Source organism: Geodermatophilus sp. SYSU D01180 (assembly GCF_054050415.1).
In genome coordinates this window covers 1-55,647 of the sequence record NZ_JBJGZH010000001.1, presented here as the reverse complement: position 1 = coordinate 55,647, position 55,647 = coordinate 1, and the positions used below count along the sequence as shown (strand labels likewise).

At 76.1% G+C, this 55,647-nt stretch carries 55 protein-coding genes (1 of these 55 only partly in view); 27 read left to right on the top strand and 28 right to left on the bottom strand.

Translation table 11 applies throughout. The features are described 5' to 3' along the window. The 3 genes from ACI8AA_RS00275 to ACI8AA_RS00265 form a co-directional block, all read left to right on the top strand. Positions 1–2,274: the 3' portion of a bifunctional FO biosynthesis protein CofGH gene (locus ACI8AA_RS00275; RefSeq protein WP_457042521.1), read on the top strand. 330 nt of this gene lie to the left of the window's left edge; the window shows 2,274 of its 2,604 coding nt (coding positions 331–2,604); its start codon lies beyond the left edge, outside the window; it ends in the stop codon at positions 2,272–2,274. A gap of 86 nt (positions 2,275–2,360) precedes the next feature. Next, a complete protein-coding gene (locus tag ACI8AA_RS00270; protein ID WP_457042520.1) occupies positions 2,361–2,654 on the top strand; it encodes a lipopolysaccharide assembly protein LapA domain-containing protein in 294 nt (97 codons plus the stop codon). A gap of 176 nt (positions 2,655–2,830) precedes the next feature. Next, complete coding sequence (locus ACI8AA_RS00265; protein ID WP_457042519.1) at positions 2,831–3,253, top strand: response regulator; 423 nt, start codon at positions 2,831–2,833, stop codon at positions 3,251–3,253. Between the two features lie 85 nt (positions 3,254–3,338). Here the strand turns inward: ACI8AA_RS00265 and ACI8AA_RS00260 are convergent, their stop codons facing one another. Next, complete coding sequence (locus ACI8AA_RS00260; RefSeq protein ID WP_457042518.1) at positions 3,339–5,087, bottom strand: glycosyl hydrolase family 28-related protein; 1,749 nt, start codon at positions 5,085–5,087, stop codon at positions 3,339–3,341. 74 nt (positions 5,088–5,161) lie between these two features. Here ACI8AA_RS00260 and ACI8AA_RS00255 point away from each other — a divergent pair, with 74 nt between their 5' ends. The 5 genes from ACI8AA_RS00255 (at position 5,162) to ACI8AA_RS00235 (ending at position 12,718) form a co-directional block, all read left to right on the top strand. Then, positions 5,162–7,384 carry a putative bifunctional diguanylate cyclase/phosphodiesterase gene (locus ACI8AA_RS00255; protein WP_457042517.1) on the top strand — a complete coding sequence of 741 codons (2,223 nt, stop codon included), beginning with the start codon at positions 5,162–5,164 and terminating at the stop codon, positions 7,382–7,384. 4 nt (positions 7,385–7,388) lie between these two features. Further along, on the top strand, positions 7,389–9,527 hold the full coding sequence (locus ACI8AA_RS00250; protein WP_457042516.1) for a diguanylate cyclase domain-containing protein: 2,139 nt from the start codon (positions 7,389–7,391) through the stop codon (positions 9,525–9,527). A gap of 88 nt (positions 9,528–9,615) precedes the next feature. Continuing rightward, positions 9,616–10,773 carry a hypothetical protein gene (locus ACI8AA_RS00245; RefSeq protein WP_457042515.1) on the top strand — a complete coding sequence of 386 codons (1,158 nt, stop codon included), beginning with the start codon at positions 9,616–9,618 and terminating at the stop codon, positions 10,771–10,773. An 82-nt stretch (positions 10,774–10,855) separates the two neighbouring features. Beyond that, positions 10,856–11,830 carry a lipoyl synthase gene (gene lipA, locus ACI8AA_RS00240; RefSeq protein WP_456936545.1) on the top strand — a complete coding sequence of 325 codons (975 nt, stop codon included), beginning with the start codon at positions 10,856–10,858 and terminating at the stop codon, positions 11,828–11,830. Between the two features lie 51 nt (positions 11,831–11,881). Continuing rightward, entirely contained in the window at positions 11,882–12,718 is an 837-nt protein-coding gene (locus ACI8AA_RS00235; RefSeq protein ID WP_457042514.1) for a DUF4191 domain-containing protein, read from the top strand. Positions 12,719–12,766: 48 nt separating this feature from the next. Here the strand turns inward: ACI8AA_RS00235 and ACI8AA_RS00230 are convergent, their stop codons facing one another. Together ACI8AA_RS00230 and ACI8AA_RS00225 are read right to left on the bottom strand one after the other, a co-directional pair. Next, the gene (locus tag ACI8AA_RS00230; protein WP_457042513.1) at positions 12,767–13,264 is read right to left on the bottom strand and encodes a GNAT family N-acetyltransferase; all 498 of its coding nucleotides are present in this window, start codon (positions 13,262–13,264) and stop codon (positions 12,767–12,769) included. Next, positions 13,261–13,683, bottom strand: a complete 423-nt coding sequence (locus tag ACI8AA_RS00225; RefSeq protein WP_457042512.1) for an RDD family protein — start codon at positions 13,681–13,683, stop codon at positions 13,261–13,263. Before ACI8AA_RS00225 ends, ACI8AA_RS00230 begins: the two co-directional genes overlap by 4 nt. Before the next feature lie 168 nt (positions 13,684–13,851). Between ACI8AA_RS00225 and glnA (ACI8AA_RS00220) the strand changes: the two genes are divergently transcribed. Next, a complete protein-coding gene (glnA, locus tag ACI8AA_RS00220; RefSeq protein WP_457042511.1) occupies positions 13,852–15,288 on the top strand; it encodes a type I glutamate--ammonia ligase in 1,437 nt (478 codons plus the stop codon). A 134-nt stretch (positions 15,289–15,422) separates the two neighbouring features. Here the strand turns inward: glnA (ACI8AA_RS00220) and ACI8AA_RS00215 are convergent, their stop codons facing one another. Then, a complete protein-coding gene (locus ACI8AA_RS00215) occupies positions 15,423–15,869 on the bottom strand; it encodes a hypothetical protein (protein ID WP_457042510.1) in 447 nt (148 codons plus the stop codon). A gap of 271 nt (positions 15,870–16,140) precedes the next feature. Between ACI8AA_RS00215 and ACI8AA_RS00210 the strand changes: the two genes are divergently transcribed. The 4 genes from ACI8AA_RS00210 to ACI8AA_RS00195 all read left to right on the top strand — a co-directional run bounded on the left by ACI8AA_RS00210 (position 16,141) and on the right by ACI8AA_RS00195 (position 21,417). After that, a complete protein-coding gene (locus tag ACI8AA_RS00210) occupies positions 16,141–16,836 on the top strand; it encodes a hemerythrin domain-containing protein (protein ID WP_457042509.1) in 696 nt (231 codons plus the stop codon). 1 nt (position 16,837) lies between these two features. Then, on the top strand, positions 16,838–17,257 hold the full coding sequence (locus ACI8AA_RS00205) for a hypothetical protein (RefSeq protein ID WP_457042508.1): 420 nt from the start codon (positions 16,838–16,840) through the stop codon (positions 17,255–17,257). A 38-nt stretch (positions 17,258–17,295) separates the two neighbouring features. Further along, positions 17,296–17,832: a DoxX family protein gene (locus ACI8AA_RS00200; RefSeq protein WP_457042507.1), complete on the top strand. Its 537-nt coding sequence runs from the start codon at positions 17,296–17,298 to the stop codon at positions 17,830–17,832. A gap of 231 nt (positions 17,833–18,063) precedes the next feature. Continuing rightward, a complete protein-coding gene (locus tag ACI8AA_RS00195) occupies positions 18,064–21,417 on the top strand; it encodes a SpoIIE family protein phosphatase (RefSeq protein ID WP_457042506.1) in 3,354 nt (1,117 codons plus the stop codon). 93 nt (positions 21,418–21,510) lie between these two features. On the opposite strand, the gene ACI8AA_RS00190 is transcribed toward ACI8AA_RS00195, so the two are convergent. After that, on the bottom strand, positions 21,511–22,863 hold the full coding sequence (locus ACI8AA_RS00190; protein ID WP_457042505.1) for a dicarboxylate/amino acid:cation symporter: 1,353 nt from the start codon (positions 22,861–22,863) through the stop codon (positions 21,511–21,513). Positions 22,864–23,110: 247 nt separating this feature from the next. On the opposite strand from ACI8AA_RS00190, the gene ACI8AA_RS00185 reads away from it, so the two are divergent. Together ACI8AA_RS00185 and ACI8AA_RS00180 are read left to right on the top strand one after the other, a co-directional pair. Then, positions 23,111–23,437, top strand: a complete 327-nt coding sequence (locus tag ACI8AA_RS00185) for a DMT family transporter (RefSeq protein ID WP_457042504.1) — start codon at positions 23,111–23,113, stop codon at positions 23,435–23,437. Next, positions 23,437–24,006 (top strand): TetR/AcrR family transcriptional regulator, encoded by a 570-nt coding sequence (locus tag ACI8AA_RS00180; protein ID WP_457042503.1) that lies wholly within the window; start codon positions 23,437–23,439, stop codon positions 24,004–24,006. Before ACI8AA_RS00185 ends, ACI8AA_RS00180 begins: the two co-directional genes overlap by 1 nt. Before the next feature lie 21 nt (positions 24,007–24,027). Here ACI8AA_RS00180 and ACI8AA_RS00175 read toward each other — a convergent pair whose 3' ends face one another. Next, a complete protein-coding gene (locus tag ACI8AA_RS00175; RefSeq protein ID WP_457042502.1) occupies positions 24,028–24,381 on the bottom strand; it encodes a hypothetical protein in 354 nt (117 codons plus the stop codon). A 186-nt stretch (positions 24,382–24,567) separates the two neighbouring features. On the opposite strand from ACI8AA_RS00175, the gene yidD reads away from it, so the two are divergent. Beyond that, the gene (gene yidD, locus ACI8AA_RS00170; protein WP_457042501.1) at positions 24,568–24,963 is read left to right on the top strand and encodes a membrane protein insertion efficiency factor YidD; all 396 of its coding nucleotides are present in this window, start codon (positions 24,568–24,570) and stop codon (positions 24,961–24,963) included. Here yidD and ACI8AA_RS00165 read toward each other — a convergent pair. From ACI8AA_RS00165 to ACI8AA_RS00150, 4 genes are all read right to left on the bottom strand, one after another. Further along, on the bottom strand, positions 24,954–26,084 hold the full coding sequence (locus ACI8AA_RS00165; protein ID WP_457042500.1) for a 5-methyltetrahydropteroyltriglutamate--homocysteine S-methyltransferase: 1,131 nt from the start codon (positions 26,082–26,084) through the stop codon (positions 24,954–24,956). The two genes, yidD and ACI8AA_RS00165, sit on opposite strands and share 10 nt — an antisense overlap. Before the next feature lie 87 nt (positions 26,085–26,171). After that, a complete protein-coding gene (locus ACI8AA_RS00160) occupies positions 26,172–27,923 on the bottom strand; it encodes a bifunctional metallophosphatase/5'-nucleotidase (RefSeq protein WP_457042499.1) in 1,752 nt (583 codons plus the stop codon). A 105-nt stretch (positions 27,924–28,028) separates the two neighbouring features. Then, a complete protein-coding gene (locus ACI8AA_RS00155; RefSeq protein ID WP_457042498.1) occupies positions 28,029–28,562 on the bottom strand; it encodes a DUF1353 domain-containing protein in 534 nt (177 codons plus the stop codon). 58 nt (positions 28,563–28,620) lie between these two features. Next, positions 28,621–29,478 carry an MFS transporter gene (locus tag ACI8AA_RS00150; protein ID WP_457042497.1) on the bottom strand — a complete coding sequence of 286 codons (858 nt, stop codon included), beginning with the start codon at positions 29,476–29,478 and terminating at the stop codon, positions 28,621–28,623. A 64-nt stretch (positions 29,479–29,542) separates the two neighbouring features. Between ACI8AA_RS00150 and ACI8AA_RS00145 the strand changes: the two genes are divergently transcribed. Beyond that, a complete protein-coding gene (locus ACI8AA_RS00145) occupies positions 29,543–30,553 on the top strand; it encodes an iron-containing redox enzyme family protein (protein ID WP_457042496.1) in 1,011 nt (336 codons plus the stop codon). 121 nt (positions 30,554–30,674) lie between these two features. Next, entirely contained in the window at positions 30,675–32,234 is a 1,560-nt protein-coding gene (locus tag ACI8AA_RS00140; RefSeq protein WP_457042495.1) for a methyl-accepting chemotaxis protein, read from the top strand. A gap of 40 nt (positions 32,235–32,274) precedes the next feature. On the opposite strand, the gene ACI8AA_RS00135 is transcribed toward ACI8AA_RS00140, so the two are convergent. Continuing rightward, positions 32,275–32,637 (bottom strand): CDGSH iron-sulfur domain-containing protein, encoded by a 363-nt coding sequence (locus ACI8AA_RS00135; protein ID WP_457042494.1) that lies wholly within the window; start codon positions 32,635–32,637, stop codon positions 32,275–32,277. A gap of 84 nt (positions 32,638–32,721) precedes the next feature. On the opposite strand from ACI8AA_RS00135, the gene ACI8AA_RS00130 reads away from it, so the two are divergent. Both ACI8AA_RS00130 and ACI8AA_RS00125 read left to right on the top strand, forming a co-directional pair. Next, positions 32,722–33,372: a chemotaxis protein CheB gene (locus ACI8AA_RS00130; RefSeq protein WP_457042493.1), complete on the top strand. Its 651-nt coding sequence runs from the start codon at positions 32,722–32,724 to the stop codon at positions 33,370–33,372. 47 nt (positions 33,373–33,419) lie between these two features. Next, positions 33,420–34,214, top strand: coding sequence for a Crp/Fnr family transcriptional regulator (locus ACI8AA_RS00125; RefSeq protein WP_457042492.1), 795 nt, complete (start codon positions 33,420–33,422; stop codon positions 34,212–34,214). On the opposite strand, the gene ACI8AA_RS00120 is transcribed toward ACI8AA_RS00125, so the two are convergent. The 6 genes from ACI8AA_RS00120 to ACI8AA_RS00095 form a co-directional block, all read right to left on the bottom strand. Then, positions 34,196–37,291: a bifunctional [glutamine synthetase] adenylyltransferase/[glutamine synthetase]-adenylyl-L-tyrosine phosphorylase gene (locus ACI8AA_RS00120; RefSeq protein ID WP_457042491.1), complete on the bottom strand. Its 3,096-nt coding sequence runs from the start codon at positions 37,289–37,291 to the stop codon at positions 34,196–34,198. The genes ACI8AA_RS00125 and ACI8AA_RS00120 overlap by 19 nt on opposite strands. 4 nt (positions 37,292–37,295) lie before the next feature. Beyond that, complete coding sequence (locus ACI8AA_RS00115) at positions 37,296–38,036, bottom strand: type 1 glutamine amidotransferase (protein ID WP_457042490.1); 741 nt, start codon at positions 38,034–38,036, stop codon at positions 37,296–37,298. An 87-nt stretch (positions 38,037–38,123) separates the two neighbouring features. Continuing rightward, positions 38,124–39,464: a type I glutamate--ammonia ligase gene (gene glnA, locus ACI8AA_RS00110; protein ID WP_457042489.1), complete on the bottom strand. Its 1,341-nt coding sequence runs from the start codon at positions 39,462–39,464 to the stop codon at positions 38,124–38,126. A 116-nt stretch (positions 39,465–39,580) separates the two neighbouring features. Beyond that, positions 39,581–40,804, bottom strand: coding sequence for an NAD(P)/FAD-dependent oxidoreductase (locus ACI8AA_RS00105; protein ID WP_457042488.1), 1,224 nt, complete (start codon positions 40,802–40,804; stop codon positions 39,581–39,583). A gap of 13 nt (positions 40,805–40,817) precedes the next feature. Continuing rightward, the gene (folE, locus tag ACI8AA_RS00100; protein WP_457042487.1) at positions 40,818–41,483 is read right to left on the bottom strand and encodes a GTP cyclohydrolase I FolE; all 666 of its coding nucleotides are present in this window, start codon (positions 41,481–41,483) and stop codon (positions 40,818–40,820) included. A 56-nt stretch (positions 41,484–41,539) separates the two neighbouring features. After that, the gene (locus ACI8AA_RS00095; protein WP_457042486.1) at positions 41,540–42,223 is read right to left on the bottom strand and encodes a helix-turn-helix transcriptional regulator; all 684 of its coding nucleotides are present in this window, start codon (positions 42,221–42,223) and stop codon (positions 41,540–41,542) included. Positions 42,224–42,345: 122 nt separating this feature from the next. Here ACI8AA_RS00095 and ACI8AA_RS00090 point away from each other — a divergent pair, with 122 nt between their 5' ends. Further along, complete coding sequence (locus ACI8AA_RS00090; protein ID WP_457042485.1) at positions 42,346–43,170, top strand: slipin family protein; 825 nt, start codon at positions 42,346–42,348, stop codon at positions 43,168–43,170. A gap of 3 nt (positions 43,171–43,173) precedes the next feature. Here the strand turns inward: ACI8AA_RS00090 and ACI8AA_RS00085 are convergent, their stop codons facing one another. Beyond that, positions 43,174–43,602 (bottom strand): hypothetical protein, encoded by a 429-nt coding sequence (locus ACI8AA_RS00085; RefSeq protein WP_457042484.1) that lies wholly within the window; start codon positions 43,600–43,602, stop codon positions 43,174–43,176. An 88-nt stretch (positions 43,603–43,690) separates the two neighbouring features. Here ACI8AA_RS00085 and ACI8AA_RS00080 point away from each other — a divergent pair, with 88 nt between their 5' ends. Continuing rightward, positions 43,691–45,523: an NAD+ synthase gene (locus ACI8AA_RS00080; protein WP_457042483.1), complete on the top strand. Its 1,833-nt coding sequence runs from the start codon at positions 43,691–43,693 to the stop codon at positions 45,521–45,523. Further along, a complete protein-coding gene (gene panB, locus ACI8AA_RS00075; RefSeq protein ID WP_457042482.1) occupies positions 45,520–46,350 on the top strand; it encodes a 3-methyl-2-oxobutanoate hydroxymethyltransferase in 831 nt (276 codons plus the stop codon). Before ACI8AA_RS00080 ends, panB begins: the two co-directional genes overlap by 4 nt. Here the strand turns inward: panB and ACI8AA_RS00070 are convergent, their stop codons facing one another. Next, positions 46,351–46,725 carry a DUF2784 domain-containing protein gene (locus tag ACI8AA_RS00070; RefSeq protein WP_457042481.1) on the bottom strand — a complete coding sequence of 125 codons (375 nt, stop codon included), beginning with the start codon at positions 46,723–46,725 and terminating at the stop codon, positions 46,351–46,353. Between the two features lie 74 nt (positions 46,726–46,799). On the opposite strand from ACI8AA_RS00070, the gene ACI8AA_RS00065 reads away from it, so the two are divergent. Then, a complete protein-coding gene (locus tag ACI8AA_RS00065) occupies positions 46,800–47,909 on the top strand; it encodes a glycosyltransferase (protein WP_457042480.1) in 1,110 nt (369 codons plus the stop codon). Between the two features lie 6 nt (positions 47,910–47,915). Here the strand turns inward: ACI8AA_RS00065 and npdG are convergent, their stop codons facing one another. The 3 genes from npdG to ACI8AA_RS00050 form a co-directional block, all read right to left on the bottom strand. After that, a complete protein-coding gene (gene npdG, locus ACI8AA_RS00060) occupies positions 47,916–48,617 on the bottom strand; it encodes an NADPH-dependent F420 reductase (RefSeq protein ID WP_457042479.1) in 702 nt (233 codons plus the stop codon). An 87-nt stretch (positions 48,618–48,704) separates the two neighbouring features. Continuing rightward, entirely contained in the window at positions 48,705–48,887 is a 183-nt protein-coding gene (locus ACI8AA_RS00055; protein ID WP_387989058.1) for a hypothetical protein, read from the bottom strand. A gap of 88 nt (positions 48,888–48,975) precedes the next feature. After that, positions 48,976–49,446, bottom strand: a complete 471-nt coding sequence (locus ACI8AA_RS00050; protein WP_457042478.1) for a cupin domain-containing protein — start codon at positions 49,444–49,446, stop codon at positions 48,976–48,978. Between the two features lie 73 nt (positions 49,447–49,519). Here ACI8AA_RS00050 and ACI8AA_RS00045 point away from each other — a divergent pair, with 73 nt between their 5' ends. Both ACI8AA_RS00045 and ACI8AA_RS00040 read left to right on the top strand, forming a co-directional pair. After that, on the top strand, positions 49,520–50,689 hold the full coding sequence (locus ACI8AA_RS00045; protein ID WP_457042477.1) for a GGDEF domain-containing protein: 1,170 nt from the start codon (positions 49,520–49,522) through the stop codon (positions 50,687–50,689). Positions 50,690–50,738: 49 nt separating this feature from the next. Further along, the gene (locus ACI8AA_RS00040; protein ID WP_457042476.1) at positions 50,739–52,070 is read left to right on the top strand and encodes a M24 family metallopeptidase; all 1,332 of its coding nucleotides are present in this window, start codon (positions 50,739–50,741) and stop codon (positions 52,068–52,070) included. On the opposite strand, the gene ACI8AA_RS00035 is transcribed toward ACI8AA_RS00040, so the two are convergent. Genes ACI8AA_RS00035 through ACI8AA_RS00010 form a run of 6 tightly spaced genes read right to left on the bottom strand, consistent with a single transcriptional unit; the run spans position 52,067 to position 55,071 of the window. Beyond that, a complete protein-coding gene (locus ACI8AA_RS00035; RefSeq protein ID WP_457042475.1) occupies positions 52,067–52,492 on the bottom strand; it encodes a ChaB family protein in 426 nt (141 codons plus the stop codon). The two genes, ACI8AA_RS00040 and ACI8AA_RS00035, sit on opposite strands and share 4 nt — an antisense overlap. A 29-nt stretch (positions 52,493–52,521) precedes the next feature. Beyond that, positions 52,522–52,983 (bottom strand): cupin domain-containing protein, encoded by a 462-nt coding sequence (locus tag ACI8AA_RS00030; protein ID WP_457042474.1) that lies wholly within the window; start codon positions 52,981–52,983, stop codon positions 52,522–52,524. A 31-nt stretch (positions 52,984–53,014) separates the two neighbouring features. Continuing rightward, the gene (locus ACI8AA_RS00025) at positions 53,015–53,398 is read right to left on the bottom strand and encodes an acyl-CoA thioesterase (RefSeq protein ID WP_457042982.1); all 384 of its coding nucleotides are present in this window, start codon (positions 53,396–53,398) and stop codon (positions 53,015–53,017) included. Between the two features lie 26 nt (positions 53,399–53,424). Next, on the bottom strand, positions 53,425–53,655 hold the full coding sequence (locus ACI8AA_RS00020) for a hypothetical protein (protein ID WP_456941988.1): 231 nt from the start codon (positions 53,653–53,655) through the stop codon (positions 53,425–53,427). Positions 53,656–53,665: 10 nt separating this feature from the next. Then, complete coding sequence (locus ACI8AA_RS00015; RefSeq protein ID WP_457042473.1) at positions 53,666–53,923, bottom strand: DUF2795 domain-containing protein; 258 nt, start codon at positions 53,921–53,923, stop codon at positions 53,666–53,668. Between the two features lie 14 nt (positions 53,924–53,937). Then, a complete protein-coding gene (locus ACI8AA_RS00010) occupies positions 53,938–55,071 on the bottom strand; it encodes a baeRF2 domain-containing protein (RefSeq protein ID WP_457042472.1) in 1,134 nt (377 codons plus the stop codon). Positions 55,072–55,209: 138 nt separating this feature from the next. Here ACI8AA_RS00010 and ACI8AA_RS00005 point away from each other — a divergent pair, with 138 nt between their 5' ends. Further along, positions 55,210–55,554 (top strand): hypothetical protein, encoded by a 345-nt coding sequence (locus tag ACI8AA_RS00005; protein WP_457042471.1) that lies wholly within the window; start codon positions 55,210–55,212, stop codon positions 55,552–55,554. Positions 55,555–55,647: the final 93 nt, after the last annotated feature.

Below are 55,647 nucleotides of genomic sequence, written 5' to 3'. Positions count from 1 at the left end.
GACGAGGTGCTCGACATCGCCCGGCAGGGCGCGGCGCTGGGCTGCAAGGAGGCGCTGTTCACCCTCGGCGACCGCCCCGAGGACCGCTGGCCGGTCGCCGCCGATTGGCTGGAGGCGCACGGCTTCGACTCCACGCTGGCCTACCTGCGCGCGATGGCGATCCGGGTGCTGGAGGAGACCGGGCTGCTGCCGCACCTGAACCCCGGGGTGATGACCTGGGAGGAGGTCCAGCGGCTCAAGCCGGTCGCGGCGTCGATGGGGATGATGCTGGAGACGACGGCGACCCGGCTGTGGTCCGAGCGCGGCGGCCCGCACCACGGCTCCCCCGACAAGGAGCCGGCGGTGCGGCTGCGGGTGCTCGAGGACGCCGGCCGCTCCGCGGTCCCGTTCACCACCGGCGTGCTGCTGGGCATCGGCGAGGACGCTGCCGAGCGGGTGGACGCGATCCTGGCGATCCGCGCCGCGCACCAGCGGCACGGGCACGTGCAGGAGGTCATCGTCCAGAACTTCCGCGCCAAGCCGCGCACCGCGATGGCCGCGCACGACGACCTCGCGCTGCAGGAGTACGTGGCCGCCGTCGCGGTCACCCGGCTGCTGCTCGGCCCGCGGGCGCGGGTGCAGGCACCGCCGAACCTGTCCGACTCCACCGAGCTCGGGCTGCTGCTGCGCGCCGGCGTCGACGACTGGGGCGGGGTCTCCCCGCTCACCCCCGACCACGTCAACCCCGAGCGGCCCTGGCCCAACACCGACAAGCTCGCCGCGCTCACCGCCGAGGGCGGGTTCACGCTGCGCGAGCGGCTGGCCGCCCAGCCCCGCTACGTGCTCGAGCCCGAGCCGTGGCTCGACCCGCGGGTGCGCCCGCACGTGGCCGCGCTGGCCGGGCCCGACGGCCTCGCCGTCGAGGGCCGGATCCCGGCCGGGCTGCCGTGGCAGGAGCCGGACGAGGCGTGGGTGTCGTCCGGGCGCACCGACCTGCACGTCGAGGTGGACACCGTCGGCCGCACCGGCGACCGGCGCGGCGACTTCGACGCCGTCTACGGCGACTGGGCCGACCTGCGGGACCGGACGACGGCCGCCCGCGACGGCTCCTCCACCGCGCTCGCCGTCGGCGACCCCGAGGTGGCCGCCGCGCTGCGCGCCGCCGAGCGCGACCCCGCCGGCCTCACCGACGCGCAGTACCTCGCGCTGCTCGGCGCCGACGGCCCCGACCTCGAGGCGCTGTGCGCCCTGGCCGACGCCGTCCGCCGCGACGTCACCGGCGACGACGTCACCTACGTCGTCAACCGGAACGTCAACTTCACCAACGTCTGCTACACCGGCTGCCGGTTCTGCGCGTTCGCGCAGCGGCGCACCGACGCCGACGCCTACACGCTGTCGCTGTCCGAGGTCGGCGACCGGGTCGACCGCGCGTGGGCCGCCGGCGCCACCGAGATCTGCATGCAGGGCGGCATCCACCCCGACCTGCCCGGCAGCGCCTACCTCGACCTGATCGGCGAGGTGAAGCGCCGGCAGCCGGGGATCCACCTGCACGCGTTCAGCCCGATGGAGATCGTCAACGCCTCGGCGCGCACCGGACTGTCGTTCGAGGACTTCCTGACGGCGGCCAGGGAGGCCGGGCTGGACTCGGTCCCCGGCACGGCGGCGGAGATCCTCGACGACGACGTCCGCTGGGTGCTGACCAAGGGCAAGCTGCCCGCGGCGACCTGGTTGGAGATCATCGGCACCGCGCACCGGGTGGGCATCCCGACGACGTCGACGATGATGTACGGCCACGTCGACACCCCCGCGCACTGGGTCGCGCACCTGCGCACGATCGCCCGCCAGCAGGACGAGACCGGCGGCTTCTCCGAGTTCGTGCTGCTGCCGTTCGTGCACCACAACGCGCCGATCTACCTCGCCGGCGTCGCGCGGCCGGGCCCGACCGTGCGGGAGAACCGGGCGGTGCACGCCGTCGCCCGGCTGCTGCTGCACGGCCGCATCGGCAACGTCCAGACCTCGTGGGTGAAGCTCGGCGACGCCGGCACCCGGGCGGTGCTGCAGGGTGGCGCCAACGACCTCGGCGGCACGCTGATGGAGGAGACGATCAGCCGGATGGCCGGCAGCGAGAACGGCTCGCTGAAGACGATCGCCGAGCTCGAGGCGATGGCCGCGGCGATCGGCCGGCCCGCCCGGCAGCGCACCACCGAGTACGGCACCCCCTCGGAGGAGCGGCTGCGCACCGCCCGCTCCGAGGCCGGCCGCCGGGCGCTCACCCTCTCGATCACCCCCGTCTGAGCCGCCTGCCGGCGACTCGTCCCCGCGGGGTGATCCCCGTCCGCGGCGACGGCCCCTACCGTCCGGGTGCGGCGGAGGAGGCGGTCATGGTCCAGCAGAGCCCCGGCCCCGCGAGCACCGGCGACACCGGGAGCGCGCCCGGCAGCGCCCGCCTCAGCGGCGGGGTCGTCGCGGCCCTCGCCGGCGGGGGGCTGCTGCTCGTGTTCATGCTGCAGAACCGGCAGGACGTCACGCTGGAGTTCCTGTTCTGGAGCTTCACCTGGCCGCTGTGGCTGTTCGCCCTGGTGGACGCGTTCCTCGGAGCGATCCTGTGGCTCGGGCTCGGCGTGCTGCGCCGGCACCGTCGCCGGGTGGCGCGGCGGGCCGCCCGGGACGACTGACCGGGTCCCGGGCGGCGGACGGGCCCGTCGGGGACACCCCGGCCGCCGCCCGGCGAGGAGAGCCCGTCGGGCTTGCCGGAATCGCCCACGTCTCCCAGGATCGTCGCCGCACCGTTCGAGGGTCACGGCGGACGGGCCAGCGCAGGGGGCCCGCCGCACGGTCGGGAGGCGCACGGATGACCGGAGCGGACCACGCCGGGAACGTCTCCACCGAGATCCGCGTGCTCCTCGTCGAGGACCACCCGCTCCTGCGCAGGACCCTGGTGGAAGCACTGTCCGAGGAGGACGGCCTCGTCGTCGTCGGCGAGTGCGAGGACGGGTCGCAGGTGGTGGAGGCCGCCGCACGCCTGCGTCCCGACGTCGTGTGCATGGACCTGTCCATGCCGGTGATGGACGGGTTGACGGCCACGGAGGCGCTGCGTGCCGCTCGACCCGAGGCCCGGGTCGTCGTGCTGACCGCGGAGGCCGGCGAGGCACGACCCGAGGCCCTGGCCGCCGGTGCCCACGCGCTGGTGCCGAAGGGCACCCGTCTCCCTGCGCTGCTCCGCTGCGTGCGCACGGTCGCCGCCGGCGGCACGGGTTGTCCCTACTGCCTGTGATGCCGGGGCTGTTCCCGTCCACGCCCGCCGGAACGCGCCGGTGGGCCGCCGCGGGAGTCCGCGACGGCCCACCGGTCCTCCTGCGTCAGGCTGCCGGGTAGTCGACGAGGTACCGCGGGCTGCCCTGGTTGCTGCCGTCGGCCTGGGCGCCGACGTCGTTCACCACGTGCCGGATGATCCCGAGGCCGTCGAGGTGGACGGTCATCACGTGGTGCAACCGGACGCCCGGCGTCGTCGGCACCTCGAAGCCGCTCTCGGTGGTGATCCCCGGACCGGCGTTGCGCTGGTAGCCGTACACCCCGCCGCCGTAGAGGCGGTGCTGCTGCACGTCGTCGGCCACCTTGTAGCCGGCCCAGCCGAGCGTGCCGTCGGGCTGCTGCCAGTCGGCCTGCGACGGCGGGTCGTAGGGCAGCTCGTTCTGGTAGAGCACCGTCGTCCCCTGCTCGCCGTTCCAGATCGTGTTGTAGGTCTGGAAGTGCTCGACGAACAGCCCGGTCGCGGTCACCCGGTCGCCGTTGATCTCGGCGCCCACGCGACCGGTGTTGGTCCGCCAGCGGTCGGTGTCGCCGTTGACGCCCTGGGTGAAGGGCTCGACGCCGTGGTCGGCGCGCCACACCCAGGTGTGGTCGACGAGCACGTCGTCGCTGTTGACCTCGAGCGCGGTGTCGACCTTGCCGACGTGCGGGCCGCCGACGCGGAAGTAGACGTCCGACAGCGTCGTCGGGTCCGCCGCGCTGGAGGTCCCGCCGTCGCCGTTGGGCTTGCCGACCTGCAGCAGCGCCGGCGACTCGACGGTGCCGGCATCGATGGTCACGCCGGCCACGACGACGCCGGGGACGTCGGCGACGGTCAGCGGGACCGCCCCGCCGACCGCGGTCAGGGTCGCGTGCCCGATGCCGAGCACCACGGTGCCCGGCCGCTTGACGTCGATGCTGCGCGCGACGTCGTAGACCCCCGGCGTGAGCAGCAGGTGGCCGCCGCGGGCGAGGTGGTTGTTGATCTGCTGCACCGGCGTCGACGGCGTCGCCACGAGGAAGTCGGTGAGCGACAGCGTGCGGCCAGGGGTCAGGCCCTGGTCCCAGCTGACGCCGCGGGTGTCCCGCTCCGCTGCGGGCACCCGCACGTTCCAGCGGCCGGCGTCGTCGAGGAAGAGGAACGGCTTCTCCCGGCTGACCGGGGTGGCGTCCAGCGTGGTGTAGGGCGGGTTCGGGAAGCCGGCCTCCGAGGGCGCGCCCTCGACGCCGGAGAAGACCTGGTTCCAGACGCCGTTGGACCAGTTGCCGATCGTGCTGTTGCGGGTCAGCCACTGCTGCTGCGAGCCGTTGACGACCGTGCCCGCCCGCGAGTCGGCGATGAACCCGCCGCTGGCGTACTGCGGTCCGGCGGTGCAGTAGTCCATCAGCGACAGGTTGCCGCCGGTGACGTCCACCCGGCGCAGCGAGACCGCCTGGGACACGGCCCAGAAGTTGGCGCTCTGCCGGCAGCCGTCCTGGCCGGCGGCGTTGACGTCGATCGTCAGGTTCGACACGGTGCGCCAGAAGTTGTTCAGCGCGATGCAGTTGCTGGTGCCGCCGCCCTCGAGGCAGCGGTTGTAGGTCTCGACCTTGCCGTTGATGACCACGTCGGACGGCGAGTCGCCGAGGCCGGTGACCTCGGTGTAGTAGCCGACCTTGATCTGCAGCGGCTGGGCGTCCGTGCCGTAGACGCCGGGCTTGAAGAGGTAGGCGTAGCGCTCGCTGCCCATCTCGTTGTCCCGCTGCTCCTCCCAGGTGGCGTCGAGGGTCGCCTGGATCTGGCTGACGGGCGTGCTGGGGTCGAACACGGTGACGTTCACGCCGAGGGCCGGCGTGGTCGGGCTGGTGGCGGGCGGCGGGGGGGGGGGGGGGGCCCCCCCCCCGCGGCCCCCTCGTGGTGGTCGCGGCGCTCGCCGCTGCCCTCTTCGCCACCGGCGTCGGGCCGCGCCCGCCCGGGCAGGCCTGGGACGTCCTCTACGACGTCGTCCTCTACCACCTGTCCTGGCTGGCGGCCGGCGCCGCCTGCTGGCTGACCGCCCGGCAGGCGCCCCGCGAGGCCGTGGCCTGGCGCGCGCTGGCCACCTCGCTCGTCGTCGGCGCGGCCGGCAACGTCGCGCGCATCCTCGAGACCGGCCAGGCGGGCACCACCCCGGCACCCGTGGCCGACACCTGCGTCACCGTCGCCTACGGCAGCCTCTACGTCGCGCTGTTCGTGCTCATCCGCGCCCGCGTCGCACGGTTCCTGCCCAGCATGTGGCTCGACGGGGTCGTCGCCGCCCTGGGCACCACCGCGGTCGGCACCGGGTTCCTGCTCGGGCCCTACCTCACCGACAGCAGCCACGTCTCGGTCGCCCAGCTCGCCTGGCCCGGCGCCGACGTGCTGCTCCTGTCCCTGCTGGTCGGCGTCAGCGCCATCCTCGGCGTGCATCTGGACCGCACCCTGCTGGCCATCGCCGGGGCCATCGCGCTGTTCTGCGTCGCCGACGCCGCCCTGTTCGTGCTGAGCGCCGAGGGCCGCTACGCCGACGGCGGGCCGCTGGAGCTGGTGTGGCAGGCCGGCGTGCTGCTGGCCGCCGTCGCCGCGTGGCGCACCACCGGCGACCCGCGGCGCGCCGCCGGGCAGGAGGGCGTGCGCATCACCTGGCGGCTGGTCGCGCTGCCGCTGGCCGGCACGCTCGCCGCCCTCGCCGTGCTGGCCGCCGGCTACGGCGACGACCTGCCCGACAGCGCCGGCTGGCTGGCCGTGGGCTGCGTGCTCGCCGCGCTGGCCCGCACCGCGGTGACCTTCCGCGAGGTCCGGACGTTCGCGGTGGTCCGGCAGGAGGCGCGCACCGACGAGCTCACCGGCCTGCCCAACCGGCGCGCCCTGCTCGAGCGCGCCCGCACCGTCGTCGCCGGGGCGACCACCGCCTCCCCCGCCGCGCTGCTGCTGCTGGACCTCGACGGGTTCAAGGAGGTCAACGACAGCCTCGGGCACGGCGCCGGCGACCAGCTGCTGTGCCAGGTCGGCCCGCGGGTGGTCCCCGCGCTGCGGCCCGGCGAGGTGCTCGCCCGGCTCGGCGGCGACGAGTTCGCCGTGCTGCTGCCCGCCGTCGACCTGGACACCGCCGCCGAGCGCGCCGGCGTCGTCCACGACCTGCTGCGCCAGCCGTTCGAGGTCGACGGCATCCGGCTGCACGTCGGCGTGAGCATCGGCGTCTCGACCGCGCCGGTCCCCGCCGACGACGTCCAGGAGCTGCTGCGCTGCGCCGACGTGGCGATGTACGCGGCCAAGACCGAGCGCACCGGCGTGCACGTCTACGTCCCCGACCCGACCAGCGGCTCCGGCGAGCGGCTGCGCACGATGGAGGAGCTGCGCACCGCGCTGGTCGAGGACCAGCTCGACGTCCACCTGCAGCCGCAGGTCGCCATGGACGACGGCCGCGCCGTCGGCGTCGAGGCGCTGCTGCGGTGGCACCACCCCGGACGCGGGCTGCTCGGCCCCGCGCAGGTGCTGCCCGCCGCCGAGCAGGCCGGCCTGCTGCGCCCGCTGACCGACACCGTGCTCGAGCGCTCCCTCGACGCGGTCGCCCGCTGGTGGGACGAGCACCGGGTGCCGGTGTCGGTGAACCTGTCCGCGGCCAACGTCGCCGACCTCGACCTGCCCGGCAAGGTCGCCGCGAAGCTGGCCCGGCGGGGGCTGCCCCCGGCCGCGCTGACCCTGGAGCTGGTCGAGGACACCCTCATGGCCGACCCCGAGCGCGGCCGCAGCGTGCTCGGCGAGCTGCGCCGCCTGGGCGTGCGCACCTCCATCGACGACTACGGCACCGGCTACAGCTCGCTGGCCTACCTGCGCCGGCTGCCCGCCGACGAGCTCAAGCTCGACCGCAGCCTCACCGCCGACGTCGACCGCGACGAGCGGGCCGCCGCGATCGTGCGGCACACCGTCGCGCTCGCCCACGACCTGGGCCTGAGCCTGGTCGCCGAGGGCGTCGAGGACCTCGCCACCGCCACCCGCCTCGCCGCGCTGGGCTGCGACGTCGCCCAGGGCTACGCCGTCGCCCGGCCCATGCCGGTCGCCGACCTGCTGCGCTGGCTGGCCGCCCACCGCGCCGCCGTCGCCCGTGTCCGGAACTGAGACGGTGCCGAGCCGGTTCGCCGCCGGCCGGCTGGCGCCGTGGCAGGGTGGCGCCGTGGTCGCCGCGCGGGGGCAGCGGACCGGGACCCGCCGCCCGGTGGTCTGGCTGACGACGGTCCTCGTCGCCGTCTACCTCACCGGCGTGGACCGGGCCCGCGGCGGCCTGACCGAGACGCTGCTCTACGACGTCGTCCTCTACAACGCCGTCCCGGTGCTGGCCGGCGTCCTCTGCTGGCGCACCGCCGGCCGCTCGCCCGCCGAACGGCGCACCTGGCAGGCGGTGGCCGTCGCGTGGGGCCTCATCGTGGTCGGCAACCTCACCTACGTCCTGGTCGTGGCCCCGCAGGCGCAGCCACCGTTCCCGTCGGTGGCCGACGCGTGGTGGCTGGCCGCCTACCCGCCGCTGTTCGCCGTCCCCCTGTTCCTCGTGCGCAGCCGCGCGCCGCGGGCCTCGGCGGTGAGCTGGCTCGACGGGCTGATCGGCGCGCTCGCGGTCGCCGCGGTCACCGCGACCTGGGTGCTGGCGCCCTCGCTGTCCTCTCCGGCGCACGACCCGCTGGCGGTCGCCGCCAACCTCGCCTACCCGGTGGCCGACCTGCTGCTGCTCGCGCTCGTCGGCGCGGTGTTCGCGATCCTGGGCGCCCGCGTCGACCGGTCCGTCCTCCTGCTCTGCGCCGTCCTGACCGGGAAGCTGGTCGCCGACGTGCTCATCGCCGCCGACCAGGCCGCCGGCACGTACGTCCCCGGCAGCTGGGGCGACCTGGCGTGCGTGCTCAACGCGGCCCTCACGGCGGTCGCGGTCGTGACGGCCCCCCGGGCGGCCGCCCCGGAGCCGGTCGCGGAGGTCCGCACGGGCTGGCGCTGGGTGAGCATCCCGGTCGGCTGCAACGTCGCGGCGCTGCTCGTCCTGAGCGTCGAGTGGAGCCGGCCCGGCGCCGGGCTCGGGGAGCTGTGCGCGCTGGGCTGCCTGGCGGCGTCGCTCGCCCGGACGGCGCTGACGTTGCGGGAACTGCGGGCGCTGACCGAGGTCCGCCGGCAGGCGCACACCGACGAGCTGACCGGCCTGGCCAACCGGCGTGCACTGGTCGAGCGCGCCGCCGCGCACCTGGCGCCCGGCCGGCCCGCCGGCGTGCTGCTGCTCGACCTCGACGGGTTCAAGGCGGTCAACGACGGCCTCGGCCACGCCGCGGGCGACGACCTGCTGCGGACCGTCGGGGCGCGGCTGCGCGGGGCCCTCCGCCCGTCCGACGTGCTGGCCCGGCTCGGCGGGGACGAGTTCGCCGTCCTGCTGCCGGGCGCCGACGCCGTCCTGGCGCGGGAGTGCGCCGCCCGGCTGCACCGCGTCCTCGTCGAGCCGGTCGCGGTCGCCGGCCGCGTCGTCCGGGTCGGCGCCAGCATCGGCCTGGCGACCGCCCCCGACGACGGGCGGACGGTCGAGACCCTGCTCGCGGTCGCCGACGCCGGGATGTACGCCGTCAAGGCCGAGGGCGGCGGGGTCGCCGGCGACCGCACCACCTCCCTGCCCCGGCCGTGGGATCCCGACGGCACGGCCGGGGCCGACGTCGTGCTCGTGCCCCTGGTCGACCCGTCGGGCCGGCCGGCCGCCCGGGAGGCGCGGACGGCGGACGGACGCCCGGCCGACCTGACCGCGTTCACGCGGGCCCTGCCCGTCCTGGGCCTCGCGGACGCCGCTCCCCCGGTCTGGACGACGCTGTCGCCGGCCGACGTCGCGGGCGGGCGGACCGCCGACTCCCTGGCCGCGGCGCTGCTGCGGGCGGGGGTCCCGCCGGAGTCGGTGGTCTGCCTGATGCCGCGGGACCTGCCCGGTCCGGTCCTGCCGGCGGCGGCCGGCCTCCTGGCGGGGCTGCGCGCCCGCGGCGTGGGGACGGCGGTCGACGGCACGGTCCTGCAGGTCCTCGGCCACGCCGGCGACGGCGCGCTGCCCGCCGACGTCGTCCGGCTCGACCTCACCGGCGATGCCGTGCCCGCCGCGGCCGTGGCCCACGCCGTCGCGCTGGTGACCGCGCTCGGTGGCCGCGTCGTCGCCGTGACCGACGACGCCGCCGCCCCCGACGTGCCGGGCTGCACCGTGCTCCGGACTGCCGGCGCGGAGCGTGCCGCCCCGGGACCGCGAGCGTCCTGACCCGGCCCGGCGGCGGGTCGTCCCGGGGTGTGCTGTCCGAGCGGAGCGGGCAGGATGGCCGGAGTCGATCAACCCGGAGGTGCATCCCGTGTCCCGCACACAGTCCCGCGGCCCGGTCACACAGTCCCGCGGCCAGGTCATCGGGGCCGAGTTCCAGGAGGGGCTGAGCCACCTCGGCGCCGCCGTCACGGAGGCCGGCCGGGCCGCCGCGGAGCAACTCGCCCCCCGCGTGGACGCCGCGCGCGAGGCGGCCGCCCCCAGGGTCGCCGCCGCCGTCGCGGTGGCCGCGCCCGCCGTCGCCTCCGCCCGTGAGGCCCTCGCCCCGCGCGTGGACGCCGCCCGCGGCGCCGCGAGCCCGGTCCTCGACGCCGCCCGCGAGCGCGTCGACGCCGCCGTCGTGGCGCTCACCCCGCGCGTCGTGGCCGCCCGCGAGGCCGCCAACCCCGTCCTCGACGCCGCCCGCGAGCGCGTCGACGCCGCCGTCGACGCGCTGACCCCGCGCGTGGTCGCCGCCCGCGAGTCCGCCGGCCCGGCGGTCACCTCGGCGCTCACCGCCGCCGGTGCCGCCGCCGCCAAGGCCGCCGCGGAGCTCGCGCCCCGGGTGGAGGCCGCCTCGGCCGCCACCCGCAAGGCGCTGGCCGCCGAGGTCGCCCCCCGGGTGGCCGCCGCGAAGGACACCGTCGTCCCGGCGCTGGGCAGCGCCCGCGACAGCCTGGTCGCCGGCGTCGGCACCGCCCTCGGCGAGCTCGAGCACCGGCGCGCGGAGCTCGTCGGCGGCGCCGCGAAGACCGGCCGCAAGGCCACCCGCAAGGCCGGGCGGAAGACCGCGAGGAAGGCTGCGCAGGCGAAGCGGAAGGTGGGTACGGAGTCCGGGCCGCGCCGCTGGCCGTGGGTGCTCCTCGCGCTGGCGGTCGGTGCGGCGGCGTTCTCGTTCCTGCGCCGCAAGACCGAGGACCCGTGGACGCCGGCGCCCGCCGGCGACGGGCCCGTGCCCAGCTACCGAGAGGACCCCGTGCCCAGCTCCCCGAGCAACGACGACTCCGGCAAGACCGTCTCCGACGCGATGTTCGTCGCCGGTGACTCGGCGCCGCCCGAGTCCGACATGGGCATCCGCGATGCCCAGAACGTCGCCGGCGACGACGACGCCGGCGCCACCGACCCGACCCAGACCGCGCCCGAGCCGTTCACCAGCGGCGGCGGTGCCGACGAGGGCCCGACCGCCGGGCCCGCCGCCGGCCAGGCCTGACGCTCCGTCCCCCGCGCGCCGATCGCCCCCGCTGCCCTCGAGGCGGCGGGGGCGATCGCCGTCCGGGAGTACGGTGGGGATCATGAGCGAGACGGTGGCGACCAGTACCTCCGAGCCGTCCCGGATCGGCCCCTCGGGCCGCAAGCTGCTGCGCCTGGAGGTGCGCAACAGCCAGGTCCCGATCGAGCGCAAGCCGGAGTGGATCAAGACCCGGCTGAAGACCGGCCCGGAGTACACCGAGCTCAAGTCCCTGGTCCGCCGCGAGGGCCTGCACACCGTCTGCGAAGAGGCCGGCTGCCCCAACATCTACGAGTGCTGGGAGGACCGGGAGGCCACCTTCCTCATCGGTGGCGACCAGTGCACCCGGCGCTGCGACTTCTGCCAGATCGACACCGGCAAGCCCGCCGAGTTCGACGCCGACGAGCCGCGCCGCGTCGCCGAGAGCGTCGCGACGATGCAGCTCCGCTACGCCACCGTCACCGGCGTCGCCCGCGACGACCTGCCCGACGGTGGCGCGTGGCTCTACGCCGAGACAGTCCGCCAGATCCACGCCGCCGTCCCCGGTTGCGGCGTCGAGCTGCTCATCCCCGACTTCAACGCCGACCCCGACCAGCTGGCCGAGGTGTTCTCCTCCCGGCCCGAGGTGCTGGCGCACAACGTCGAGACCGTGCCGCGGATCTTCAAGCGCATCCGCCCCGGCTTCCGCTTCGAGCGGTCGCTCGCGGTGATCACCGCCGCCCGCGAGGCCGGGCTGGTCACCAAGTCCAACCTCATCCTCGGCATGGGCGAGGAGCCCGACGAGGTCGTCGAGACCATGCGCGCGCTGCACGAGGCCGGCTGCGACCTGCTGACGATCACCCAGTACCTGCGGCCCTCGCCGCGGCACCACCCCGTCGTCCGCTGGGTCAAGCCCGACGAGTTCGTCGGCTTCCAGCAGCAGGCGGAGGAGATCGGCTTCCCGGGCGTGCTCGCCGGGCCGCTGGTGCGCAGCTCCTACCGGGCCGGGCGGCTCTACCAGCAGGCCGTCGAGGCCCGCGGTCTCACCACTCGGGGCTGACCGCCCCGCGGGCTACCCGGGACCGCTGCACGACGCCCCTATCCTGGGGACATGGCACGCAGCAAGCCCACAGACTCCCCCGCTCCCGCCGGCAACGCCGGCCGGGGCCCCGCCGCGGGGCGCGGCCGGTCGACGGGCGGTGCCACCGCGGCGGGGAAGGCGGGCAAGCCCGCCAAGACCGGCAAGGACGGCCAGCCGAAGGTCGGCCGGCTGAAGAAGGTCGGCAACCAGGTCCGCATGATCAAGCAGGCCTACTCGCTGACGCGGAAGAACGACCCCAAGCTGCCGTGGTTCATGCTCATCGCCTTCGTGGCGGTGGCCGGGCTCGTCGAGCTGGTGGCCATCCTGTTCGGGGCGCCGTTCCTCTTCCTGCCGATCGCGGTCGTCCTCGGCGTGCTCGCGGCGATGATCGTCTTCGGCCGCCGCGCGCAGGGCTCCGCCTACCGCCAGGTCGAGGGCCAGCCCGGCGCCGCCGCGTGGGTGCTCGAGGGCATGCGCGGTGACTGGCGGGTGTCCGCCGGTGTCGCCGGCACCGCCCAGCTCGACGCGGTGCACCGGGTGCTCGGCCGCCCGGGCGTCATCCTGGTCGGCGAGGGCTCGCCGGTCCGCGTCCGCGGCCTGCTGGCGCAGGAGAAGAAGCGCATCGCCCGCGTCGTCGGCGACACCCCCATCTACGACGTCACCGTCGGCGAGGAGGAGGGGCAGGTCCCCCTCCGCAAGCTCAGCGCCCACGTGATGAAGCTGCCCCGCAACCTGTCCGCCGCTGAGGTCAACACCCTCGGCCGGCGGCTGGCCGCGCTCGGCGGCGCGCGCCCGCCGGTCCCCGGCGGCCCGCTGCCCGGCGGCCGGCAGATGACGGTCAGTCAGCGGCAGGTCCGCCGCCGCTAGCCCACCCCGACGGGAGCCCCGCACCGCACGGTGCGGGGCTCCCGTCGTTCACAGCCGGTCGAAGGGCTCCGCGTAGCGGAAGGTGCCACGCTGCTCCGGGCCGGCCAGTCGGCGGGCCTGGAAGTGCCCGCCCCACGCGGGGTCCGGCGGCTCGACGCCCAGCTCCGACGCGCGCACGAAGCCGGCCCGCGCGTAGAAGGCCGGGTCCCCGAGCAGGGCGACCAGGCGCTCCCCCGCGGCCTCGGCGACGGCGACCAGCGCGTGCACGAGCACCGTCCCGACGCCTCTCCCCTGCCGGTCCGGCCGCACGCCGAGCGGGCCCAGCCCGAGGACCGGGGCGCCCGCGGGGTCGATCCGGCCGCGGGTGGCGATCACGTGCCCGACGACGTCGTCCCCGTCGACGGCGACCAGCGACAGGTGCGGCAGGAAACCCGCGTCCGCGCGCAGCTCCCCCACCAGCCGGGCCTCGACGTCCGTGGGGAACGCCGCCCGGTGCACCGCGTCGACGGCGGCGGCGTCGGCCGGCCGCTCGCGGCGGACGATCAACGGTCGAGGACGACGGCGGTGTCGGTGAGCCGGTCGTGCATCCCGCGGCCGTCGGCGTCGACCACCAGCGCGGGCACCAGCAGCATGAGCAGCCCGGTGCGGACGACGGCGCGCCAGAGCGCCAGCCGCGACGCGGGGCGCGGGTGCGCCAGCCGCAGGCCCAGCAGCCGCATCCCGGGCGTCTGCCCGACCGCCACGAGGAACACGACGTAGACCAGCGCGAACGACAGCAGGCTCCAGTTGCCCGGCAGGTCCGGGGCGGTGAACAGGCCCGCGACGACGGCGGAGAGGAAGGCGTCGACCAGGAACGCCAGCACCCGGGTGCCGAAGGGAGCCAGCGACCCGGGCCCGCTCTCCGGCAGGCCCAGCGACGCACCCCGCCGGCGCTCCTGAGAGGGTGGCTGTGCGTCCCTGACCATGCCCACCAGCGTAGGACCCGCCCGCCGCACGCCCGGCCGCCCGCGCGCGACGGCGTCCGGTGCGACACGCCGGAGCCGTTGTTACCGCCCCGAAACAGACGGGACACCCCGGGGCAACTCCCCGGTCATAGCTTGCGAGTCGGCTGTCCGCCCCATACCGGAGGATCGATGTTCACCAGTCCCGACGAGGTCGCCGCCTACATCCGCGACAACGACGTCGAGTACGTCGACGTGCGCTTCTGCGACCTGCCCGGCGTCATGCAGCACTTCACCATCCCGGCGTCGGCGTTCGGTGAGGACACCTTCTCCGACGGCCTCGGCTTCGACGGGTCGTCGATCCGCGGGTTCCAGGCGATCAACGAGTCGGACATGCTGCTGCTGCCCGACGCCAACAGCGCCTTCCTCGACCCGTTCCGCAAGAGCAAGACGCTGAACGTCAGCTTCTTCATCCACGACCCGATCACGCGCGAGGCCTACAGCCGCGACCCGCGCAACGTGGCGAAGAAGGCCGAGGCGTACCTCGCCAGCAGCGGGATCGCCGACACCGCCTACTTCGGCCCGGAGGCGGAGTTCTACATCTTCGACTCGATCCGCCACAACACGGGGATCAACGAGGGCTACTACCACATCGACTCGGTCGAGGGCGCCTGGAACTCCGGCTCCGCCACCGGCGAGAACGGCGTCGGCCCGAACCTGGGCTACAAGACCCGCGCCAAGGGCGGCTACTTCCCGGTCGAGCCCTACGACCACTACAGCGACCTGCGCGCCGACATGATGACCAACCTGACCAACGTCGGACTGGAACTCGAGCGCGGCCACCACGAGGTCGGCACCGCGGGCCAGGCGGAGATCAACTACAAGTTCGACACCCTGCTGCGCGCCGCCGACAGCCTCATGCTGTTCAAGTACGTCATCAAGAACACGGCCTGGCAGGCGGGCAAGACCGTCACCTTCATGCCCAAGCCGCTGTTCGGTGACAACGGCTCGGGCATGCACTGCCACCAGAGCCTCTGGAAGGACGGCGAGCCGCTCTTCCACGCCGAGACCGGATACGCGGGCCTGTCCGACACCGCCCGCCACTACATCGGCGGCCTGCTGGCCCACGCGCCGTCGCTGCTGGCCTTCACCAACCCGACGGTCAACAGCTACCACCGCCTGGTGCCCGGCTACGAGGCGCCGATCAACCTCGTCTACTCGGCCCGCAACCGCTCGGCCTGCTGCCGCATCCCGATCTCCGGCGACAACCCGAAGGCCAAGCGCATCGAGTTCCGCGTGCCCGACCCGTCGGCCAACCCCTACCTCGCCTTCTCGGCGATGCTCATGGCCGGCCTCGACGGCATCAAGAACAAGATCGAGCCGCCGGCGCCGGTGGACAAGGACCTCTACGAGCTGCCGCCCGAGGAGGCCCTGGGCATCGAGAAGGTCCCGGCGTCGCTGGACGCCGTCCTCGACCGGCTCGAGGTCGACCACGAGTACCTGATCGACGGCGGCGTCTTCACGCCCGACCTGATCGAGACGTGGATCGAGTACAAGCGGGAGAACGAGATCGACCCGATCCGCCTCCGCCCGCACCCGCACGAGTTCGCGATGTACTACGACATCTGATCCACGCGGCGCACGACAGGGGCCGGTGCCCCGCGCGCGGGTCACCGGCCCCTGTCGTGTCCTCGCGCTGCGCTCGGAGCGGACGACCACCCGATCGCGGTGGGAGCCGCGGCACCGCCCCGACGACGGCCGGGTCACTCCCCGCTGCGGAGCAGACGCCGAGCCCGTACCGCCGCGAGCGCACCGACGCCCGAGGTGACCCCGACCAGCAGGAGCTGCACCCCGAGGAGGTGGCGGGGCAACCCCGGTCTCCCGAGCTGCCCGTCGAAGAAGCCGGAGAGGCTGCTGAGCAGGCACACGGCGGCGAGCAGGCCGGCCGCCGCACCCCCGCGCCGGCCGGTCCAGCGGACCGCTGCCGCAGCGAGAGCGGCCTGCGCGGTCATCACCGGAGCGGGCGCGGCGGCGACGGCCCGACCGCTCCAGGCCTCGGCCGGGGTGTTCCAGCCGGACGCCACGGCGAGGCCGCCGCCGACGCCGTCGAGCAGCAGCAGGCCGGCGGTGGCCAGCCCGAGCGTCCGCCCGCTCCTGTCGGTGGACCCCGGCGACCGGACGACCCACCGGCCGGTGGTGAGGGCGACCATCGGCGGGACCTCCTGCTCGGCCGATCGACGACCGCAGGTTAGGCGCGGCCTCGCACGGTGGGTACCGGTGTGATCGCCGCACCCGACGCTGAGCGGTCACCCGGCACGCGACCGCTCGACACGCCCTGTGAACGCCCCACCGCCGCACCCGCGCAGGGGGCGTCGATGAGGCCCAAAGGCGGTTCCCCGCGCCACGCACCGCTGCCACGGTGGGGGCGCGGCAGTCCCCAACGTGCAGCACGTCGTCCACGGGGGAGAGACGGGGCCTCTCATGACCGCCGACACCCGGCCGGACCTCCGCCCCAGCTACCTGGAGCACCGTGCGATGCGCACGGACGCGGAGCGGCTGCGAACGCTCGTCGCCTCGGCCCGCCCGGCCGACGCGGACCGGTTGTCCGCGCTGGCCTCGTGGTATGCGAGGTACGAGGGCGCCATCCACGACCACCACACCGCCGAGGAGGCGGTCGTCTACCCCGCCCTGCTGGAGCGGGACCCGACCTTCGCCGATGCGGACGGCGAACTCGAGGGAGAACACCGGGTACTGGCCGATCGCCTGGCGGTCATGGGCCAGAGCCTCCGGGAACTGCCCGGCGCGGCCGGAGGCGGTAGCTGGGAACGGGACCTGGAAGAGGCGGTCCGCGCCGCGGAGGCGCTGCAGGAGATCCTCGGTGTCCACCTCCCCCACGAGGAGGACGTCGCCTTCTCCAGGTACCAGCGGGAGTTCACGGCCGAGGAGTTCACGGCCCTGGGCAAGGCCGCGTGGAAGGTCGTCGGCGCGCGCTCCGTCGTGTTCGCCGGGCCGTGGGTGCTCGACCATGCGACCCCGACCCAGCGCGCGGAGCTGCTGGCCGCTCAACCGCTGCTGCTCCGGGTCCTGTACCGGCTCGCGCTCCGCCCGCGCTACGAGCGCCTGGCCCGCCCGGTGCGCACCCCTGCTCCCCCGGCGTCTGCACACCCGGAGGCGTGACGTGCCCACCGTGCCGTGGCGTCGCCGCCTCTCCCCGGTCCCGGGAGACGAGTACCTGGTGCTGGCCAGCCGGCTGCCGCTCCGGTCGTCCGCCCAGGTCCCGCGGTTCCTCGGGCTGACCGTCGCGGTCGTCCGTCAGCTGGAGCGCACCGAGGGGCTCGTCGGTTACAGCCTCCGGGCGCAGCCGCTCGCCAGGACGTTCTGGACCCTGTCCGCGTGGACCGATGCCGCGGCGCTCGGCCACTTCGCGCAGCAGATGCCGCACGCGGCCGTCATGGCGACACTGCGCCCGCACATGAGGCCCACGCGCTTCGAGACGTGGACGTGTCGTGGTGACGAGCTCCCCGTGGCGTGGGACACCGCGGTCGAGCGCCTGCTGCGACCGGCCGGCGCCTCACCGCCGCCGTCCCCGGTCACCTAGGGAACGGCCACCCGGAGAACGGACCCGGAGGTCGAGCGATGGCGCTCCTCGTCGTGCTGGTCGGGACCTACGCCCTGGCCCGGCTGCTCCCCTCGCGGCTGCACCGGCGCCGCCCCCCGCCGGACGCTGCGCGGGTGGCGATGGCCACCGCGATGGCCTTCTCGGGGGTCACCCACGTCGTGAAGCCCGAGCCCTTCGTGCAGCACCTGCCGGACTTCGTGCCCGCGCGGGAGCGGGTCATCTTCTGGACCGGGCTGCTCGAGGTGCTTTTCGGGGTGGGCCTGGCGGCGCCGCACCGCCGGCGCCGGGAGGTGGCTCTCGCCCTCGCGGCGTACCTGGTCGCCGTGTTCCCCGCCAACGTCTACGTCGCCGCGGCGGGCGTCCGGATCGAGGGCCTCCCCGGCGCCTCCCACCCGTGGCTGCGACTGCCCCTCCAGTTCGTCTACATCGCCTGGACCTTCTGGGCCGTCCCCGGTGCGTGGCAGCTCGCCCGCAGCCGGGTCGGTCAGCTGCGGGACGCGACGGCGCCACCGTCCCGCAGCCGGGAGCCGGTCCTGGCCGGGACGACGTCGTGACCGCGGACACGGACCGTGGTCGGGAGACCTCCAGCCCCTGACCACGGTCGGCGTCCGTCCACCACCGAGCGCCGGGGCCTCACCCGGGGACACGGGCCGTCCGCTGTGCACCACGCTCGGCACGCGGTCGGCGGCAACCGGCCCACCGGGGTTCGCAGACGGCGTCCGGCGAGGCAGAATGCCGGGGAGCGGCTCAGACGCGGGGCGGGCACCCGATCGACGGGAGACGCCGTGGACGCGTCCGACGCGCCGGATCGACCCGACACCACAGCGCACGACGACCGCGTGGAGCTGCGGCGGTACCGGGCGCTGGTGGAGTACGCCCCCGACGCCGTCGTGATCCTCGACCTCGACGCGGGCCGGTTCGTCACGGTCAACCGGGCCGCCGAGGAGCTGTTCGGCATGGGCCGGGCGGAGCTGCTGCAGGTCGGGCCGGTCGAGGTCAGCCCGCCGGTGCAGCCCGACGGGCGGTCCTCCCGGGAGGCGGCGACGGCGCAGCTGGACCGGGCGCTGGCCGGCGAGCGGCCCCGCTTCGACTGGACCCACCGCCGCGCCGACGGCACCGACGTCCCGTGCGAGGTCACCCTGCTGCGGCTGCCCGACCCGGACCGGCGGCTGGTCCGCGGCAGTCTCCTGGACGTCACCGAGCGGCGCGCCACCGAGTCGGCCCTCGCCGCGCAGGCCGCCCGCCGGATCGCCGAGCAGATCGCCCGGCGGGCCGCGGAGGCGAGCGTGGCCCGGCTGCAGGCGACCGTCGCGGGCCTCAACGCGATCGTGTGGGAGCGCGATCCGGCCACGCTGCGCCTGACCTTCGTCAACGAGCGGGCCGAGGAGCTGCTCGGCTACCCCGCCTCGCAGTGGCTGGCCGACGAGGGGCTGTGGTCGCGGATCCTGCACCCCGACGACCACGACGCCGTGCTGGAGCAGGTGCGCCGGGAGGTGGACGACGGCGCGGTCGACTTCACGCTGACCTACCGGGTCTGCAGCGCCGACGGCCGGTGGGTGTGGCTGCAGCACCTCGGCCACGTCGCCCGCGACGAGGACGGCACCGCCCGCACGCTGCACGCGGTCCTGTTCGACGTCACCGAGGCCCGGCGCCGGGAACGGGCCGCGGAGCTGCTGGCGGCCGCCGGCGCGGCGCTGGCCGCCCCGGGCGCGGTGGAGGACCGGCTGGCCGCGGTGGCCGCCCTCGCCGTCGACGAGCTCGCCGACCGCGCCCTGGTGTGGCTGCGGGGCGACGACGACCGCCACAGCATCGTCGCCGCCGCCCCCGCCGACGCGGCCCCCGGCCTCACGGGCGTGCCCCTGCTCGTCGTCCCCGAGGAGCTGCGCCCGTCCGTGGAGGCCGGGCAGCCGTTCGTCGTGGGCACGGTGACCGAGGCGCTGCGGGACGAGGCCACCGGGCGCGCCCCCGCCCGGCTGCCCGACGACCCGCTCCCGGAGGGTCCGCGCCTGGTGGTGCCGCTGGTGACCGGCGGGGAGCGGGTCGGGCTGCTGTCCCTGGCCGCCGCGGGCCCCGGCCGCCGCTTCGACGACGCGGACCGGACGCTGGCCGGCGACCTCGGCCGGCTGGTCGCGACGACGGTGGCCGCCGAGCGGCTGGCCGAGCGGCAGCGCCAGCTGCACGACCTCGCCGTGGCCCTGGCGGCCGCCGGCACCGCCGCGGAGGCCGGCGCCGCGCTCACCGCGCGCCTGCACGAGTCGCTCGGCGCGGCGGTGGTCGCGGTGTGCGCCCTCGGCGAGGACGGGCTGCTGCACACCGTCGACGTCCACGGCGACTCCCCGGGGTGGACCGCCGGGTTCAGCACCATCCGGCTGTCCGCGCCGGCCCCGCTGGCCGAGGCCGCCCGCACCCGCCGCCCGGTGTGGCTGCCCGACCGCGAGGCGCTGGTGTCCGGCTACCCGGAGATGGCGCCGTTCCTGCGGCCGGAGACCCAGGCGACGGCGTCGCTGCCGCTGCTGGCCGGTCCCCGCCTGGTCGGCGCGGTGGCGGTGGTCTTCGACCGGCCGCGGGCCTTCGACGCCGCCGAGCGCGCGTTCCTGCTCACCGTCGCCGGGCAGGTCGCCGGGGCGATGGAGCGGGCCGCGCTGGCCGACGTGCGCCGGGAGATGGCCGACACGCTCCAGCGCAGCCTGCTGCCCGCCCGCCTGCCCACCTCCGACCGGCTCACCGTGACCGCCCGCTACCTGCCGGCGGTCACCGGCACGTCCGCCGGTGGCGACTGGCACGAGGTGGTGCCCGTGCCCGGCGAGCGGACGGCGCTGGTCGTGGGCGACGTCGTCGGGCACGGCGCCTCGGCGGCGGCCGTGATGGGCCGCCTGTCCAGCGCGCTGTCCGGCGTGCTGCTCACCGGGGAGGGGCCGGCGCGGGCGCTGGAGCTGCTCGACGGCTTCGCCGGGCGGATCGACGGCGCCGGGCTGGCCACCGTCGCCTGCCTGGTCCTGGACCCGGCGACCGGCCGGCTCGCCGCCAGCACCGCCGGCCACCCCCCGCCGCTGCTGGTCGCCCCCGACGGGTCGGCCGTCCTGCTCGACGGCGGGCACGGCCCGGCGCTGGGCGTGTCCGGCACCGGCCGGCGTCCGGAGGCGGTCAGCGTCCTGCCCCCGGGCGCGACGCTGCTGCTCTACACCGACGGGCTGGTCGAGCGGCGCGGCAGCCTGCTCGACGAGGGCCTCGCGCGGCTGGCGGCGGCGGCCGGGGCGCGGGCGACGGCGCCGCTGCCGGCGCTGGTCGACGGCGTCCTCACCGACCTGCTGGGCGGCGGCCACGGCGCCGACGACGACGTCGCCGTGCTCGCCGCCCGGGTGCACCCCGCCCCCCTGCGCGTCGAGCTGCCCGCCGACCCCCTGCAGCTGTCGCGGCTGCGGCGGGAGGTGTCGCGCTGGGCGCACGGGGCGGCGCTGTCCCCCGACACCACCGGGGACCTGCAGCTGGCGGTCGGGGAGGCCGCGGCCAACGCCGTCGAGCACGCCTACCGCGACGCGGCCGAGCCGGGCCGCGTGCTGGTCGAGCTCGTCGCCGACCCCGACGGCGGGGTGGCGGCCACGGTCACCGACGGCGGCACCTGGCGGCCGGCGGCCGCCGACCCCGGCTTCCGCGGCCGCGGGCTGGACATGATCACGGCGCTCGCCGGCGGCGTGGACGTCGTCCCCGGCCCCGGCGGCACGGCGCTGAGGTTCCGGCTGGCGCCGCCGGGGCCGGCGCCCTCGCCGGCCGCGGGGTCGGCCCCGGCGGTGGGCGTCCCCGCGTCCCTGGTGGCCGGGGACGCGCCGCGGGGCCGCCGGCTGGAGCTGACCGGCGACCTGGACCTCGCCGGCGTCGCGGAGGTCCGGACGGCCCTGCTCGCCGAGGCCACCGGCGGCCGGCCGCTCCTGCTGGACCTCACCCGGCTGGGCTTCGTCGCGAGCGTCGGCGCCGGCCTGCTGCTCGAGGCGGCGCGCGCCGCGGCCGGCCACCTGGAGGTCGTGCTGCCGCCCGGCGGGTCGGCCCGGCGGCTGCTCGACCTCACCGGGCTGTCCGAGGTCCTGGCCGGCGGCCCGGCGGCGCCGGCGCCGCCCCCGTTCGGCGGGAGCACGACCAGGTGAGGACGGCGGGGCTGCGCCGGGGAGCCGGGAGACGGCGACGGGCCGGCGACCTCCGCGGGGAGGTCATCGGCCCGTCGTCGGGTCGGGGTGCGGTCAGGCGGTGACGGGCTGCCGCAGGTCGGCGTCCACCTCGCCGGTCCCGGCGGCGACCGGGCCGGACGCCGCGCCGGAGCGGAACCGGTCGAGGTCGAGGATGCCCTCGCGCCGGGCGACGATCGTCGGGACCAGCGCCTGGCCGGCGACGTTCACCGCGGTGCGGCCCATGTCGAGGATCGGGTCGATCGCCAGCAGCAGGCCGACGCCGGCCAGCGGCAGGCCCAGCGTGGACAGCGTGAGCGTCAGCATGACCACCGCGCCGGTGACGCCGGCGGTGGCGGCCGAGCCGACCACGGACACCAGCGCGATGAGCAGGTAGTCGGTGAGCGACAGCGGCACGTCGAAGAACTGCGCCACGAAGATCGCCGCCAGCGCCGGGTAGATCGCGGCGCAGCCGTCCATCTTCGTGGTCGCCCCGAGCGGGACGGCGAAGGAGGCGTAGGAGCGCGGCACGCCCAGCTCCTGCTCGGTGACGCGCTCGGTCACGGGGAGGGTGCCGATCGAGGACCGGGAGACGAAGGCGAGCTGGATGGCCGGCCAGGCGCCGGCGAACCACCGCAGCGGCGAGAGGCCGTGCAGGCGCAGGAGCACCGGGTAGACGACGAACAGCACCAGCGCGAGACCCGCGTAGACCGAGCCCGCGAAGACGCCGAGGGAGCCGAGCGAGTCCCACCCGTAGGTGGCCACGGCGTTGCCGATCAGGCCGACGGTGCCGATCGGGGCCAGCAGGATGACCCACCACAGCAGCTTCTGGACGACGGCGAGGGCGGAGCGGACCAGGCCGAGGAACGGCTCGGCCGGCTCACCGACCTTGAGGATCGCCACGCCGATCGCGACCGACAGGACGATCAGCTGCAGGACGTTGAACGACAGGCCGATCGAGCCGTCGTCGCCCGCCGAGGCCTGCAGGCCGAGGACGTTGCCCGGCACCAGGCCGGTGAGGAAGTCCCACCAGGAGCCGGTGGTCTCGGGCGCGGCCTGGGCGGCGGCGTCGACGCTGCTGTTGCGGCCGGGCTGGGTGACCAGGCCCAGGCCGATGCCGATGGAGACGGCGATCAGTGCGGTGATCGCGAACCACAGCAGGGTCTGCCCGGCGAGCCGGGCGGCGTTGGAGACCTGGCGGAGGTTGGCGATGCTGACGATCACCGCGGTGACGACGAGCGGCGGGACCAGGACCTTGAGCAGCGTGACGAAGGTCTGGCCGACGGTCTGGAGGGTGCTGGTGAGCCAGTTCGGCGTCCCGTCGGCGACGGGGCCGAGGTCGCGGGCCACGAGGCCGAGCGCGACGCCCACGGCGAGGGCGAGGAGGACCTGCGCCGCGAACGGGACGCGGCGGAGACGTGCGAGCACGGAGGTGCCTTTCGGGGGTTCTTCGGGAGGGGACGGCGGCGCGGGCGGCGTCAACAGCCGGCGGTCGTCATCCGGCCGAAGTCGAGCTCACGGCGGCGCGTGAGTCCCCAGACGTTCTGCACGCCAGGGAGCAATGCGGACGCGGCGGCGCCGCATCCCGGCTGTGCGGGAGATCACGACGACGTCCCCCGCTCCCGTACCGGTGTACGGTTCGTCCCGTACGCCCGTACGACTCCTGGAGAGCGCCGTGGCCTGGGGCCTGCTCGTCGTCGCCGGCCTGTTCGGGACCGCCTTCGCGGTCTCCCTCGAGCAGTCGGAGGACGTCACGCGCCTGTGGTGGTCGACCGCCTTCGTGGCCTGCGCCGCGGCGAGCTCCCTGCTGCCGTCCGCGGCCCTGCGGACGCTGCCCGCCGGCACGGCCTACGCGGTCTGGACCGGGATCGGCACGGGCGGCACCGCGGTGGCCGGCACGGGGCTGCTCGGCGACCCGGTCACCACCGTGGGGATCGTCGCGATCCTGCTGGTCCTCGGCGGGGTCGTCGCCCTCCAGCCGGCGCCGTCGGGGGCGCACTGATGGGCTCCCCGACCGCCCGGGGCGCGGCCCGGCGCGCGGCCATCGCCGGGGCTGCGGCGCGCGTGGTGGCCGGCGGGGGCCCCGACGCGCTGACCCACCGGGCGGTGGCCGCGGCGTCGGGCATCCCGCTGGGCACGATCACCTACCACTTCGGCGCGCTCGACGAGCTGCGCGCGGCGGCGGTCGGCGCCCTGCTGGCCGACGAGACCGGCCGGGCGGAGGAGCTGGTCGCGGCCCTCCCCCGCCGTCCGCGGTCGGCGTCCGCCACGGCGCGGCACGTCGTCGACGTCGTCCTGGGCGCCGGCCGGGACGACGACGAGGAGCTGCTGTCCCTCTACGAGCGCCTCCTCACCTGCAGCCGGCACCCCGTGCTGCGCCCGCTGCTGCGGGACGCGCGCGCCCGGACCGACGCCGCGCTGACCGGGCTGCTGGACCGGTGCGGCCGCCCGGGGGCCGACGTCGGGACGCTGGTCACCCTGGTCGACGGGTCGGTGCTGTCCGCGCTGGTGGAGGGCGACGGCTCGGCCCGGCGGCGGGCGGAGGAGGCGGTCGCGCGGGCGCTCGCCTGACGCGGGCGCGCCGGTGACGCCTCAGGCGGCGTCGTCGACGGCGGGCTCGTCCTCCATCGCGACCATGACCTCGTTGGTCTGCAGCGTGACCAGCCAGGCCAGCGCGTGGTCCTCGACCGGGCGGCCGGAGACGTGGGCGATGGCGTCGAGCTGGGCGGCGACCAGCCCGCGGGCGGCCTGGTAGACGTCGGCGGCCGACACGGCCATCTCGAGCTCGTCGAGCCACAGCCGCCCGTCGGGGAGCACGCGGACGTCAGGCTGGCTGCCGACGCCGAGATCGGCGGCCGCGCTGCCCAGGACCGACATCCCGGCCCGCAGCTCGGTGAGCCGGCGGGAGCGGCGGCCGGGGGACGGCGCGTGCTGCGGGTCGGACATCGGGGCCTCCTGCCGGACGGGCCCCGCGGGCGTGGGGCCTGTCCCCAGGGTCGGCAACCGGAGCGCGGCACCGGACCACGCCTGGGGCGGCACGGGCGGCTGGGACGGGAGGGACGAGACGTTGCGCGCCCGACCCGTGCAGCAACCCCTTCCCCGGTCCGGCGGCGGCCTGCACGATGCCCCGCCGTGACCAGCCGCCCGGGGTGCACCCGCCGTCGCCGCCGCCGCTCCGCCCGACCCTCCCGCAACTCCTGCGACGGCTGGGACGGCTGCTCGGAGGGCTGCGACGCGATCGGCCTGTTCACCCTCCTCTGGCTGGCCCTGCCCGCGGCGCTGGTCACCCCGGCGCCGGCCGGGACGCCGTGGGCGGCGCGCTGGCCGGTCCGGCTCGTCGTCGCCTACCGGGAGCGGGTCAGCCCCACCCGCCCTCCGGTGTGCCCGTTCACGCCCACCTGCTCGACCTACGGGCTGGAGGCGCTGCGGCGGCACGGCGCGCTGCGCGGGCTGTGGCTCACCCTCGACCGGCTGCGCCGCTGCCGCCCGGGCGCGGGCGGCAGCGACCCGGTGCCGGCTCAGGCGTAGCCCCAGACCTCCAGGGCGACCTCGACGACCAGCGCCAGCTTGGCCACCTGCTCGTCGCGGGTCAGCGCGTTGCCCTCGACGGTCGAGGAGAAGCCGCACTGCGGCGAGATCGCCAGCTGCTCCAGCGGCACGTACCGCGACGCCTCGTCGATCCGCCGCTCGAGCGCGTCCTTGCTCTCCAGCTCCGGCCGCTTCGTCGTCACCAGGCCCAGGACGACCCGCTTGCCCGGCGGGACGAAGCGCAGCGGCTCGAAGCCGCCGGAGCGGGCGTCGTCGTACTCGAGGAAGAAGCCGTCGACCTCCAGGCCGCCGAACAGCGCCTCGGCGACGAAGTCGTAGCCACCCTCGGCCACCCAGGAGGAGCGGAAGTTGCCCCGGCACATGTGGGTGGTGACCGTCAGGCCCTCGGGCCGGCCGGCCAGCGCGGCGTTGATCTGCCGGATGTAGCGCTCGTGCTGGTGCTCGGCGTCGCGGCCCTGGGCGGCGAGCTCGGCGCGCTGGGCGGGGTCGTTGAGGTAGGCCAGGCTGGTGTCGTCGAGCTGCAGGTACCGGCAGCCCAGCGCCGCCACCCCGCGCACCTGCTGCGCGTACGCCGCCGACAGCGCGTCCCAGAACGCGTCCTCGTCGGGGTAGACGGCCGGGTCGATCGCGGCCGCGCCGCCGCGGTAGTGGACCATCGACGGCGAGGGGATCGTCAGCTTCGCCGTCTGCCCCTCCCCCACCCGCGACTGCAGGTACGCGAAGTCACGGCCGAAGACCGGCTCCGGGATCGACAGCGGCCCGTCGACGTGCAGCCCGGCCGGCGTGAAGTCGATCGTCCCGTCGGCGTTCTTGAAGTGGACGACGATGTCCTCGCCGGTCACCTTGCTGATGCCGTCGATGGCGTAGATGAAGTCCATGTGCCACGAGGCGCGGCGGAACTCGCCGTCGGTGGCGGTGCGCAGGCCGACGTCGCCCTGCAGCCGTACGACGTCGGCGATCGCCTCGTCCTCGATCCCGCGCAGCTCGACGTCGTCGATCTCCCCGGCGGCGTGCCGGGCGCGGGCCTCGAGCAGCGACGCGGGGCGCAGCAGGCTGCCGACGTGGTCGGCGCGGAACGGCGGGCCGGAGGTGTCGGTCATGCCGCGAGCCTGGCGCAGGACGGCCCCGGACGCGCGCCGGCGGCGGCCCCCTCGGTGGGGACCGCCGCCGGCGTGCGACGAGGCGTGTCAGGCGGTGGCGGTGATGCGGTCCAGCGCCGGGACCTGGACGGGCGAGTTCGCGCCGAGGTAGGCCGTGAACGCGTCCAGGTCGATCGAGGTGGTGACCGGGTTCGTGCCGCCGGTCAGGACGGTGAAGCCGTCACCCCCGCCGGCGAGGAAGTTGTTCACCGTGACCCGGTAGGTCTGGGTGGCCACGACCGGCTGGCCGCCGATCGCCACCGAGGCGTCGGGCACCTTGGTGCCGGTGCACGGGTCGGCGCCCGCGGCGGCCGCCGTCCCGCCCGCCGACACCTGGTAGGTGACGCCGGCCGAGGCGTACAGCACCCGGTTGACCTGGAACTGCTGCTCGAGCAGGCACTGGAGCTGGGTGCCGGTGAGGTCCAGGGTCACGAGGTTGTTGGCGAACGGCTGGACCGTGAACGCCTCCTCGTAGGTCACCTCGCCGGCGCCGAGGTCGGCTCGCACGCCACCGGGGTTCATGAACGCCGCGACGGCACCCTCGTCGCGGGTGTCGGCGAGCTGGGCGTCGGCGATCACGTTGCCGAGGGTCGACTCGGCCCCGTCGGCCGGCGCCTCCTGCGTGCGGGTGAGGTCGGCCGCGACGGTGCCGACGACCTCGTCGGCGATCGGCCCGAGGACCGCGTCGTAGCGCTGGATCAGCTCGGTCTGGGCCGGGTCCGCCGGGACGTCGCGCGTCACGATGACGTTGTCCGCCGCCGCGGTGAGGACGTCGCCGCTGCGCTTGTCCAGCGTCAGGTCGATGTCGGTCACCAGCCGGCCCGCCGAGCTGGCGCTGGTGACCAGCTTCCCGTCGAGCTCGCAGTTGTAGGCCTGGTGGGTGTGCCCGCTGACGACGACGTCGATGGCGTCGCTCATGCCCTCGGCGATCGGGCCGATGGGACCGGTGAGGCCGTTGCAGCCGTTGACGTCCCAGGAGCCGGCGCCGGTCTGCTGACCGCCCTGGTGCAGCAGGACGACGATCGTCTCGACGCCCTGCGCCTGCAGCTCCGCGGCGTACCGGTTGGCGGTCTCGACCTCGTCGGCGAAGTCCAGCCCGGCGACGCCCTGCTGGCTGACGATCTCCTCGGTCTGCTCGAGTGTCATCCCGATGAACCCGATCTCCACCCCCTGCACGTTGTCGATCGCATAGGGCGCCAGCAACGGCTCGCCGGTCTCGGTGACGAACGCGTTGGCCGAGAGGTACTGGAAGTCCGCGCCCTCGTAGGGGGTGCCGTCGGCGCAGCCGTCGACGGGGTGGCAACCGCCGTTCTGGATGCGCAGCAGCTCGGCCGCGCCCTCGTCGAACTCGTGGTTGCCGACGCTGGCGTAGTCCAGCCCCGCCAGGCCCAGGGCCTCGATGGCCGGCTCGTCGTGGAACGCCGCCGACAGCAGGGGCGAGGCGCCGATGAGGTCACCGGCGGCCACCGTGATCGTGTTGTGCTTGCGCTGCTCGGCGGCCAGCTGCTGCAGCTGCGTCGACAGGTACTCGACACCGCCGGCGTCCACCGTGGGAGCCGTCGCGGCGCCCGCGCCGTCCGGGTCGGGGCCGGTCGTGATGCGCCCGCCGGAGCCGGTCGGCACCTCGAGCTGGCCGTGGAAGTCGTTGAGGGCGAGGAGCTGGACCTCGACCGGCTTCGGGCCGTTGGCGGTGGAGGGAGCCGCACTGGCGGGGGCGAGGGCGGCGGCGACGACCAGACCGGTCATCGTCGCCGTCACGGCCGCGGCCACCGTGGTGCGGCGGAGGACGGAGGGACTCATGCAGGCACTCCCGGGGTTCCGGAGGGGGACGCCGGTCATCGCACCTGCGCCCGGTGACGGGAGTGTGACGGATCGGTACCAGCTCCGGAACGGAGGGGTGGCGGATCAGGCCCGCGGCCGCGACCACGGGCGGACCCCGGCGTCGCCGGACACCAGCCGCTCCGCGGCGGCGTAGACGAGCAGGGCCGGGACGGCCAGCAGCGACGGCGGCAGCACCAGCGGCGCCGCCAGCGCGGTGATCGCCAGCACGCCGGGAGCGCTGAGGATCCAGCCGCGCCGCCGCGGCGGGTCGGTCAGCGCGCCCCAGCGCACGCCGGTCCACACCAGCCAGCGCAGCAGCACCGGGACGCCGGCCTCGCGCATCGCCCGGCGGAAGATGCCGTCGGCCTGCCGCGCGGTGACCACGCCGCTGGCGATGCCCTCCTGGCACAGCCAGTCGTGCAGCACCGCGGCCAGCGTGTACCGCCCGGACTCCGGGACCAGCCACCGCACCGGCCGCGGCACGGACGCGAGGTCGGTGCGGAAGCCCGCCGGGACGACGAAGGTGTCGCGCTCGCCGTGGTAGGTGAGCGGCTCGACGAGCGTCCAGCCGCCGGCGCCGGCGGTGCTGAGCACGCCGGCGGGCGGGTCGAAGGGCACGTCCGTACCCTCCTCCCCGCCCGCCGCGTCCGCTCGGGGGAGCGTCGGTCCCGGTGCGTCAGCAGCGCGGCCGGGCCGAGCCCTCCGCGCGGGTGCCCGGCCGGCGCGCCGCGAACGGCGTGGCGACGTCCTCGAGGGACCTGCCCTCGGCGGAGACGCCGGGGACCGCGGCCACGACGCCGCCGAGCACCGTGACGGCCGCGCCCAGGAGGTACCCCCGGAACAGCCGGGTCGGCTCGGAGCCGTCGCCGGTGAGCGACCCGTGGACGACCGGGTCGAGGGTGCCGGAGCACCGGGCGATCGCGAAGAAGACCGCGATGGCCTCGGCCCGGGCCTCCAGCGGGAAGATCTCGCTGACGGTCGGGTGCGCCGAACTCGCGCCGGCCGAGGCGAAGGAGAAGACGACCGGCCAGGCGATCGTCTGGGTGACGGCGTCGAGCGCACCGGCGTCGAACGGGCACGCGGTGATCGCCAGCAGCACGCCGGACAGGACGTACGTGCCCGCGATCATCTCCTCGCGGCCGACGGTGTCGAACAGGTGCCCGAGCAGGAACGGCCCGGCCAGGTTGCCGACGGCGAACGCGATGAGGAACAGCGGCGCGTCACCGGAGCCGACGTCGTAGCAGGTGCCCGGCACCAGCACGTAGGTGAAGGAGATCGCGTCGTAGAGGAACGACCGGGTGATCATCAGCGTCGCGCCGTGGACCGCCCGCGACGGGTACTCCTCGAACAGCACCCGGGGGAGCGCCGCGTAGCCGATGTCGGCCGACGGCTTGAGCTCGATGGCCGTGCCGTCGACCGCGGGCAGCGTCCGGCGGCCGGCCTCCACCTCGTGCTCGACGTAGGAGAACGACTCCTCCGCCTCCCGCTCGCGGCCGTGCACGACCTGCCGGCGAGCGAGCCGCCGGTCCGCCACGGATGCGCGACATCCCATCGCGCACGGTGCATCGAAGTGCGCGGCGCTGGGCATGGGCGGGACCATGCGCCTGCCTCTCGCCCGGGGCCCCCTGTCCGCGGCCCTCCGCGACGACCTGCTCGCCGGGCCGGTCTCCCCTACCACCGCCGACCTCGCCCGCACCACCGCGGACGCCTCGGCCGACCCCCTGCACGACGACGACCTGCAGCTGGCGCTGGCGCTGTGCTACGAGCTGCACTACCGGGGCCTCGACGGCGTCGACGACGCCCTCGAGTGGGACCCCGCCCTCATCACCCTGCGCGCGCACCTCGAGCGCCGGCACCTGGCCGCGCTGCGCGAGCTGACCGGCCCGCTCTCCCCCACCGGCGAGCCGGTCGACCAGCACCTGACCGCGCTGATCGCCGCCGACGACGGCCCGTCGCTGTCGTCGTTCATGGCCAAGCGCGGGACCGCCGAGCAGTGGCGCGAGTACCTGACCCTGCGGTCGGTCTACCACCTCAAGGAGGCCGACCCGCACACCTTCGCCGTCCCCCGGCTGTCCGGCCGGGCCAAGGCCGCGATGGTCGAGATCCAGGCCGACGAGTACGGCGGCGGCGCCCCCGAGCGCATGCACAGCGAGCTGTTCGCCGGGATGATGCGCGACCTGGGCCTGGACGCCGGCTACGGCGCCCTGTGGGACGACGCGCCCGCCGTCGCGTTCACCTCGGTCAACACCATGTCTCTGTTCGGCCTGCACCGCCGCTGGCGCGGGGCGGCGCTGGGCCACCTGGCCTGCGTGGAGATGACCTCGTCCGAGCCCAGCCGCCGCTACTCCGCAGGGCTGCGCCGGCTCGGCCACGACGGGACGACGACCGTCTTCTACGACGAGCACGTCGAGGCCGACGCCGTCCACGAGCAGATCGCCTCGGTGGACATGTGCGGCTCCCTGGTGGCCGAGGACCCCTCGCTCCTGGGCGACGTGCTGTTCGGCGCGGCCTGCTCCCTCGCCCTCGACGGGCTCACCGCCCGGCACCTGCTCGGCGCCTGGGAGGCCGGGCGCTCGGCGCTGTACACGCAACCCGCGCTCGCCGCCTGAGTCGCGATCCGGTCTCGGGGCGCGATTCCGGCTCCGGTCCGGCTGCAGTCGGCGACGGCGCTGCCGAACCTCTCGGCGCAGGACCCCGGGACCCGGGGTCCCCCGACCGCGGAGGACGACCATGTGGCGGCGCACCGACCCGGACCCGTCCGGCACGCCGGAGACCACGGCGACGCCCCGGGACGTCGAGACGCTCGAGAAGGTGGTCGAGGCCCTCGACTCCGGCATGACGACGGTGCTCGACGCCCACGTCGCGGTCGTCCGCACCATCGTGGAGACCTGCGGCCTCGGGTACGGCGCGGTCTGGCTGCCCGACGCCACCGGTGCGTTCGCCCTCGCCTGGGAGGGCGGCCCGCTCACCCGGGCCATGTCCGCCACGTGGCCGCGGGACGGCCGGCTGACCGAGTCCGCCGGGATGGGCGGGAAGGCGCTGCGCGAGCGGCAGACCGTCCACCTGACCAGTGCCCCGGCCGGGCGCGGCGGGTGCGTGCGCTGGGAGACCGCCTGGGCCGCCGGCGCGCGGGAGGGCTGCTTCCTCCCCGCCGTCGACGACGGCGCGGTCACCGCCGTGCTGGAGTTCCACAGCGCCACGCCGCTGCCCTTCTCCGGCGTCCGCCGGGAGAAGTGGCGGGCCATCACCCGGCTGCTCGGCCACGCCCGGCGGGCCGCCCTGGCCACCTCCGCGCTGCGCGAGACCCTCGACGACCGCGCCGCCGTCACCACCGTCGTCACCCGGGTCGGCGAGGCCACCGACGAGGCCTCGGCCCTGCGGACGGCGCTGGAGAGCGTGCGCACCTCCTTCGGCTGGGCCTACGGCTCGTTCTGGGCGCTGGACGAGGCGGAGGGCGTGCTGCGCTTCCAGCTCGAGTCCGGCTCGGCCGGCGAGGAGTTCCGCAAGGTCACCCTGGCCGCCAGCTTCGCCGAGGGCGTGGGTCTGTCCGGCCGCGCCTGGAAGCGGCGCGACCTGGTCTTCGTCCGCGACCTCGCGGAGGTGACCGACTGCGTGCGCCGGCCCGCCGCCCTGCGCGCCGGCGTGAAGTCCGGCGTCTGCTTCCCCGTCACCGCCGGGGGCCGGGTGATCGGGACGATGGACTTCTTCGTCACCGAGACCATCGAGCTGTCCGAGTCACGCGCCGACGCGCTGCGCAACGTGCAGCAGCTGGTCAGCCAGCGGCTGGACACCCTGCGCCGGGCCGAGGCCGACGCGCAGCGCTCCCGCGAGCTGCTCGACAGCGTCGACCGGCTGCGCGAGGCGGCCGCCGCGGCCGGGCAGGTCGCCGAGAAGGCCGTCTCCCAGGCCTCGGCCATGACCACCGAGGTCGCCGCGCTCACCGAGGCGTCGACGTCGATCGGCGAGGTCATCCGGATCATCTCCGGCATCGCCGACCAGACCAACCTGCTCGCGCTCAACGCCACCATCGAGGCCGCGCGCGCCGGTGAGCTCGGCCGCGGCTTCGCCGTCGTCGCCAGCGAGGTCAAGGACCTGGCCCGGGAGACCGCGGCCGCCACGCAGCGGGTGTCGGACCAGATCGCCGGCATCCAGTCCAGCAGCGACCAGGTCACCGCCGGCATCCACGCGACCAGCGAGGTCATCGGCCAGCTCGACGCGGTGCAGGCGCGGATCACCGACGTGCTCGAGGAGCAGGTCCGGATGGCCCGCGCGATCGAGTCGGCCCCCTGAGCCGGGGTGCGGGCCGGGCACGGGGGCCGGCCCGCACCCCTCAGTCCGCCCGGCCCTCCGGCCGCCGCGCCCGGCGCAGGATCGCCGCGGCCGGCCGGGGCCGGCTCGGCGCGCTCGGGGCGGAGAAGCCCGAGCGCTTGTGGCTGCCGTCGCAGAACGGCTTGATGCCGGACTTGCCGCAGCGGCACAGCGCCACCGTCCTCCGGCCCGGGTCGATCTCCGCGCCGTCCTGGTCGACCAGCCGGAAGTCGCCGCGCACGATCAGCGGGCCGTCGCGGTAGGGCGTGATGGTGGCGGCGCCCTCGGCGGGCCGGTCGTCGTCGGGCACGTCCTCGTCGGTGGGCAGCTCGTCGGTGGGCAGCTCGTCGATGGGGAGGTCGTCCGCGGGCAGGGCTGAGCTCACCCCGACAGCGTGCCCCGCCGCCGGGTGCGGCACACCCGGCGCGGTCCTGTGTCAGGTGCCGTACACACGCGTAGCCTCGACCGCGTGGTGGACCCGGTCCAGATCGACGCGCCGGCGCCGTTCGGCGTCGTGGTGCTGGCCGCCTCCGCGGGCGGCGTCCGGGCGCTGCGCACGGTCCTCACCGGCCTCCCGCGCGACTTCCCCACGCCGGTGCTGGTGGTCCAGCACCGCGCGGCCGGCACGACCGACCTGCTGGTCCCGCTGCTGCGCGCCGCCGCGGACCTCCCCGTCCGGGCGGCGGCCGCCGGCCCGCTCCGGACCGGCGTGTCGGTGCTCCCGGCCGGCACCACCGGCGTCCTGGCGCCGGAGGGGGACCTGACCCTGGTCGAGCACCCCACGCGGGGCATGGCCGACCGGTTGATGACCAGTGCCGCGGGCGCGTACGGCCCGCGGGTGCTGGCGGCCGTCCTCACCGGCCGGCTCGACGACGGCGCGGCCGGCGTCCGCGCGGTCCGCCGCGCCGGCGGCCGGGTGCTCGCCCAGGACCCGGCCGACGCCGAGGCGCCGGGGATGCCCAGCGCGGCCCTGGCCACCGGCTGCGTGGAGCACGTCCTGCCGCTGCGGCTGGTCGCCCCCGCGCTGGTCGCCTACGCCATGGCGCCGGGCGCCGCCGAGCTGCTCGCCGTACCGTTGCCGCCGTGGGCGCGGCTGGGTGCCGGCGCCCTGCCCGCCTGACGCCCCCCGAGCCCGCGGGGAGCCCCACCCGGCACCGGAGGTGCGCCGTGGCTCCTCCCGACCACGCCGCGACCGGACCCGACCCGCAGCGGACCGGCGCGAAGGACCCGCGGCGCAACCTGGTCCTGCGGGCCCTCCCCGACGACGAGTACGACCGCCTCCTGCCGGCCCTTCAGCCGGTGACGCTGCAGGTCCGCGACCGGATCTACCGCCGCGACGGCGACATCGACGCGGTCTACTTCCCCGTCGACGGCGTGCTGTCGGTCGTCGCGTCGGTCGAGGGCGAGCCGGCCGTCGAGGTGGCCACCATCGGCTACGAGGGCGTCTCCGGCCTGCCGGTGTTCCTGGGGGCAGCGACCAGCCCCCACGACTGCTTCTGCCAGGTGCCCGGCGACGCGCTGTGCATCGCCACGGCCGACCTCCGCCGGTTCCTGTCCGGCGACGGCGCCCTGCACGACCTGCTGCACCGCTACACGCAGGCGATGGTCGTCCAGCTGGCGCAGAACGTGGCCTGCAACCGGTTGCACAGCACCGAGGAGCGCTGCGCCCGCTGGCTGCTGCAGACCCGCGACCGCGTCGGCGCCGACGAGTTCCCGCTCACGCAGGACTTCCTGGGCCAGATGCTCGGCGTGCGCCGGGGCACCGTCTCGCTGGTGGCCGGGCTGCTGCAGCAGGCCGGGCTGATCCGGTACACCCGAGGGCGGATCACGGTGGTCGACCCCGAGCGCCTGCACGAGGCCGCGTGCGACTGCTACGACGTCGTGCAGGCCGAGAGCCGCCGCGTCGGCCTGGTCCCCGAGCCGCCGGACGGCGACCCGGCCGGTCACTCCCCCGGCGACTGACCGTAGAAGACGGCCTCGACCACGGCGCGGGCGTGCCGGGTGGTGCGCCGGTAGTCGTCGAGGAACTGCCCCGGGTCGACGTCGGGGCCGTACCCGCTGGCCCGCGCCACGCCGGCCAGCTCCAGCCCGGGCCGCGGCAGCTGGTCGCCGGGCCGGCCGCGGACGAGGAAGACGGCGTTGCGCGCCCGGGTGGCCAGCTCCCACGCGTCGCGCAGCGACCCGGCCTGCTCGACGGTCAGCAGGCCGTTCCCCGGCAGCTCGGCCAGCGCCCCGACGGTCGAGGGCACCTGCAGCCCGGGGACCGCCGCGGCGTGCTGCAGCTGCAGCAGCTGGACGGTCCACTCGACGTCGGCCAGGCCGCCGCGGCCGAGCTTGGTGTGGGTGGCCGGGTCGGCGCCGCGCGGCAGCCGCTCCCGCTCCACCCGCGCCTTGATCCGGCGGATCTCGGCCACCTGCTCGGCCGACAGCCCGCCCTCGGGGTAGCGCAGCGGGTCGACCAGCTCCACGAAGGCCGCGCCCAGCTCGGGGCTGCCGGCCACCGGCGCCGCGCGCAGCAGTGCCTGCACCTCCCACACCGACACCCAGCGCTCGTAGTACTCGCGGAAGGCGTCCAGGCTGCGCACCAGTGCGCCCTGCCGGCCCTCGGGGCGCAGGTCGGCGTCGACCTCGAAGGCGGGGTCGGGCGCGGGCTCGCCGAGCAGCCGGCGCAGCGTGTGCGCGACCGCGTTGGCCGCCTGCGTCGCCTTCGCGTCGTCGGCACCCGGGCGGGGCCGGTGCACGAACAGCACGTCGGCGTCGGAGCCGTAGCCCATCTCGCCGCCGCCGAGCCGGCCCATGCCGATGACGGCGAGCTCCATCGGCACGTCGGCCGGGTCGATGCCGGCCTCGCGGGCCCACGCGCGCACGGCGACGTCCAGCCCGGCCTGCAGCGTGGCGACGGCGACGTCGGTGAGCGCCTGCCCGACCCGGACGACGTCGAGGAGGCCGAGCAGGTCGGCCGAGGCGATCCGCAGCAGCTCCGCCCGGCGCAGTCCGCGCAGCACGCGGATGCCCGCCTGCGCGTCGGCGGCCCGGCCGGCGGCGGCGCGCCAGGCCCCGGCCAGCGAGGCGGCGCTGCGCGGCTCGAGCTCGTCGTCGGCGGCGAGGATGCGCAGCGCCTCGGGGGTGCGGGTGATCAGCGCGGCCACGTACCGGCTGGACCCCAGCAGCCGGGCCAGCCGCTCGGCCACCTGGCCCTCGTCGCGCAGCAGCCGCAGGTACCACTGGTTGCCGCCGAGGGCCTCGCTGACCTGCCGGTAGGCCAGCAGCCCGGCGTCGGGGTCGGCGCAGTCGGCCAGGGTCTGCAGCACCACCGGCAGCAGGTACTTCTGCATCGACGCCGACCGGGACACCCCGCCGGTGAGCGCGCCCATGTGCCGCAGCGCGCCCTGCGGGTCGGCGAACCCGAGCGCGCGCAGCCAGTCCCCGGCGGCCTTGCTGCCCAGCTGCGCGGCCTCGGCCGGCACCCGCGCCACCGCCGACAGCAGCGGCCGGTAGAAGAGCTTCTCGTGCAGCCGGCGGACCTCGCGGGTGTGCAGCGCCATCTCCGCGCGCAGCACGTCGACGGCGGTGCCGCGGGCGTCGGGCTTGTAGCCCAGCGAGCGGGCCAGCCAGCGCAGCTGCTGCTCGTCGGTGGGCAGCAGGTGGGTGCGCCGCAGGCGCAGCAGCTGCAGCCGGTGCTCGACGGTGCGCAGGAAGCGGTAGGAGGCGATGAGGGTGTCGGCGTCGTCGCGGCCGACGTAGCCCCCGGCCCGCAGCGCGTGCAGCGCCGGCAGCGTGCCGCCGACCCGCAGCCGGACGTCGACCCGGCCGTGCACCAGTTGCAGCAGCTGGACGGCGAACTCGACGTCGCGCAGGCCGCCGCGGCCGAGCTTGATCTCCCGGTCGGCCTGGGCCGGCGGGATGTTGTCCTCCACCCGCCGCCGCATGGCCTGCACCTCGGCGACGAAGCCGGGGCGGTCGCCGGCCTCCCACACCATCGGGAACAGCTCCTCGACGTAGCCGCGGCCGAGGTCGGGGTCGCCGGCCACCGGGCGCATCTTCAGCAGCGCCTGGAACTCCCACGTGCTCGCCCACTGCCGGTAGTACGCGGTGTGGCCGGCCAGGGTGCGGACGAGGGCGCCGGCCCTGCCCTCCGGGCGCAGCGCGGCGTCGACCTCCCAGGCCGCCTCGCGGCAGATCCGCATCAGCGCGGCGGCCACCCGGGTGGCGCTCTGCAGGGCCGGGGCCTCGGGTTCGCTGGGGTCCACCGGCTCGGCGACGAACACGACGTCGACGTCGCTGACGTAGTTGAGCTCCCGCCCGCCGGTCTTGCCGAGCGCGATGACCGCCAGCCGGCAGGCCGCCGCGCCCTCGGGCTGCTCGGCGACGGCGAGCGCGAGGCCGGCGGTGAGCACCGCGGCCGCGACGTCGGCGAGCTCGGCGGCGACGTCCTCGGCCGACAGCCCCTCCCCCAGGTCGCGCCCGGCGAGGTCCAGCACCGCCCGCCGGTAGGCCAGCCGCAGCGCGGCGACCCGCTGCGGCGAGGCGTCCGGCGCGGCCTTCCCGAGCCGGACCCCCCACGGCGGGTCGTCGGGGTCGGCGCCGACGGCGGCGAGCATCTGCCGCTCCAGCGCGTACGCGGCGGGGCGCACCGCGCCGCGGCCGTCGGAGTCGAGGACGGTCCAGTCGCCGGGGTGGGCGGCGAGGTGGTCGGCCAGGCCGGCGCTGGCGCCGAGCACCGACAGCAGCCGGGTGCGCAGCGCGCCCGAGCCGCGCAGCCGGGCGAGCAGGCCCGCGGCCGCCCCGCCGGTCTCGTCGGCTGCGTCCAGGGCCTCGACCAGCCTGGCCAGCGAGCGGAGAGCGAGGTCGGGGTCGCCGGCGCGGGCCAGCGCGGAGACGACCGGGCCGGCCTCGGGGTCGGCGGGCTCGTTGCGGTCGAGGTCCCACAGCCCCAGGGCCGGGTCGGACAGCAGCAGCGCGGCCCTCTCGCCGTCCTCGAAGCCGAAGCGGGCCAGCCGCACGACCGCGCGGCGGGGCACCTCCCGGGATGCGGTCACCGGCTCAGACCGCGGCGCCGCGGCCCGCGCGCACGAGGTCGGCGAAGCGGGCGGCGAACGGCGCCCAGACCTCCTCGAGGTCCGGGTGCACGGCGTCGGTCAGCCGGCAGAGCGTCTCGCGGTCCCACGGGCCGGCCGCGACGCCGACGGTGTCCCGCTCGGCCCACTCGCGGACGATCTCCGGGGCCGTCTCGACGTGGAACTGCAGCCCGTAGACCCGTCGGCCCACCCGGAAGGCCTGGTGGGCGTAGACCGGGCTGCTCGCCAGCAGGGTGGCGCCGGCGGGCAGTTCGCTGATCTCGTCGTGGTGGAACTGGATGACGTCGGGCGTGAGCGGGAGCGGGCCGAACACCGGGTCCCCGGCCGCGGCGTCCCGCTTGGCCACGAGCAGCGCCCCGACCTCCGGACCCTCGATCCCCTCGCGCACCCGCCCGCCGCCGGCCTGCGCCAGCAGCTGGGCGCCCAGGCAGATCGCCAGCGTCGGGGCGTCGTCGGCGAGCGCCTTCGCCAGCAGCGCGCGGACCGGGCCCAGGCCGGTCGTGGCGTCGTCGTCGACGCTGGACTGCGGGCCGCCGGTGACCAGCAGCCCGTCGAAGCCCGTCAGGTCGGCCGGCACCTCGTCGCCGGTGTCGAGGTGCCGCTCGTCGAGCTCGAGGCCGGCGGCGCGCAGCCAGTCCCCCAGCCGCGCGGGCGGGGCGGTGTCGCTGGGGACGACGACGAGCAGGCGGGCGGGGGTCTCCGGCACGGTGCCGAGGTTAGTTCACGGACCTCGTCGCCCCCCGCGCCTCGCCCGCTCGGCACGGGCCCCTGCGACGAGGCCGTTCCCGGCGGTTCACAGGCCGGGAAGGTAGCGCTTGAGCTCGAAGGGCGTCACGTTCTGCCGGTAGGAGTTGAACTCCTCCCACTTGTTGCGGAGGAAGAACTCGAAGACGTGCTCGCCGAGGGTCTCCGCGACCAGCTCGCTGCCCTGCATCGCGGTCAGCGCCTCGCCGAGGGAGACCGGCAGGTCCTCGTAGCCGGCGGCGCGGCGCTCGGTGTCGGTGAGCGACCAGACGTCGTCCTCGGCCTCCGGCGGCAGCTCGTAGCCCTTCTCGATGCCGCGGAGACCGGCGGCCAGCAGCACCGCGAAGGTCAGGTACGGGTTGCACGCGGAGTCCGGCGAGCGGACCTCGATCCGCGCCGACTGGCCCTTGTTCGGCTTGTAGGAGGGCAGCCGCACCAGCGCCGAGCGGTTGGCCCGGCCCCAGGTGGCCGCCGTCGGGGCCTCCGTGCCGGCCAGCAGCCGCCGGTAGGAGTTGACCGTCTGGTTGGTGACGGCGGTGAACTCGCGGGCGTGGGTGAGCAGGCCGGCGATGAACTGGCGCCCGGTGGCCGACAGCCGGATCGGGTCCGACGGGTCGTGGAAGGCGTTGCGGTCGCCCTCGAACAGCGACACGTGGGTGTGCATCGCCGAGCCCGCCAGGTCGGTGAACGGCTTGGGCATGAACGTGGCGTGCACGCCCTGGGCCAGCGCGACCTCCCGGACGACGTGCCGCAGCGTCATCACGTTGTCGGCCATCGACAGGGCGTCGGCGTAGCGCAGGTCGATCTCCTGCTGGCCGGGGGCGACCTCGTGGTGGCTGAACTCCACCGAGATGCCCATCGCCTCGAGCGCGAAGACGGCCTCGCGGCGGAAGTCGTGCGCCACGTTGTGCGTGGACAGGTCGAAGTAGCCGCCGGTGTCGGCCGGCTCCGGCGGCCGCCCGTCGGTGGGCAGGTCCTTGAGCAGGAAGAACTCGACCTCGGGGTGGGTGTAGAAGGTGAAGCCCATGTCGGCGGCCTTGGACAGCGTCCGGCGCAGCACGTGCCGCGGGTCGGCCCACGACGGCGACCCGTCGGGCAGCGTGATGTCGCAGAACATCCGCGCGGTGTCGCTGGGCTGGCCCTTGGTCGCGGGCATCACCTGGAAGGTGGCCGGGTCGGGCTTGGCGAGCATGTCCGACTCGTAGACGCGCGCGAAGCCCTCGATCGCCGAGCCGTCGAAGCCGATCCCCTCGGCGAACGCCGCCTCGATCTCCGCCGGCGCCACGGCGACCGCCTTGAGGTAGCCCGAGACGTCGGTGAACCACAGCCGCACGAAGCGGATGTCGCGTTCCTCCAGGGTGCGCAGGACGAACTCCTGCTGTCGGTCCATGCTGGCCATGATCGGATCCGCTCGTTTCGTCGCCGTGTCGTCCGTGCACAGCCTGCCCGTTCCGGGGGCCGGGCACACCGGTGGGGCGCCCCGTGTCGCCCCCACCGGCCCGCCGGTCAGACGACGAGCGACTCCAGCGGCGCGTCCGGGTCGGCGAGCGCGGCCGCCGGCACCCGCTGACGGCTGCGGACCAGCGCCTGCAGGGGCTCCGTGACGTCCCAGACGTCCACGTTCATCGCCGCGGTGACGCGGCCGTCCGACGTCCAGAAGGCGATGAACCCGCCCTCCTCCGGGTCGCCGCGGCAGACCACCGTGTCCCCGGGCGCACCAAGCCCGGAGTACTCCATCCCCAGGTCGTACTGGTCGGTGAAGAAGTAGGGCACGCGGTCGTGGGAGACGTCCTGGCCGAGCATCGACCGCGCCGCCGCCGGGCCGCCGTGCAGCGCGTTGGCCCAGTGCTCCACGCGGACGTGCCGGCCGTACAGGGGGTGGAACGACGCCGCGACGTCGCCGGCGGCGAACACGTCGGGCGCGGAGGTGCGCAGCGCGTGGTCGGTCACCACGCCGTTGTCCACCTCGAGGCCCGCCGACGCCGCCGGTTGCGTGAGCGGCACGGCGCCGATGCCGACGACGACCAGGTCCGCGCTCAGCCCCACGTCCCGGTCGGTCACCACCGCGGTGACCCGTCCGCCGGCCCCGCGGATCTCGCGCACGGTCGTCCCGGTGAGCAGGTCGACGCCGTGCCGCCGGTGCAGGCGGGCGAAGACCTCCCCCATCCGCGGGCCCAGCACGGCGTGCAGGGGCGTGGGCTGCGGCTCGACGACGGTCACCTCGTTGCCGTGGGAGCGGGCGGCGGCCGCCACCTCCAGCCCGATCCACCCCGCGCCCACGACCACGAGCTGCCGGCCGCCGTCCGCGAGGTCGGCGCGCAGGCGGTCGGCGTCGGCGAGCGTGCGCAGGTACCGGACGCCGTCGAGGTCGGCGCCGGGCACGGGCAGCCTCCGGGCCGAGCACCCGGTGGCCAGCAGCAGCCGCGACCAGGTGAGCTCCTCGCCGGTGTCCAGGGTCAGCCGGTGGCCGCCCGGGTCGAGCCCGACGGCGTGCACGCCGAGCCGCAGGTCGACGTCGTGCTCGCCGTACCAGCCGGGGTCGAGCACCTGCGCCGCCTCCCGGGGCGCGGAGCCGAGCAGGTACCCCTTGGACAGCGGCGGGCGCTCGTAGGGGACCTCGGGCTCGCCCGCGACGACCACGAGCGGTCCGTCGAAGCCCTCGGCGCGCAGGGTCTCGGTCGCCTTGGCGCCGGCGAGGCCACCGCCGACGACCACGAGGGGAGCGTCCACGGGTCCGCTCCCCTCAGGCGGCCGTGCCGGCGAGCGCGGTGCCGGACAGCGCCAGGAACTCCTGCCGCGACCGGGCGTCCTCGCGCAGCACGCCGTGGAGGGCGGAGGTGACCGTGCGGGACCCGGTGGCGCGCACGCCGCGCAGCGACATGCACTGGTGCTCCGCCGCGATGACCACCCCCACGCCCCGGGGCGCGAGGTGGTCCCGCAGCCAGTCGGCGACCTGCTGGGTCAGCCGCTCCTGCACCTGCAGGTCCCGCGCGAAGGACTCGAGCACCCGGGCCAGCTTGGACAGGCCGAGGATCCGCTCGCCCGGCAGGTAGCCGATCGCCGCGACGCCGGTGAACGGCAGCAGGTGGTGCTCGCACAGCGACTGCACGGGGATGCCGGTGGCGACGACCAGCTCGTCGTACCCCCCGTCGTTGGGGAAGGTGGTCAGCTCGAACGGCCGGCCGGTGAGCAGTTCGGCGAGGGCTCCGGCGACCCGGCGCGGGGTCTCGGCCAGGTGCGGCTCGGCGGGGTCCCGGCCGAGCGCCCGCAGCAGCTGCGCGACCGCCTGCTCGGCGGCGGGCAGGTCCACCGCCCCGGTGTCGCGGACGAAGCGGAGAGCCGGGCGGGAGCCGCGGACCGCGGGGTCGGCGGCGGGGGTGCCGGTGCGTCGGATCGCGTGGGTGGTCATGGGACCTCCTCTAAAGTCAACGATGGTTAGGAGTAGAGACCCGGGCCCCCGGTCTGTCAACCGTCGCGCGCACCGTCCAGGCGCACGCAGCACGCGCCGTCCTCCGGCTGCAGACGGGCGGTCAGCCCGCAGGGCCCCACGCCGTCGAGCACGCCCTCGAGCAGCCGCAGGTTCATGCCGCAGACCAGCTCGGTGTGGGCCCGGGCGAGGGTGTGGAACGGGCAGTTGCGGAGGGTGACGGCGTCCCCGGCGGCCCGCGGCTCGTAGCCGTGCGCCTCCAGCACCCGGAGGACGGCGTCCCGCCCGCCGCTCCCGTCGGCGCCGGCGGCGGCGAGCTCCCGCCCGCGGGCGTGCGCCTGCCGGCCGAGGACGGCCGCGGGCCGCTCCCCCGACGCCTCGGCCTCGGTCACGGCCGCGGCGAGCAGCTCACCGGCCAGGTCGTAGTGGCGCTCCGGCAGCGAGACGGCCACCGGGCTCCCCGACCGCCGGTAGAGCTTCGCGGGGCGGCCGGCGCCCGGGCCGCTGCGCCCGGACCGCCGCTCGAAGTGCGCCTCGAGCAGGCCGTCGTCGACGAGCCGGTCGAGGTGGAAGGCGACCGTCGCCCGGGGCACGCCCAGCGCGGCGGCCACCTCGTCCCGGCCGACCGGCTCCGCCTGGCGGACGACGTGGTCGTACAGCCGGCGGCGGGTGGGCTCGGCCAGCGCGGCGACGGCGGCGACCTGGGCCGCACGGGGATCCACCCGGCCACTCTAGAAGCAACGATCGTTCGTCGAACAGTTCCGCGCGGCCGGGTGCGGGCCTACGCTGACTCCCGCGTCACCGGTGCGTCCGCGGCTGGCACCGGGACGCGACGGAGGACGACATGGACGCGATCCTCGTGATCCTGGCGGTCGTGGTGGTGGGTCTGCTCCTCCTGGCCGGGACCAGCGTCCGGGTGGTGACCCAGTACGAGCGCGGGGTGGTGCTCCGGCTGGGGCGGCTGCTCGGGGAGCCCCGGCCGCCGGGCCTGACCCTCATCCGGCCCGGCGTCGACCGGCTGCACAAGGTGAACGTGCAGGTGGTCACCCTGCCGGTCCCCGCTCAGGAGGGCATCACCCGGGACAACGTGACGGTCAAGGTCGACGCGGTCGTCTACTACCGGGTGTTCGACCCGGTGCGGGTCGTCGTCGACGTGCAGAACTACCAGGCGGCGATCGCCCAGGTCGCCCAGGCGTCGCTGCGGTCGATCATCGGCAAGAGCGACCTCGACGACCTGCTCTCCAACCGGGAGCGGCTCAACCAGGGCCTGGAGCTGATGCTGGACTCCCCCGCCGTCGACTGGGGCGTGCACATCGACCGCGTCGACATCAAGGACGTCGCGCTGCCGGAGTCGATGAAGCGGTCGATGTCCCGCCAGGCGGAGGCCGAGCGGGAGCGCCGGTCGCGGGTGATCACCGCCGAGGGCGAGCTGCAGGCCTCGCAGAAGCTCGCGCAGGCCGCCGGTGTCATGGCCGCCCAACCGGCCGCGCTGCAGCTGCGCCTGCTGCAGACGATGGTCGAGGTGGCCGCGGAGAAGAACTCCACGGTCGTCCTGCCGTTCCCGGTGGAGCTGCTGCGCTTCCTCGAGCGGGCGGCGCCGGCCCCCGCCGAGGTGCCCGTGCCGCGGCCGGCGTCGAACGGCGCGGTCGTGCCCGCCGACGGTCGCTGAGGCTCAGCCGCGGACCGGCGCGGCGCCGTCGGGGTCGTCGTCGCGCACCGGCGGGTCGGCGCCCAGCCGGGCGACGTGCTCCGGCGCCGGCTCCGGCAGCGCGGCCGCCCCGGCGGCGGGCCGGGGCCGCGGCCGGCGCGGGACGGACACGCCGGCCCCGCCGCCGCGCCCGCGGTAGACCAGCAGACCGCAGACGGGGTCGGGGACGGCGTCCAGCGCGGCGCGGACGGCGGGCAGCGCGCGGAACCGCTCCAGCGCCTCGTCGTCGGCGAAGGCGACCTCCAGCACGACGCCCCAGCGGGTGTCGTGCCACTCCCAGTACAGGGCGCCCTGGGTGACCGCGGCCTCGACGAGGCCGTCCTCGTGCGCCCGGCGCCAGGTCGACGCCGGCTCTCCCCCGTCGAGCACCTCGACGGTGAGCCACTCGGCCACGGCGGGAACGCTAGGCCCGTCGGCGGGCGGGGTCCACCTCCCCGTCCCCGGTCTGGCCGGTCCGGGGAGCCGGTTGTTGGATGGGACCGTGACGGTGCAGCTGAGAGTCGCGATGGCCCAGGTCGACACCCGCGTCGGCGACCTGGAGGGCAACGCCGCGCTCGTCGTCGAGTGGGCGCGCAGGGCCGCCGGCGACGGCGCACACCTCGTCGTCTTCCCCGAGATGACGCTCACCGGCTACCCCGCCGAGGACCTCGTGCTGCGCGAGTCGTTCGCCCGCGCCAGCGAGCGGGCGCTCACCGACCTCGCCACCGCGCTGGACCGGCAGGGGCTGGGCGGGCTCGCCGTCGTCGTCGGGTACCTGGCCCACACCGAGGGCCCGGCCTCGATCGACACCCCGCCGAGCGACGAGGAGACCCTCGACGACGAGCGGCCCGGCGACGCCAACCCCCGCCGCACCCAGCCCCGCAACGCCGCCGCGCTGCTGCACGGCGGGCGGGTCGCGGCCCGCTACGCCAAGCGGCACCTGCCCAACTACGGCGTGTTCGACGAGGCCCGCTACTTCGTGCCGGGCTCCGAGCTCGCGGTGGTGCGGTTCCGCGGCGCCGACGTCGCGCTGACCATCTGCGAGGACCTCTGGGTCGAGGGCGGGCCCTGCGGCGTGGCCGGGCGGGCCGGCGTCGACCTCGTCGTCTCCCCCAACGCCTCCCCCTACGAGCGGGCCAAGGACGACCTGCGGCTGCCGCTCGTCCGCCGCCGCGCCGCCGAGGCGAACGCGCCGATCGTCTACTGCAACCAGGTCGGCGGGCAGGACGAGCTGGTCTTCGACGGCGACTCGCTGGCCGTCTCCGCCGACGGCGAGCTGCTCGCCCGCGCGCCGCAGTTCGTCGAGCACCTGCTCTGCGTCGACCTCGACCTCGACCCGGGCCGGGTGCCCGAGCGGCGGGAGGGCCGGATCGGGCCGATGACGGTCACCCGCACCGTCCTCTCCGAGGAGCCGGTGCCGGCCTTCGAGCCGCGGCCGGGCTCCGTCGCCGAGCCGCTCTCCGACTGCGAGGAGGTCTGGCGGGCGCTGGTGCTGGGCCTGCGCGACTTCATCGACAAGAACGGCTTCCCGTCGGTGGTCTTCGGCCTGTCCGGCGGCATCGACTCGGCGCTGGTGGCCGCGCTGGCGGTGGACGCGCTCGGCGCCGACCGGGTGCACGCCGTCGCGCTGCCCTCGCGGTGGTCCACGGAGCACTCGCTGGCCGACGCCGAGGACAGCGCCCGGCGGCTGGGCCTGCACTTCTCCACCGTGCCGATCGCGCCGATCGTCGACGCCTTCGAGTCGCAGGTGGAGCTGTCCGGGACGGCGGCGGAGAACCTGCAGGCGCGCATCCGGGGCACGCTGCTCATGGGGCTGTCCAACCAGCACGGCCACCTGCTGCTGGCCACCAGCAACAAGAGCGAGGTCGCCGTCGGCTACTCGACGCTCTACGGCGACGCCGCCGGCGGGTTCGCCCCGATCAAGGACGTGCCCAAGACCCTGGTGTGGGAGCTGGCCCGCTGGCGCAACGCGCACGCCCGCGACCGCGGGGAGACCGAGCCGATCCCGCAGAACTCGATCGACAAGCCGCCGTCGGCGGAGCTGGCGCCCGGCCAGAAGGACAGCGACTCGCTGCCCTCCTACGAGGAGCTCGACGCCGTCATCGCCGACTACGTCGACCGCGACCTCGGGATGGCCGAGCTGCTCGACCGCGGGCACGACCCGGAGGTCGTGGCGCGGGTGCTGCGGCTGGTCGACGTCGCGGAGTTCAAGCGCCGCCAGTCCGCGCCGGGGACGAAGATCAGCCTCAAGGCGTTCGGCCGCGACCGGCGGCTGCCCATCACCAACCGCTGGCGGGAGAGCCTGCCCAGCGTCCGCGAAGGAGCCCAGGCGTGAGCGAGTCGGTGCTGTACGGCGGGACGTCGACCGCCCGGGTGCGCATCCACCACCTGCAGCAGGCCAAGGAGCGCGGCGAGCGGTGGGCGATGCTCACCGCCTACGACACCTACAGCGCGCAGGTGTTCGAGGAGGCCGGCATCCCGGTGATGCTGGTCGGCGACTCGGCCGGCAACGTCGTCCTCGGCCACTCCTCGACCGTGCCGGTCACCGTCGAGGACCTGCTGCTGATGACCAAGGCGGTCACCCGCTCGACGAAGCGGTCGCTGATCGTGGCCGACCTGCCGTTCGGGTCCTACGAGGCCTCGCCGCAGCAGGCGTTCGCCACCTCCGTGCGGATGATGAAGGAGGGCGGCGCGCAGGCGGTCAAGCTCGAGGGCGGGGTGCGGGTGGCGCCGCAGATCCGCATGCTCACCGAGAACGGCATCCCGGTGATGGCGCACGTCGGCTTCACGCCGCAGAGCGAGCACGCCCTCGGCGGGTTCCGGGTGCAGGGCCGCGGCGCCGGCGCCGAGCAGCTGCTGGCCGACGCGCACGCCGTGCAGGAGGCCGGCGCGTTCGCCGTCGTCCTGGAGATGGTGCCCGCGGCGATCGCCGCCCAGGTGACGAAGGAGCTGTCCATCCCGACGGTCGGCATCGGCGCCGGGCCCGACTGCGACGCCCAGGTGCTGGTGTGGCCGGACATGGCCGGGCTCAACGGCGGCCGGGTGCCGAAGTTCGTGAAGAAGTACGCCGACCTGCGGGCCGAGCTGCTGCGCGCGGCCCGCGAGTACGCCGACGAGGTGCACAGCGGCGTCTTCCCCGGCCCGGAGCACTCCTTCGACTGATCAGGCCCGGCGGCTCCCGGCCGTGCGCCGGGCCCGCGCCAGCAGCAGCCCGTAGCCGACGGCGTTGAGGCCCAGCGCGACGGCGTAGGTGCCGGCCCGGACGCCGGCCGAGCGCACGTCCAGGCCGAGCGGGCCGAAGAGCACGTGGCCCAGGAAGCCGCCGTCGTAGGGCGCGGCGCCGGCCCGCTCCCGCAGCGCGAGCTCCAGAGTGGTGAGCGGGCACGGCGCGCCGGCCAGGTTGACCGCCAGGACGCCGAGCGCCACCGGGGCGTGCAGCCACGCCAGCCGCGGCCACCGGAGCGCGAGCAGCGCGCCGGTGAGCATGAACAGGACGACGGCCGCGTGCAGGACCGCCACCGCGCTCGCGAGCAGCACGGCCCCATCCTCGCCGCCGGCCGCGCGCGGCGGAACGCCTTCCGCACCGCGGCGGCCGGGGCCAGCCTGACCGCATGCGCGTGCTGGTCGTCGCCTCCCCGCTGACCGGCCACGTCCTGCCGCTGGTCCCGCTGGCCCTGGCCCTGCGCGACGCCGGCGCCGAGGTGGTCGTGGCCACGGCCGGGGACGCGGTCGCGAGCTGCCCGCCGGAGCTGTCCCCGGTCGACGTCGCGCCCGGCCTGCGGCTGGGCCCGCTGTTCGGGCGGGTCATGCTGCGCCGGCCCCGGCTGGCCCGCCGCGAGCTGGCCGGGCGGGGCGGGACCGAGGCGGTCGGGCTGCTGTTCGGCACGCTCAGCGCCCGGACGGCCGACGGCGTCCTCGCCGCGGCCGGCCGGCACCGTCCCGACCTGGTGGTGCACGAGTCGCTGGCCCCGGCCGGGGTCGAGGCCGCCGCCCGGCAGGGCGTGCCGTCGGTGCTGGTGGAGGGCAACCTGTTCGACGCGGAGCGGCTGCTGGCCGCGGCGCTGGGGACCCACCGCACCGCCCGGGGGCTCGGGGCGCTGCCGCCGCCGCGGCAGGTGCTCACCTCGTCCCCCCCGAGCGTGGTCGGCCCGCGCCCCGGCACGCCGGTGCGCTTCGTCCCGTGGACGCCGGACCGCCCCGTCGCCCCGGAGTTCACCCGCCCCGGCGACCGGCCGCGGGTGCTGGTCAGCCGCAGCACCGTGGCCACCCCCGGCCCGGACCGGCTCATGCGCGACGCCGCGGCCGCCGCGGCGGGCACCGGCCTCGACGTCGTCCTGGTCCGGCCCGACCGCCGGGCCACCCGGCGGCCGCTGCCGCCGGAGGTGCGGACGGCGGACTGGCTGCCGTTCCCGCGGGTGGTGCCGGCCGCCGCCGGGGTGGTGCACCACGGCGGCGCGGGCACCGTCCTGACCGCGCTGGCCGCGGGCGTGCCGCAGCTCGTGGTCCGCGGCGCCGGCGACCGCCGCACCAACGCCGACCTGGTGGCCGCGCGCGGCGCCGGTCTCGCCGTCGACCCGGGCGGGATCACCCCGGCGCTGCTGGAGCGGCTGGTCACCGACCCCGCCCTGGCCGCAGCCGCCCGCGACGTGGCCGCCGAGATCGCGGCGATGCCCGCCCCGGCCGACGTCGTCCCGGACCTGCTGGCGCCGACCGGGCGGTGAGCGGGCTCAGACGTCGGTGACGCGGACGCCGGCGTGCGCCTTGTACCGGCGGTTGACCGAGACCAGGTTGATCGTCAGCGCCTCGACCTGGCGGGCGTTGCGCAGCCGGCCGGCGTAGATCCCGCGCATCCCGGGCAGCCGCCCGGCCAGCGCCTGCACCTGGTCGGTGGCCGCCCGCACGTCGCCGACGACCATGACGTCGCCGTCGAGGGTGGGCCTCGACAGGTCCTCGAGCAGCACCGCCGACAAGTGGTGGAACGCGCCGACGACGTGCGAGTCCGGCAGCAGCGCCGCCGCCTGCTGGGTCACGCTGCCCTCCTCGACGTCGAGCACGTAGGCGCCCAGCTCGTCGAAGCCCATCGGCACCACGCAGTCGACGACGACCTTCCCGGCCAGCGGCGCGGCGAGCTCGGCGAGCGTGGCGGCGTGCCCGGCGTAGGGGACGGCGACGATCACCAGGTCGGCCGCACCCGCGACGTCGAGGTTCGACCCGCCCTGCACCGAGACCTCGCCCCCGCCGGCGGCCGCGGCGCGCTCGGCGACCTGCGCGGCCACCTCGCGGGCGCGGTCGGCGTCGCGGGACCCGAGCAGCACCCGCTGCCCGACGGCGGCCAGCCGGACGGCGAGCCCGCGCCCCTGCGGGCCGGTCCCGCCCAGCACCCCGACGACCAGCTCCTCGACGGGACGGCTCTCCGCTGCGGTGGTCACGCTGCCTCCTCCCGGGCACCGGCGGGTCCGGCGCACCGGGCCCGATCATGCCGGGCCGGTCGGGAGCGCCCGGTCAGCAGGGGCCGGTCAGCGGCCCTCCCACTCCCGGTCCTCCTGGTCCAGGCGCTCGTTGCGCTCGGCCACCGACTGCAGCGCGTGCTCGGCCTCCTCACGCGTGGCGTAGGGCCCGAGGCGGTGCCGCTCGGCGCAGCCGTCCCGGGTCTCCACGGTGTGGTGCTTCAGGCAGTAGAACCACGGTCCCTCGGCCACGTGCGCCTCCTGTCAGCCGGTCCCCGCGTGGTGGGGACACCCGATCACGACATGCCCGGAAACGGGGCCGCCACGCTCGCCGCGGTCGTCACTCCTCGACCATCACCTGGTCGTGCCGCGCGTAGAAGGCGGTCATCTCCTCGGGGGACGGCCGGCGGCCGGTGCGGCGCATCTCCGCCATCTCCGCGAAGAACGTCTCCCGCGCGATGCCCGGGGTGAACAGGATGAGGAAGGACGCCGGCTCGTCGGAGTCGTTGCGGAAGCCGTGCACGCCCCGCTCGTGGGCCAGCACGAAGTCCCCGGGCCGGTACGGCTGCCACCGCCCGTTCGCGTAGAGCGTGAGCTCGCCGGAGAGCACGTAGAAGGACTCGGAGAACGTCTGGTGGTAGTGCGGCGCCGCGCCCGCCGAGCGCGGGCCGAGCCGGTACTCGACCAGCCCGAACCGACCGGCGGTGGCCGCGCCCGGGGCCACCATGCGCAGCGCGGCCGCGCCGGCCTCGGCGAGCGGGTGGTCGGCCAGCGGGCGGACGTCGACGAGGCCGGGGTCCGGGTGCGACATGCGGGCAGCCTGCCAGCGACGGCGCCGCGCCGCAGGTCTCCCGCTGCGCCGCCCCGTGCGGCATCCTGCGCCGGTGACCTCCGCCCGGCCACCCGACCCCGACGCCCCGACGCCGGACGACGTGCTCGGGCCCGGCGGTCCCGAGAACCGGGTCGCCGCGCTGCTGCTCGCCGTCCTGCTCGTCGTCGGCGGCCTCACGGGCCTGGTCAACCTGGCCCTCGACGGCGTCGTCCGCGAGGGCGCCACGGGCGTGACCTACGGCGCCACCATGGCCGCCTGCGTGCTCGCCGCGGTGCCGCTGATCGTGCGCCGCCGCGTCGGGCTGTGGCAGACCTTCGGCCTGGTGCTGCTCGGCGACCTCGTCTACGTCGTCGTCGCGCTGTGCATCGAGGACCCCGTCCGCTACGCGACACCGCTGATGCTGCTGTTCCCCTCGGTGGTGGCCGCGTGGTTCCTGCGGCCGTGGATGCTCGGCGTGCACATGGCGGTCACGCCGGCCGCCGTCGCGGTGGCGGTGCAGCACAGCTACGCGAGCACGGTGGGGTTCGCCGTCCAGGTGGCCGTCTCCGCGGGGATGCTCGACCTCGTGGCGGTCGGCGTGCACCTGCTGCGCCGCCGCGAGCGGCGGCTGCTGGCGGCCACCGAGGCGCAGTCGCGGCGCGACCCGCTCACCGGGCTGGCCAACCGCCGGCACCTGGTCGAGGAGGCCTCCCGGATCTGGCGGCAGGCCCGCCGCGAGGGGCAGCGGGTCGCCGCGATGGTCATCGACCTCGACCACTTCAAGCAGGTCAACGACCGGCACGGGCACGCCGCCGGCGACACCGTGCTGCAGTCCGTCGCCGAGGCGCTGGCCGACACCGTGCGGCCCAGCGACGTGCTCGCCCGCATCGGCGGGGAGGAGCTGGTGGTCCTGGGCCTGGTCGGCGACCCCGGCGAGGCCGCCCACCTGGCCGAGCGGCTCCGGCTCGCGGTGCGCGCCACCCGGGAGCGGCACGGGCACGCGGTGACCGCCTCGATCGGCGTCGCGCTGACCCGGCCGGCCGACGGCGAGGACGCCCCCGGCGCGCTGTGGCGGCTGGTCGACCGGGCCGACGCGGCCATGTACCGGGCCAAGCAGGCCGGCCGGGACCGGGTGGCCACCGTCGCGCCGCCGCGGCCGCGGCCCACCCCGCCCGACGAGCGGCTCGACCCGCCGACCGTCCCGGGCGCCGCGCGGCCCGGAGCGGCGCCCACCGGGGCCTGACCTCCCGTTCCACCGGGTGGGCGCGGCGGTTCTCTGCTTCCCTGTCCCCATGACGCTGGTCGTCCCGGACCCGACGCGGACGGTGCCGTTGCCGCGGCGCGAGCAGGCCGACGTCCGCGACCGGTGGCTGACCCAGCGGCTGCTCGACCTCCTGCCCGGCCTGATGGACCGCGCCGGCATCGACCTGTGGCTGCTCGTCGGCCGCGAGGGCAGGGAGGACCCGGTGCTGCCGACCCTGCTGCCGGCCAGCTGGCTGTCGGCCCGGCGGCTGGTCGTCCTGGTCCTGCACCGCAGCGACGACGGCGTCACGCCGGTCGCGGTCTCCCGCTACCCGGTCGGCCAGTTCCTGCCCGGCTGGGTCCCCGGCGACGACGGTGACGGAGGCGACGACCCCGACGACGAGGACGCCCAGTGGGCCGCGGTGCGGCGGATCGTCGCCCAGGCCGGGCCGCGGCGGATCGGCGTCGACGTCTCGGCCGGCTGCCCGCTGGCCGACGGGCTGTCGGTGGCCGAGCACCAGCGGCTCACCGCGGCGCTCGGCGACCTCGCCGGCCGGCTGGTGTCCGCCGAGGACCTCGCCGTCGGCTGGCTGGAGACCCGGCTGCCGGAGGAGGTCGCCGCCCTCGACGCCCTGGCCCGGTACACCGACCGGGTGCTGGCCGAGGTCCTCTCCCCCGCCGTGCTGGTCCCCGGCGTCAGCACGGCGGCGGACCTGGCGTGGGAGGTGCACGAGCGGATGGCCGGCCGGGGCGTGCCGCCGTGGTTCCACCCCGGGGTCACCGTGCAGCGGGCCGGCGTGCCGCTGCTCCCCGACGGCGGGGTCGAGCTGCCGGCCGTGCCGCAGGACGCCGTCCTGGAGCCCGGCGACCTGGTGACCTGCGACGCCGGGCTGAGCAGCCTGGGCCTGGCCACCGACCTGCAGCGCAGCGTCTACCTGCTGCGCCCCGGGGAGGACGGCCCGCCGGCGGGGCTGCGGCGGGCGTGGGCGGCGGGGCGCCGCGCGCAGGAGCTCACCGCCGCGGCGCTGGTCCCGGGCCGGACCGGCAACGAGGCGCTCGCCGCCGCCCGGGCCGCGCTGGCCGCCGAGGGGCTGGAGGCCGACGTCTACTCCCACCCGGTGGGCGTGCACGGGCACGGCGCCGGGCCGGTGGTCGGCCGGTGGGACGACCAGCGGGGCGTGCCCGGCGAGGGCGACCGCGTGCTGCACCCGGACACCGTGTTCGCCCTGGAGCTCGCCGTCCGGGCAACGGTGGCCGAGTGGGGCGGCCAGTGCCTGCGGCTGGCGCTGGAGGAGGAGGTCGTCCTCACGGCCACGGGGACCTCGGAGCTGGGCACCCCGCAGCGCGAGCTGTGGACCGTCCCGGCGGGCTGGGGCGCCTAGCTCTCGCGGGCCCTCGCCGTCGCCCGGTCGCTGGCCTTCCGGATCGCGTCGACCAGCTCGTCCTTGGTCATCGACGAGCGGCCGTGGACGTCGAGGCGCTTCGCGAGGTCCATGAGGTGGTCCTTGGTGGCGTTGGCGTCGACGCCGCCCTTGGTCTCCCGGTCGGTGCCGGCGCCGCCCTCGGCCTGGGGGTCGCTCGGGCCCTTGTGGTCCTTGGGCTCCCAGTGGTCGCCGACCTTCTCGTGGGTGTGCTTGACCGCCGCCCACGCCACCCGGTTGGCCCGCTGCTCGTCGCCGTCGTAGTTCTCGACGGCGGAGTCGTGGGCCTTGGCGAAGGTGCGCTGCGCCTTCTCGTCCGAGCGCTGCAGGGTGCTGGGGATCTCGTCGGCCTTCGCGTCCCCGCTCTTCGTCGTCTTGGGCATGCCGGCGCAGGTACCCGCAGGTGGGGCGGTCAGTCGTCGGGGCCGAGCCAGGTGACGCCGTGCTCCCGGGAGGCCCGCTGGTAGGCCTCGTCGAACGAGCCGCCGGTCGCGCTGGCCTCGGCGAGGGTGCGGAAGAAGCCCTCGAAGCCGGCCGGGGAGGTCATGCAGAGCAGCCGGCCCTCGCCCGGCACCACCCGCCGGTGGGAGTGCGGGACGCCGCGCGGGAGGAACAGCGTCCCGCCCGGGCCGACGGCGAACTCCCGCTCGCCGCACACGAAGACGTGCTCGCCCTCGATCACGTAGTACATCTCGTCGGTGTCCCGGTGCACGTGCCGGGAGGTGTCCAGGAGCGGGGTCTGCTCCTCGAGCAGGGTGAAGGCCCCGGCCGTGGTGTCCGCGGACGCTCGGACGACGATCGTCGTCCCCCAGAAGAGCAGCCGCTCCCCGCCGTCGTGGTCCCGGGCGAAGGGCGGCGCGGCGGTCTCGGCCATGACGGGACGCTACGCCGGGGAGCGGCCGGCGTCAGCGGTCCGCGGCGTCCCCCGGCCGGGCGACCAGCCAGCGCGACCAGTGCGCCCGCTGGTCCTCGGTCAGGGGCGCCGAGGCGTCGGCGGCGTAGTCGAAGTTGACCAGCACCATCTCCGCCCGCAGGGCCACCTGCCCGTCCTGGGTGAGCTCCTGGCACATGCCGATCGAGCTGCGGCCCAGCCGGGTGATCGACGTCGACACCGTCAGGTGCTCGCCGATCCGGTAGTGCACCTGGCGCAGGTAGTCGACCTCCAGCCGGGCGAGGATGATCTCCCCGCCCGGCGTGGGGTCGACCATGGCCAGCCGGGCGTCCTCGAGCAGGCCGAGGACGCGGGCGTGGTTGACGTGCCCGTAGACGTCGGTGTCCGACCAGCGCAGCTGGACCGGGTGCTCGTGCCGCTCGCTCAGGGCAGGTCCGCCGTCTCCGCCGACTGGCGGTGGGCGCCCTGGGCGTCGTCCGGGTCGGGGTGCACGGTGCGCTCCTCCGACTCGGCGAGGATCACCTCGGCGGCCACCTCCTCCATGCCGCTGCCCTTCATGCCGGCCTCCTCGGGGAGCAGGTCGGCGCGGGTCTCGACGTTGTGCTCGGTGACGTTGGCGAGCGCCTCCGGGCTGGGTTCCTTCTGCGTGACCACGCGGACCTCCTCAGAAGCGCTGCTGCTCGGTGCCGATGCCCAGCGCCCGGGCGACGTCCTGGACGTTCTCGAACGTCTGCCCGGCGGGGAGCCGGCGCAGGTCGGCGAGCACGCGGTCCTCCGCGTTGGACTCCTCGGCGCGGGCCAGGAGCGCATCGCGGTCGGCCGGCCACACCTCCTTGCCGAGCGTCTCGGCGATCGCGGCGCGGCGGTCGACGTCGGCCGGGCTGGTGCCGGCCGGGGTGCCCTCCTGGTGCGGGTCGCTCATCGGGTCAGCCTCCGTCACTGCGGGGTCGGGGTGGAGTCGTCGGTGTAGCGGAGGATCGCCGCGACCGGGATGTCGCCGGGCATGGCGGCCCGCGGCACGACGACGACGCCGGCGGTGCTCGCCACGGCGGCGGCCAGCAGCGCGCGCTCGGCGGGGACCGACTGCGCGTCCTGCACGCCGAGGGCGTCCATGTCGGCCTGGTCGAGGCCGAGCTCCAGCGGCGAGGCGCCCACGAGCAGCTGCTCGTCGTCGGCGGGGTCGGCGAGGACGAGCGTCTCCACCTGCGCCTTGCGCAGCGCCTCGACGACGTTCGCCGTCCCGGTGACGGCCAGGCCGTGGGCGCCGGCGGAGCTGATCTTCTCGACGGCGTCGGCCTCGTCCCGCGCCTCGTGCTCGGCGACCAGCTCGGCGGCCTTCTGCTCGACCGGCTCGCGGTCGGCGCCGGCGGCCCGGCCGCCCTCGTCGATGGACACGACCAGGTCCGACCACAGCCCGCTGGCCCGGTCGGTGAGGATCTGCCGGGCGCGCACGTCGCCGGCGAGCAGCACGAACCGCGGCCGGTGGCGCCGGACGACCGAGGCGACGTGCTCGGCGACGTCGTCGGCGTTGTGGACCCACTTGTTCTCGGCGTTGTGCTGGTACCGGTGGTGGGCCCAGCCGCCGCCCTGGAACTTGCGGATCTGGAAGGTGTCGCCCTTCACCGTCTCCTCCTCCTCGGCCTGGCCGGGGAGGCTCGCGACGGTGAGGTCCGCGCCGGTGCGGTCGGTGAGGACGACGACGTGCGGCACGCGCCCGGGCAGCGCGCGCAGCACCGGCAGCAGGTCCGGCGTGGGCGACCACTCGGCGAGCTCCTGGCGCGGCACGTCGGCGAGCTGGGAGTCGAACACGACGGTGCCGTCGGCGGCGACGACGACCGCGCGGCCGCGGATGGTGCCCGCCTCGCCGCCGTCGTTGCCCTCCAGCAGCCGGCCGCGGACCGCCTCGACGACCGCCTCCGGCGCGCCCTGCTCGGCGAGCCTCTCGGCGACCGCGCGGACGCGGAGGTCGAGCTCGGTGTCGGCGTTCTCGGTGGTGTGCGTGACGTCGGCGGTCACGGTGGCGAAGGGACCTGCGGCCTGGAAGACCGGTGCCAGGAAGGACACGTCCATGGGGTGGGGACCACTTCCTCAGTGCTGATCGGTGGCGGTTCGGCGCCCGCTGCGGGACGCGCTCCGCTCGCCGCCTACCCACCGGCCCGAGTGCCACACACCGTGTCGGATCCGGGAGGCGCGGGTAGGCGGTCCCGCATGACCGAGCACGACCAGCTGCCGCTGCCCGACTACGACCACCTGCCGGTGGAGGGACTGATCTCGCGCATCCGCACGCTGGACGCCACCGGCCTGCAGACCGTGCTCGACTACGAGCGCGCCCACGCCGACCGGCTGCAGGTGGTCACCGCCATGGAGAACCGGCTGCGGTCGCTGCACGAGGGCGCCCAGCCCTCCGGCGGCGACCCGGCGTCCGCGGGTGCCGACGACCCGGTGCACGCCTCCGCGGGCTCCAAGGTGTCCGAGGCCACGACCGGCCCGGCGATGAACCCGCCGTCGCAGGGCGACCCGACCAACCCGGCCCAGCCCCGCTCGACCGGCTGACCTCCCTCCGACACGACGGCGGGGGGGGGGGGGGCCCCGCGGGGGGGGGGGGGGGGGGGGGGCGGCGCGGCGGGGGGGGTGGGGTGTTGGGGG

Coding starts and splice junctions, on each gene's coding strand:
- ACI8AA_RS00270 (WP_457042520.1), top strand. CDS start 2,361: ATGGTCCAGCAGAGCCCCGGCCCCGCGAGCACCGGCGACACCGGGAGC.
- ACI8AA_RS00265 (WP_457042519.1), top strand. CDS start 2,831: ATGACCGGAGCGGACCACGCCGGGAACGTCTCCACCGAGATCCGCGTG.
- lipA (WP_456936545.1), top strand. CDS start 10,856: ATGAGCGAGACGGTGGCGACCAGTACCTCCGAGCCGTCCCGGATCGGC.
- ACI8AA_RS00235 (WP_457042514.1), top strand. CDS start 11,882: ATGGCACGCAGCAAGCCCACAGACTCCCCCGCTCCCGCCGGCAACGCC.
- ACI8AA_RS00225 (WP_457042512.1), bottom strand. CDS start 13,683: ATGGTCAGGGACGCACAGCCACCCTCTCAGGAGCGCCGGCGGGGTGCG.
- glnA (WP_457042511.1), top strand. CDS start 13,852: ATGTTCACCAGTCCCGACGAGGTCGCCGCCTACATCCGCGACAACGAC.
- ACI8AA_RS00215 (WP_457042510.1), bottom strand. CDS start 15,869: ATGGTCGCCCTCACCACCGGCCGGTGGGTCGTCCGGTCGCCGGGGTCC.
- ACI8AA_RS00210 (WP_457042509.1), top strand. CDS start 16,141: ATGACCGCCGACACCCGGCCGGACCTCCGCCCCAGCTACCTGGAGCAC.
- ACI8AA_RS00200 (WP_457042507.1), top strand. CDS start 17,296: ATGGCGCTCCTCGTCGTGCTGGTCGGGACCTACGCCCTGGCCCGGCTG.
- ACI8AA_RS00180 (WP_457042503.1), top strand. CDS start 23,437: ATGGGCTCCCCGACCGCCCGGGGCGCGGCCCGGCGCGCGGCCATCGCC.
- ACI8AA_RS00175 (WP_457042502.1), bottom strand. CDS start 24,381: ATGTCCGACCCGCAGCACGCGCCGTCCCCCGGCCGCCGCTCCCGCCGG.
- ACI8AA_RS00165 (WP_457042500.1), bottom strand. CDS start 26,084: ATGACCGACACCTCCGGCCCGCCGTTCCGCGCCGACCACGTCGGCAGC.
- ACI8AA_RS00160 (WP_457042499.1), bottom strand. CDS start 27,923: ATGAGTCCCTCCGTCCTCCGCCGCACCACGGTGGCCGCGGCCGTGACG.
- ACI8AA_RS00145 (WP_457042496.1), top strand. CDS start 29,543: ATGCGCCTGCCTCTCGCCCGGGGCCCCCTGTCCGCGGCCCTCCGCGAC.
- ACI8AA_RS00140 (WP_457042495.1), top strand. CDS start 30,675: ATGTGGCGGCGCACCGACCCGGACCCGTCCGGCACGCCGGAGACCACG.
- glnA (WP_457042489.1), bottom strand. CDS start 39,464: ATGGACCGACAGCAGGAGTTCGTCCTGCGCACCCTGGAGGAACGCGAC.
- folE (WP_457042487.1), bottom strand. CDS start 41,483: ATGACCACCCACGCGATCCGACGCACCGGCACCCCCGCCGCCGACCCC.
- ACI8AA_RS00090 (WP_457042485.1), top strand. CDS start 42,346: ATGGACGCGATCCTCGTGATCCTGGCGGTCGTGGTGGTGGGTCTGCTC.
- ACI8AA_RS00065 (WP_457042480.1), top strand. CDS start 46,800: ATGCGCGTGCTGGTCGTCGCCTCCCCGCTGACCGGCCACGTCCTGCCG.
- ACI8AA_RS00050 (WP_457042478.1), bottom strand. CDS start 49,446: ATGTCGCACCCGGACCCCGGCCTCGTCGACGTCCGCCCGCTGGCCGAC.
- ACI8AA_RS00040 (WP_457042476.1), top strand. CDS start 50,739: ATGACGCTGGTCGTCCCGGACCCGACGCGGACGGTGCCGTTGCCGCGG.
- ACI8AA_RS00035 (WP_457042475.1), bottom strand. CDS start 52,492: ATGCCCAAGACGACGAAGAGCGGGGACGCGAAGGCCGACGAGATCCCC.
- ACI8AA_RS00030 (WP_457042474.1), bottom strand. CDS start 52,983: ATGGCCGAGACCGCCGCGCCGCCCTTCGCCCGGGACCACGACGGCGGG.
- ACI8AA_RS00015 (WP_457042473.1), bottom strand. CDS start 53,923: ATGAGCGACCCGCACCAGGAGGGCACCCCGGCCGGCACCAGCCCGGCC.
- ACI8AA_RS00010 (WP_457042472.1), bottom strand. CDS start 55,071: ATGGACGTGTCCTTCCTGGCACCGGTCTTCCAGGCCGCAGGTCCCTTC.
- ACI8AA_RS00005 (WP_457042471.1), top strand. CDS start 55,210: ATGACCGAGCACGACCAGCTGCCGCTGCCCGACTACGACCACCTGCCG.